Source organism: Bacteroides salyersiae WAL 10018 = DSM 18765 = JCM 12988 (assembly GCF_000381365.1).
Lineage (GTDB): Bacteria > Bacteroidota > Bacteroidia > Bacteroidales > Bacteroidaceae > Bacteroides > Bacteroides salyersiae.
In genome coordinates, this window is sequence record NZ_KB905466.1 from 742,693 (window position 1) to 800,363 (window position 57,671).

General features: G+C 42.5%; 53 protein-coding genes, 1 tRNA gene and 2 pseudogenes (1 of these 56 running past the window's edge). 25 read left to right on the forward strand and 31 right to left on the reverse strand.

Annotated elements, in window-relative coordinates:
- Positions 1–333, forward strand: a 333-nt coding sequence (locus tag HMPREF1532_RS02990; protein WP_044097406.1) for an integrase core domain-containing protein, incomplete at its 5' end; no start/stop codon positions are given.
- 456 nt (positions 334–789) lie between these two features.
- Here HMPREF1532_RS02990 and HMPREF1532_RS02995 read toward each other — a convergent pair.
- A complete protein-coding gene (locus HMPREF1532_RS02995) occupies positions 790–2,409 on the reverse strand; it encodes an RluA family pseudouridine synthase (protein WP_005924598.1) in 1,620 nt (539 codons plus the stop codon).
- Between the two features lie 425 nt (positions 2,410–2,834).
- Between HMPREF1532_RS02995 and rlmF the strand changes: the two genes are divergently transcribed.
- Positions 2,835–3,725 carry a 23S rRNA (adenine(1618)-N(6))-methyltransferase RlmF gene (rlmF, locus tag HMPREF1532_RS03000; protein WP_005924601.1) on the forward strand — a complete coding sequence of 297 codons (891 nt, stop codon included), beginning with the start codon at positions 2,835–2,837 and terminating at the stop codon, positions 3,723–3,725.
- Between the two features lie 31 nt (positions 3,726–3,756).
- Here the strand turns inward: rlmF and HMPREF1532_RS03005 are convergent, their stop codons facing one another.
- Complete coding sequence (locus tag HMPREF1532_RS03005; RefSeq protein ID WP_005924604.1) at positions 3,757–4,680, reverse strand: DMT family transporter; 924 nt, start codon at positions 4,678–4,680, stop codon at positions 3,757–3,759.
- An 83-nt stretch (positions 4,681–4,763) separates the two neighbouring features.
- On the opposite strand from HMPREF1532_RS03005, the gene HMPREF1532_RS03010 reads away from it, so the two are divergent.
- The 5 genes and pseudogenes from HMPREF1532_RS03010 (at position 4,764) to HMPREF1532_RS03025 (ending at position 6,876) form a co-directional block, all read left to right on the forward strand.
- Positions 4,764–5,063: a nitrous oxide-stimulated promoter family protein gene (locus tag HMPREF1532_RS03010; protein WP_025820052.1), complete on the forward strand. Its 300-nt coding sequence runs from the start codon at positions 4,764–4,766 to the stop codon at positions 5,061–5,063.
- A gap of 70 nt (positions 5,064–5,133) precedes the next feature.
- Positions 5,134–5,264, forward strand: a pseudogene (locus HMPREF1532_RS21955) (ATPase); the annotation flags it as partial.
- Positions 5,265–5,280: 16 nt separating this feature from the next.
- A complete protein-coding gene (gene bamJ / locus HMPREF1532_RS03015) occupies positions 5,281–5,682 on the forward strand; it encodes a BamJ family beta-barrel-assembly machinery protein (RefSeq protein ID WP_005924610.1) in 402 nt (133 codons plus the stop codon).
- An 86-nt stretch (positions 5,683–5,768) separates the two neighbouring features.
- A complete protein-coding gene (locus HMPREF1532_RS03020) occupies positions 5,769–6,500 on the forward strand; it encodes an SDR family NAD(P)-dependent oxidoreductase (protein ID WP_005924613.1) in 732 nt (243 codons plus the stop codon).
- Positions 6,501–6,600: 100 nt separating this feature from the next.
- Entirely contained in the window at positions 6,601–6,876 is a 276-nt protein-coding gene (locus tag HMPREF1532_RS03025) for a zinc ribbon domain-containing protein (RefSeq protein WP_005924616.1), read from the forward strand.
- 136 nt (positions 6,877–7,012) lie between these two features.
- Here the strand turns inward: HMPREF1532_RS03025 and HMPREF1532_RS03030 are convergent, their stop codons facing one another.
- Positions 7,013–7,291, reverse strand: a complete 279-nt coding sequence (locus tag HMPREF1532_RS03030; protein WP_005924619.1) for a GNAT family N-acetyltransferase — start codon at positions 7,289–7,291, stop codon at positions 7,013–7,015.
- 16 nt (positions 7,292–7,307) lie between these two features.
- Complete coding sequence (locus HMPREF1532_RS03035; RefSeq protein ID WP_005924622.1) at positions 7,308–8,627, reverse strand: TIGR01777 family oxidoreductase; 1,320 nt, start codon at positions 8,625–8,627, stop codon at positions 7,308–7,310.
- A gap of 120 nt (positions 8,628–8,747) precedes the next feature.
- On the opposite strand from HMPREF1532_RS03035, the gene HMPREF1532_RS03040 reads away from it, so the two are divergent.
- Genes HMPREF1532_RS03040 through HMPREF1532_RS03050 form a run of 3 tightly spaced genes read left to right on the forward strand, consistent with a single transcriptional unit; the run spans position 8,748 to position 11,514 of the window.
- Positions 8,748–9,587 (forward strand): hypothetical protein, encoded by an 840-nt coding sequence (locus HMPREF1532_RS03040; protein WP_005924625.1) that lies wholly within the window; start codon positions 8,748–8,750, stop codon positions 9,585–9,587.
- Positions 9,588–9,620: 33 nt separating this feature from the next.
- Positions 9,621–10,598, forward strand: coding sequence for a lytic transglycosylase domain-containing protein (locus tag HMPREF1532_RS03045; RefSeq protein ID WP_005924628.1), 978 nt, complete (start codon positions 9,621–9,623; stop codon positions 10,596–10,598).
- Between the two features lie 46 nt (positions 10,599–10,644).
- On the forward strand, positions 10,645–11,514 hold the full coding sequence (locus tag HMPREF1532_RS03050; protein ID WP_005924631.1) for an ion transporter: 870 nt from the start codon (positions 10,645–10,647) through the stop codon (positions 11,512–11,514).
- Positions 11,515–11,553: 39 nt separating this feature from the next.
- Here the strand turns inward: HMPREF1532_RS03050 and HMPREF1532_RS03055 are convergent, their stop codons facing one another.
- From HMPREF1532_RS03055 to HMPREF1532_RS03075, 5 genes are all read right to left on the reverse strand, one after another.
- A complete protein-coding gene (locus HMPREF1532_RS03055) occupies positions 11,554–11,985 on the reverse strand; it encodes a ribosomal maturation YjgA family protein (RefSeq protein WP_005924634.1) in 432 nt (143 codons plus the stop codon).
- 12 nt (positions 11,986–11,997) lie between these two features.
- Positions 11,998–12,519 carry a DUF2867 domain-containing protein gene (locus HMPREF1532_RS03060; protein WP_005924637.1) on the reverse strand — a complete coding sequence of 174 codons (522 nt, stop codon included), beginning with the start codon at positions 12,517–12,519 and terminating at the stop codon, positions 11,998–12,000.
- A gap of 180 nt (positions 12,520–12,699) precedes the next feature.
- Positions 12,700–13,473 carry a TIGR03915 family putative DNA repair protein gene (locus HMPREF1532_RS03065; RefSeq protein ID WP_005924640.1) on the reverse strand — a complete coding sequence of 258 codons (774 nt, stop codon included), beginning with the start codon at positions 13,471–13,473 and terminating at the stop codon, positions 12,700–12,702.
- A 102-nt stretch (positions 13,474–13,575) separates the two neighbouring features.
- On the reverse strand, positions 13,576–14,838 hold the full coding sequence (locus HMPREF1532_RS03070; protein ID WP_005924643.1) for a putative DNA modification/repair radical SAM protein: 1,263 nt from the start codon (positions 14,836–14,838) through the stop codon (positions 13,576–13,578).
- Positions 14,835–15,734, reverse strand: coding sequence for a helix-turn-helix transcriptional regulator (locus HMPREF1532_RS03075; protein ID WP_005924647.1), 900 nt, complete (start codon positions 15,732–15,734; stop codon positions 14,835–14,837). Before HMPREF1532_RS03075 ends, HMPREF1532_RS03070 begins: the two co-directional genes overlap by 4 nt.
- A gap of 398 nt (positions 15,735–16,132) precedes the next feature.
- On the opposite strand from HMPREF1532_RS03075, the gene msrB reads away from it, so the two are divergent.
- Complete coding sequence (gene msrB, locus HMPREF1532_RS03080) at positions 16,133–17,218, forward strand: peptide-methionine (R)-S-oxide reductase MsrB (protein WP_005924650.1); 1,086 nt, start codon at positions 16,133–16,135, stop codon at positions 17,216–17,218.
- A 73-nt stretch (positions 17,219–17,291) separates the two neighbouring features.
- Here msrB and HMPREF1532_RS03085 read toward each other — a convergent pair whose 3' ends face one another.
- Positions 17,292–17,468, reverse strand: coding sequence for a histone H1 (locus tag HMPREF1532_RS03085; protein ID WP_002562150.1), 177 nt, complete (start codon positions 17,466–17,468; stop codon positions 17,292–17,294).
- A 148-nt stretch (positions 17,469–17,616) separates the two neighbouring features.
- On the opposite strand from HMPREF1532_RS03085, the gene HMPREF1532_RS03090 reads away from it, so the two are divergent.
- The 3 genes from HMPREF1532_RS03090 (at position 17,617) to HMPREF1532_RS03105 (ending at position 21,426) form a co-directional block, all read left to right on the forward strand.
- Positions 17,617–18,258 (forward strand): AlbA family DNA-binding domain-containing protein, encoded by a 642-nt coding sequence (locus HMPREF1532_RS03090; RefSeq protein WP_005924654.1) that lies wholly within the window; start codon positions 17,617–17,619, stop codon positions 18,256–18,258.
- Between the two features lie 292 nt (positions 18,259–18,550).
- Complete coding sequence (locus HMPREF1532_RS03100) at positions 18,551–19,186, forward strand: hypothetical protein (protein ID WP_005924660.1); 636 nt, start codon at positions 18,551–18,553, stop codon at positions 19,184–19,186.
- 143 nt (positions 19,187–19,329) lie between these two features.
- Positions 19,330–21,426: a KamA family radical SAM protein gene (locus HMPREF1532_RS03105; protein WP_005924663.1), complete on the forward strand. Its 2,097-nt coding sequence runs from the start codon at positions 19,330–19,332 to the stop codon at positions 21,424–21,426.
- Between the two features lie 185 nt (positions 21,427–21,611).
- Here HMPREF1532_RS03105 and HMPREF1532_RS03110 read toward each other — a convergent pair whose 3' ends face one another.
- Together HMPREF1532_RS03110 and HMPREF1532_RS03115 are read right to left on the reverse strand one after the other, a co-directional pair.
- On the reverse strand, positions 21,612–23,198 hold the full coding sequence (locus HMPREF1532_RS03110; protein WP_005924666.1) for a SusD/RagB family nutrient-binding outer membrane lipoprotein: 1,587 nt from the start codon (positions 23,196–23,198) through the stop codon (positions 21,612–21,614).
- A 16-nt stretch (positions 23,199–23,214) separates the two neighbouring features.
- Positions 23,215–26,319 (reverse strand): SusC/RagA family TonB-linked outer membrane protein, encoded by a 3,105-nt coding sequence (locus tag HMPREF1532_RS03115; protein WP_005924669.1) that lies wholly within the window; start codon positions 26,317–26,319, stop codon positions 23,215–23,217.
- 136 nt (positions 26,320–26,455) lie between these two features.
- Here HMPREF1532_RS03115 and HMPREF1532_RS03120 point away from each other — a divergent pair, with 136 nt between their 5' ends.
- The 3 genes from HMPREF1532_RS03120 to HMPREF1532_RS03130 all read left to right on the forward strand — a co-directional run bounded on the left by HMPREF1532_RS03120 (position 26,456) and on the right by HMPREF1532_RS03130 (position 27,551).
- A complete protein-coding gene (locus HMPREF1532_RS03120) occupies positions 26,456–27,037 on the forward strand; it encodes a uracil-DNA glycosylase family protein (RefSeq protein ID WP_005924672.1) in 582 nt (193 codons plus the stop codon).
- Positions 27,038–27,059: 22 nt separating this feature from the next.
- Positions 27,060–27,413, forward strand: coding sequence for an arsenate reductase family protein (locus HMPREF1532_RS03125; protein ID WP_005924675.1), 354 nt, complete (start codon positions 27,060–27,062; stop codon positions 27,411–27,413).
- Between the two features lie 65 nt (positions 27,414–27,478).
- Positions 27,479–27,551: transfer RNA gene (locus tag HMPREF1532_RS03130), tRNA-Trp, on the forward strand.
- 86 nt (positions 27,552–27,637) lie between these two features.
- Here the strand turns inward: HMPREF1532_RS03130 and HMPREF1532_RS03135 are convergent.
- From HMPREF1532_RS03135 to HMPREF1532_RS03160, 6 genes are all read right to left on the reverse strand, one after another.
- Positions 27,638–28,843, reverse strand: coding sequence for an energy transducer TonB (locus HMPREF1532_RS03135; protein WP_005924677.1), 1,206 nt, complete (start codon positions 28,841–28,843; stop codon positions 27,638–27,640).
- Positions 28,840–29,409 (reverse strand): RNA polymerase sigma factor, encoded by a 570-nt coding sequence (locus HMPREF1532_RS03140; RefSeq protein WP_005924680.1) that lies wholly within the window; start codon positions 29,407–29,409, stop codon positions 28,840–28,842. The genes HMPREF1532_RS03135 and HMPREF1532_RS03140 overlap by 4 nt, the downstream gene beginning before the upstream one ends.
- Positions 29,410–29,763: 354 nt before the next feature.
- Positions 29,764–31,674, reverse strand: a complete 1,911-nt coding sequence (locus HMPREF1532_RS03145) for an FG-GAP-like repeat-containing protein (RefSeq protein WP_005924683.1) — start codon at positions 31,672–31,674, stop codon at positions 29,764–29,766.
- Positions 31,675–31,691: 17 nt separating this feature from the next.
- Positions 31,692–33,968 (reverse strand): glycoside hydrolase family 97 protein, encoded by a 2,277-nt coding sequence (locus HMPREF1532_RS03150; protein ID WP_005924686.1) that lies wholly within the window; start codon positions 33,966–33,968, stop codon positions 31,692–31,694.
- A 37-nt stretch (positions 33,969–34,005) separates the two neighbouring features.
- Positions 34,006–35,577 (reverse strand): RagB/SusD family nutrient uptake outer membrane protein, encoded by a 1,572-nt coding sequence (locus HMPREF1532_RS03155; protein ID WP_005924689.1) that lies wholly within the window; start codon positions 35,575–35,577, stop codon positions 34,006–34,008.
- Positions 35,578–35,611: 34 nt separating this feature from the next.
- Positions 35,612–38,707 carry a SusC/RagA family TonB-linked outer membrane protein gene (locus HMPREF1532_RS03160; protein WP_005924703.1) on the reverse strand — a complete coding sequence of 1,032 codons (3,096 nt, stop codon included), beginning with the start codon at positions 38,705–38,707 and terminating at the stop codon, positions 35,612–35,614.
- Between the two features lie 374 nt (positions 38,708–39,081).
- Here HMPREF1532_RS03160 and HMPREF1532_RS03165 point away from each other — a divergent pair, with 374 nt between their 5' ends.
- Complete coding sequence (locus HMPREF1532_RS03165; RefSeq protein ID WP_005924706.1) at positions 39,082–40,926, forward strand: vWA domain-containing protein; 1,845 nt, start codon at positions 39,082–39,084, stop codon at positions 40,924–40,926.
- Between the two features lie 654 nt (positions 40,927–41,580).
- On the opposite strand, the gene HMPREF1532_RS03170 is transcribed toward HMPREF1532_RS03165, so the two are convergent.
- The 6 genes from HMPREF1532_RS03170 to HMPREF1532_RS03195 form a co-directional block, all read right to left on the reverse strand.
- Positions 41,581–42,453, reverse strand: coding sequence for a pyridoxamine kinase (locus HMPREF1532_RS03170; protein ID WP_005924709.1), 873 nt, complete (start codon positions 42,451–42,453; stop codon positions 41,581–41,583).
- A gap of 150 nt (positions 42,454–42,603) precedes the next feature.
- A complete protein-coding gene (locus HMPREF1532_RS03175) occupies positions 42,604–43,182 on the reverse strand; it encodes a LutC/YkgG family protein (RefSeq protein ID WP_005924712.1) in 579 nt (192 codons plus the stop codon).
- Positions 43,179–44,564 (reverse strand): lactate utilization protein B, encoded by a 1,386-nt coding sequence (locus HMPREF1532_RS03180; RefSeq protein WP_005924715.1) that lies wholly within the window; start codon positions 44,562–44,564, stop codon positions 43,179–43,181. The genes HMPREF1532_RS03175 and HMPREF1532_RS03180 overlap by 4 nt, the downstream gene beginning before the upstream one ends.
- Positions 44,561–45,301, reverse strand: a complete 741-nt coding sequence (locus tag HMPREF1532_RS03185) for a (Fe-S)-binding protein (RefSeq protein ID WP_005924719.1) — start codon at positions 45,299–45,301, stop codon at positions 44,561–44,563. The genes HMPREF1532_RS03180 and HMPREF1532_RS03185 overlap by 4 nt, the downstream gene beginning before the upstream one ends.
- An 83-nt stretch (positions 45,302–45,384) precedes the next feature.
- On the reverse strand, positions 45,385–45,930 hold the full coding sequence (locus tag HMPREF1532_RS03190; RefSeq protein ID WP_005924722.1) for a 7-carboxy-7-deazaguanine synthase QueE: 546 nt from the start codon (positions 45,928–45,930) through the stop codon (positions 45,385–45,387).
- Positions 45,917–46,249 (reverse strand): 6-pyruvoyl trahydropterin synthase family protein, encoded by a 333-nt coding sequence (locus HMPREF1532_RS03195; RefSeq protein ID WP_005924724.1) that lies wholly within the window; start codon positions 46,247–46,249, stop codon positions 45,917–45,919. Before HMPREF1532_RS03195 ends, HMPREF1532_RS03190 begins: the two co-directional genes overlap by 14 nt.
- A 116-nt stretch (positions 46,250–46,365) precedes the next feature.
- Here HMPREF1532_RS03195 and HMPREF1532_RS03200 point away from each other — a divergent pair, with 116 nt between their 5' ends.
- Positions 46,366–46,728: a YbaN family protein gene (locus HMPREF1532_RS03200; RefSeq protein ID WP_005924727.1), complete on the forward strand. Its 363-nt coding sequence runs from the start codon at positions 46,366–46,368 to the stop codon at positions 46,726–46,728.
- On the opposite strand, the gene HMPREF1532_RS03205 is transcribed toward HMPREF1532_RS03200, so the two are convergent.
- The 5 genes from HMPREF1532_RS03205 to HMPREF1532_RS03225 form a co-directional block, all read right to left on the reverse strand.
- Complete coding sequence (locus tag HMPREF1532_RS03205; protein WP_021936224.1) at positions 46,695–47,261, reverse strand: 5'-methylthioadenosine/S-adenosylhomocysteine nucleosidase family protein; 567 nt, start codon at positions 47,259–47,261, stop codon at positions 46,695–46,697. The genes HMPREF1532_RS03200 and HMPREF1532_RS03205 overlap by 34 nt on opposite strands.
- A gap of 108 nt (positions 47,262–47,369) precedes the next feature.
- Complete coding sequence (locus HMPREF1532_RS03210; RefSeq protein ID WP_005924733.1) at positions 47,370–47,654, reverse strand: winged helix-turn-helix domain-containing protein; 285 nt, start codon at positions 47,652–47,654, stop codon at positions 47,370–47,372.
- Positions 47,647–48,252 (reverse strand): hypothetical protein, encoded by a 606-nt coding sequence (locus tag HMPREF1532_RS03215; RefSeq protein ID WP_005924736.1) that lies wholly within the window; start codon positions 48,250–48,252, stop codon positions 47,647–47,649. The genes HMPREF1532_RS03210 and HMPREF1532_RS03215 overlap by 8 nt, the downstream gene beginning before the upstream one ends.
- Positions 48,253–48,262: 10 nt before the next feature.
- Positions 48,263–49,036 (reverse strand): hypothetical protein, encoded by a 774-nt coding sequence (locus tag HMPREF1532_RS03220; RefSeq protein ID WP_005924739.1) that lies wholly within the window; start codon positions 49,034–49,036, stop codon positions 48,263–48,265.
- Positions 49,037–49,038: 2 nt separating this feature from the next.
- Entirely contained in the window at positions 49,039–49,356 is a 318-nt protein-coding gene (locus HMPREF1532_RS03225) for a hypothetical protein (RefSeq protein WP_005924742.1), read from the reverse strand.
- Positions 49,357–49,632: 276 nt separating this feature from the next.
- On the opposite strand from HMPREF1532_RS03225, the gene HMPREF1532_RS03230 reads away from it, so the two are divergent.
- The 6 genes from HMPREF1532_RS03230 (at position 49,633) to HMPREF1532_RS03255 (ending at position 54,568) form a co-directional block, all read left to right on the forward strand.
- Positions 49,633–50,022: a hypothetical protein gene (locus HMPREF1532_RS03230; protein ID WP_005924744.1), complete on the forward strand. Its 390-nt coding sequence runs from the start codon at positions 49,633–49,635 to the stop codon at positions 50,020–50,022.
- 8 nt (positions 50,023–50,030) lie between these two features.
- Complete coding sequence (locus tag HMPREF1532_RS03235) at positions 50,031–50,906, forward strand: IS3 family transposase (protein ID WP_167556078.1); 876 nt, start codon at positions 50,031–50,033, stop codon at positions 50,904–50,906.
- Positions 50,907–51,491: 585 nt separating this feature from the next.
- Complete coding sequence (locus tag HMPREF1532_RS03240; protein ID WP_044093756.1) at positions 51,492–51,785, forward strand: hypothetical protein; 294 nt, start codon at positions 51,492–51,494, stop codon at positions 51,783–51,785.
- A gap of 13 nt (positions 51,786–51,798) precedes the next feature.
- Positions 51,799–52,089 carry a cell division protein ZapA gene (locus HMPREF1532_RS03245; RefSeq protein WP_005924751.1) on the forward strand — a complete coding sequence of 97 codons (291 nt, stop codon included), beginning with the start codon at positions 51,799–51,801 and terminating at the stop codon, positions 52,087–52,089.
- 114 nt (positions 52,090–52,203) lie between these two features.
- Positions 52,204–53,739, forward strand: coding sequence for a ribonuclease Y (gene rny, locus HMPREF1532_RS03250; RefSeq protein ID WP_005924754.1), 1,536 nt, complete (start codon positions 52,204–52,206; stop codon positions 53,737–53,739).
- A 70-nt stretch (positions 53,740–53,809) separates the two neighbouring features.
- Complete coding sequence (locus HMPREF1532_RS03255) at positions 53,810–54,568, forward strand: copper homeostasis protein CutC (protein WP_005924757.1); 759 nt, start codon at positions 53,810–53,812, stop codon at positions 54,566–54,568.
- A gap of 39 nt (positions 54,569–54,607) precedes the next feature.
- On the opposite strand, the pseudogene HMPREF1532_RS03260 reads toward HMPREF1532_RS03255, so the two are convergent.
- A pseudogene (locus HMPREF1532_RS03260) lies at positions 54,608–57,276 on the reverse strand (transglutaminase domain-containing protein).
- A 25-nt stretch (positions 57,277–57,301) separates the two neighbouring features.
- A protein-coding gene (locus tag HMPREF1532_RS03265; RefSeq protein ID WP_005924765.1) for a YfcC family protein crosses the window boundary here: on the reverse strand, positions 57,302–57,671 show its end. It continues 1,226 nt past the right edge of the window; only the last 370 of its 1,596 coding nucleotides appear in the window; its start codon lies off the right edge, out of view — the gene reads right to left on this strand; its stop codon occupies positions 57,302–57,304.

Here is a 57,671-nt window from a genome sequence, read left to right on the forward strand (position 1 = left end):
CTGTTTTACAGAGAGAACGGGATAGACATCAGCGGGTTGATACATCATTCAGACCGTGGGGTTCAATACTGCTCAAACCAATACGTTGACACGTTAAAAGCACAACATATAAGCATAAGCATGACACAGTGTGGTGATCCTCTGCATAATGCATTGGCCGAGCGGATGAACAATACTATTAAGAACGGATGGCTCTTTGACTGCGGGAAGGAGACTTTTAACCAGGTGGAAGAACGTATTAAACAGGCTGTGTACACATATAATAATATCCGGCCACACCAAGCTTTGAAAATGCGCACACCAATGGAAATTATAAAGGAGGAGAAGGTATGAAAGTGCCCCGACTCAGGTTGTGCTCGTCGGGACGGGTGGTCACGCCCCTTGCCGCACGGCGATCCCCGACCAAGGATATTTCTTGGCAAACGAGATAATAACAAAAATCAGTTCAACAACATTGGAATAAATAGAATAATTAGCATTATATTTGGAAATCCAAATAGGACAACTACAGTAGGGCTAACAAACAGAAATGTAAACCTATTCAGGTATTGAAAATTGTTGAGTGAACGAATACAGTAATAACAATCGAAGTTGTCAACTAAATCCAGTACACATCAACATCCGGATGATTTCAGTAACAACATCCGGGTGTTCTGCATAAGAACATGGGGATGTTGTCAACCAAAACATGGGGATGTTTTACAACTAAGAATATAAACCTTGATGCAGTAACAATATACCTGCAAAATATGGAGAAGTAGCGTCTTCCATATATTACAAACATACTTATCAATACTCCGCTTTCCTTTCGAACTTCATCACCTGGCCTGATACCGGATGTATAAATTCTAAATATTCGGCATGCAGATAGAGCCGTTCTGCCCTTCTTCCATAAAGTTCGTCGCCTGCAATAGGGCAGTTCAATCCGAGGGGATGAGCGGCATGCACACGCAACTGATGTGTGCGTCCCGTCAATGGATAGAAAGCAATACGCGTCCGGTTCCCTTTTTTTTCAAGAACCTTATACCGGGTAATGGCAGGCTTGCCCGATTCTTCATGAACCACTTGCCGGGGCCTATCCAAAGGATCCGGACAAAGCGGTAGTTTTATCTCTCCTTCATCCTGCGCAGGCGTACCGTCCAACAAGGCAATATACCGTTTTTTCACCGTGCGGTTCTTAAACTGCGCCTGAAGATGCTGATGCACCTCTTTACTTTTGGCTATCAATAACAAACCGGATGTCGCCATATCCAACCGATGCACGATTATCGGCCCCGTAGCATCCGGATATAGCTCTTTCACTATACTATACACAGAACCGGCACTCCCCTTCCCCGGAACGGAAAGCATACCAGCCGGCTTATCGATCACCAACAACCAGTCATCTTCAAAAAGGACCTCCAGTTCCGTATCGTCACACGGACTTTTTGATAACGGATCGGGTTCCACATCCAGTCCTTTCAACATATGTTGCAGTATCGGTTCACACTTTCCTTTACAAGCAGGGTAGTAATAGCCGTGATGCCGAATCTCCGTTTTAGGCGAATTTCCCCACCAGAATTCGGCCATAGCAATCGGCTTCAATCCATGCATATAAGCATATTGCAACAACTTCGGAGCAGCACATTCGCCGGCTCCTGCAGGAGGAGTTTTCTGTACCGTCTGCTCGAAGATCACACATAAATCCTTCACCTCCCCAAGCCCGTTTCTCATCTTAAATTGTTCGAAAAGTCTTTGTTGTAATTCTGCCGAGCGCTTCTTTCTTTCTATCTTAAGCGATTCCATCTGCCTATCATATGCATCAACCTCTGTTTGCAAGACAGCCACTCTATTTTTCCAATACTTTTCCAGACGCTTTAATTCGGCTTTTTGGTATTGGCTCTCACGCACCATAGCAGCCTGCTCCTCCTCATCCGGGTGTTGCTTCCGACGCTGTGCACGTGCTTCTTTGGCAACCTTCAAAACAGATTTGGCTTTCTCCGTCTCCTGCCTGCCCGCATGTATCTCTTCCTCCAATCTCTGTTTCAAATCCAGATAATGCGGATGCTGCTCCAACTTTCTGATCCGGACATTAATGGCCGATATGTTTTCCTCTTCTATCTTAAAGAAGCCATCCGGCTGCAACAAGTCATATACAGGAGGAACAAAGAATGAATGCAGATTTCTACCGGCCAGATTACCGGAAAAAGCAGCCAAATAACCAATCTCGTCCTCTTTGGTCTGTACGACCAGTACACCGAACATCTTGCCCTCACGCAGTTCTTCCTGCCAGTCGTCCTGTGCCGCGATGTAAGCCTGTACCTCTTCGGCTGCCATGACGCACAAAGGATGGGGAGTATAATGAAAAGGATAAGTGAATTGTCCGGGCAAAGCGATGTGAACAATAGATCGGGCAAAATGATGCAACATATATTTTCAAACTATTTGAAACAGGATTGTCTTTGAACTCCTGATGGAGTTATTGCTTGCAAAATAAATTCTATTTGCCCAGTATTGCAAATATTACCAATGAAAGTTTGACCCGTTATCATAAAAAAACATCATTTTTCTGCATCTCTTTTTGAACAAAAAATCATCTGATGCGTTTATAATTATGCAAATCAGCCTGAAGCTCTTTATGCATATGCGAATACCCATAATGAAGCGACCGTATGCCTCCCCGGCATAAACAGGTAAGATTGCATAGTAGTTTTGTCGTGTTTTATTTTGTGTTTGTGTTGTGACGGTGCTGCGATGTGAATCGAAGTACCGTTTTTTTATATACATGTAAAGATTATCATTTTTAATCGAAGCGGATTTGCTATCAGAAAGTTTCTCCGTATCTTTGTCCTATCATGGCAGAAAGGAACGAATTACACCCCAAAAACAAGCATAACGGACAGTATGATTTCACCAAACTGACCGAAAATTATCCTCCGCTCAAAAAGTTTGTATCACTCAATCCATACGGTTCTCAAACGATTGATTTTTTTAATCCACAGGCAGTAAAGGCACTGAATAAAGCATTGCTGATCAGTTATTATGGCATTCGATATTGGGATATTCCGAAAAATTATCTGTGTCCGCCTATCCCGGGAAGGGCCGACTACATTCATTATATTGCCGAGTTGATCGGTACGGAAAATACGGCAACCGGAATATCCGGACGGAAATGTCTGGATATCGGCGTAGGAGCCAATTGCATTTACCCGATCATCGGGTGTACGGAGTACGGCTGGACTTTCGTGGGTTCGGACATCGACCCTGTTTCGATAGCAAATGCCAGAAAAATAGTAACCTGTAATCCGGTACTGGTGCATCGGATTGAACTGCGGCTTCAGAAAGACAGACGGAATATCTTTGAAGGAGTTATATTGCCCGACGATTTTTTCGATGTCACAATATGCAATCCTCCTTTTCACAGTTCAAAAGAGGAGGCGGAAAAGGGTACGTTACGCAAACTCAGCAGCCTGAAAGGAAAGAAGGTGTCGAAAGCTCAATTGAATTTCGGAGGGAATGCCAACGAATTATGGTGTGAAGGTGGAGAACTCCGGTTTTTGCTGAATATGATCACCGAAAGCCGGAAGTTCCGAAAAAACTGCAAATGGTTCACCAGCCTGGTATCTAAAGAGAAAAATCTGGATAAGCTATATGCCAAACTCAAATCAACCGGTGTTGCCGAATATCGAACGATACAAATGCAACAAGGCACAAAAAACAGCCGGATATTGGCTTGGCGGTTTTAGCCAACAAGCCCTTCTTTTTCAGAGCCGGATATCAATGACGACGCAACAGATGCAGAAATAAATGATTAATGTGCCCCACAACCGACTTCCCGACAACAATAAAAGTCACGGCAACCAGTATCATCAGTATTCCTAAGACAAGGCGGGGGGTAAGTCGTTCACCGAAAATCATCACACCGAAAAAGAGAGCGGTGACGGGTTCCAATGCTCCCAAAATGGCAGTAGGGGTAGAACCGATGCTATGTATCGAGATGGCCGTACAAATAAGTGAAATAACAGTAGGCAGAAAAGCCATTGCCAGTATATTGACCCATGCCGGAAAAGAAGGAACTGCCTGTAGATCGGTCATAAAATTCAGACGGACTACATAAATGGACAGCCCGAAAAGCAAGGCATAAAAAGTCAGTTTGGCTGTCGACATGGTTTTGAGTGTGGAATGGTTGACGCCGACAATATAGATGGCATAGGATAATGACGAAAGAATGACCAATAACATTCCTATCAGACTGAGCGTTTCTCCGCTATCCCCCTTATACAACATGCCGATACCCGAAAGTGCCATAAGAATACAAAATACGGTCAGCAATGATATCTTCTCATGAAAAAACAAAAACATAATGACCGCTACCATCACCGGATATACAAAAAGAATGGTAGATGCAATGCCCGCGTCCATATGCTTATAACTCATGAACAAAAGCAGTGAAGAAGCAGAAAAAAGCAATCCTCCTGCCAGTAGCGGAAGTACTTCGTTCTTTTTCAGAGCAAACGACTGCCCTTGTATTTTCATCAGAATACCTAAAATAAGCACAGCAAATGCATACCGGTAAAACAATACGGAATCCACACTCAATCCTTCTTTATACAAAGGAAGGGTAAACAACGGATTCATGCCATACGTGGCAGCAGCTACGGCTCCACATACAAATCCTTTCGCTTTATTGCTTATATTCATAACAAGGCTCTTAATTTCGGGGTGCAAATATACATCTTTTTAAAACAGGATGGTTATATTTGTATCTCCTAAAAAAATGAAAATTGAGCAAGAACCGTATAACCCGTGAAAAAAAGACAGTAGAACTGATGATCCGCCTCTACTGCCGTAAAAAAGAGAAAAACCAAACTCTCTGCCCGTCATGTGAAGAGCTGTTACATTATGCCCACGCACGACTGGACCGTTGCCCCTTCGGCGAAAAGAAAAGCTCCTGCAAGCAATGTACCGTACACTGTTACAAACCGGTCCTATGCAAGCAAATGCAAAAAGTGATGCGCTTTTCCGGCCCCCGTATGCTGATCTATGCCCCGTGGGCGGCAATAAGGCATCTGTTCGGCCTATAAAAGATATTAGCATACTTACATTATTGCTTTATAATAATTATCTTTGCGTAATTATCAAACAATAAAACCATGGTATATGCAAAAAGTGCTTCAGCCCTCTATTCTATGACACCCCAAAATAAAATATGTACCATTGAAATGGTTAAAGAAGCCGTATATCAAATTATCGACTCATTCAAATATACATATTCCGAGAAACTTATTAATAATTATCCATATGAGCCTGAAACATAAAGATTACAAAGAAGCCAACATCCGTTTTCTGGAAGAAAATCTGGAAAAGGAGGGGGTTATGGAACTACCCTGTGGCATACAGTACAAGATTCTGCTAAAAGGTACCGGACCGGTACCCACTGCCAAAAACACGGTAAAGGTACACTACCGGGGGACATTAATAGATGGCAAAGTATTCGATGATTCATTTGCACGCAAACGCCCGGAAATTTTTAAAGTGAAAGAGGTTATCGAAGGATGGCAGGAAGCACTGAAAGCCATGCCGGTAGGTTCACGCTGGATCGTTTATATTCCTTACGAATTGGGATACGGCACACGGGCTTGCGGAAATATCCCCGCCTACTCCACACTTATTTTTGAAATAGAACTGCAAGGTATAAAATAAAGTAAATCAACTACTCACCCATTTTTCGGAAGATTTAATTATCTTTGTCTCTGCCAATAAAAATACGAATCATATAAAAACAAATAATGAAGCGAGCAATCATCATAGGGGCTACTTCCGGAATAGGCAAAGAAGTTGCCAAAGGATTATTGTTGCAGGGATGGAAAATAGGAGTTGCCGGCAGGCGAAAAACCGCGTTAGACGCATTCCGTACGATTGCTCCTGACAATATAGAAGTGGAAACACTGGATGTGACACAGGAGGATGCTACGGAAAGACTACACAGCCTCATCAAGAAATTGGGTGGAATGGATCTGTTTCTCTTAAGCTCCGGTGTGGGACATCAGAATATGGAATTAAATGCAGATATCGAACTGAACACTGCACGTACCAATGTCGACGGATTCATACGAATGGTCACTGCCGCTTTTCAGTATTTCCGGCAACAAGGGAACGGACATCTGGCCGTTATCAGTTCCATTGCCGGTACCAAGGGCTTGGGTGTTGCTCCGGCATATTCGGCTACCAAACGGTTTCAAAACACCTATATCGATGCCCTCGAACAACTATCGAACATGCAAAAGTCAAACATCCGCTTCACGGATATCCGCCCGGGATTTGTATCAACTGAACTACTGAATGATGGAAAAAACTACCCGCTACTAATGAATGTAAATAAAGTAGGAATACACATTGTACGAGCCCTCAATCGCAAACAACGGGTAGTAACTATCGATTGGAGATATGCTGTCATCGTCTTTTTCTGGCGAATGATTCCACGTTGGTTATGGAAACGGCTACCTGTAAAAACAAACTGACTTAGCAAGATCGGATAACGCTCTTTTATAAGTAACCGCCATATTTGCCGGCAGTGCAAAAAAAAGCTTATCACAAAAAATAATAACTAAAAAACAAATGATGGAACAGAAATTTTGCCAAAGTTGCGGAATGCCATTGAGCGATGCGACTGTATTAGGGACAGAAACGAATGGTAGCAAAAATGAAGAGTATTGTTGTTATTGCTATGCCGACGGGCACTTTACAGTGGACTGCACGATGGATGAAATGATCGATCACTGTGCACAATTCGTGGATGAGTTCAATAAAGATTCCGAAATGAAAATGACAAAAGAAGAGGCTGTTGCCAACATGAAGCAGTTCTTCCCTCTATTGAAACGTTGGAAAAAAGCCTGAGTATTCCCGATAAGACAAGGTATATCCGGTATTCATACATAGCCGGATGCACATTTTGTGTCGTACACTAAAGTCGTACACTAAATATGTATCCGGCATATTATATCATATGAAGAAAAGGTAATGCTCCTTTTTCTTATTTCTCTGCTCCTTCCAATACTTCCGGATGGCGTTTCAACCATGCTATGGCATATGTACAGGTAGCTTTCGGCTTTAATCCGTTAGCCATTGCATAGTCATATGCCGCTTTTACCAGAGCGGCGGCTATCCCCTGCCCTTCAATGGGGCGTGGAACAATGGTGTGAATAATATCGAGACTTCCGTTAAGTAAACGATATTGAACAAAGGCCGTGCGGCCATCTACTTCCGTTTCAAACAGCTTCTGTTCGGGCTGATGTCTAATTTCATAATCCATAATCTATCAGTTTTTTTTAAATGTATCTTGTCTGATCTATCCACAACAACCGGTTCGTATCATATCCCCGGCGTAATGCGGCGGTCAGTAATAATCTTTTCACATCTTCAGGCAATTGGGGAGTCCGGCTCAATATCCACAAATACTTATCGGAGCTACTGCCTATCAGTGCATAATTGTATCCCTCCCGATCCAATTCGAGTATATAATAATCGGAATAAAACCAAAGGAAGAAAGAGACTTTCAGACGTCCCGGCCTGGCGGTATCGGGAATCTTTGCACGGCCCACAGCTCGCCGGAATTTACTCCTGCCATGTGTATCCCGTTTATATCCGGCATTCAATACACTGATACTACCGTCAGGAGAAAGCTTGTAAGTAGCCGTAACCCCGGACATTCCCCGTTCGAAACGATGATCGTAACGGGCTATCTCATACCAACGTCCCATATACCGGGACACATCAAGACGATCGATCGTACTACGGTCTACTCCTCTGAAAAGCTGTCCGACTGTATTATCGGTAAAATGAAATCCTGCTTCCTCCAATCGCCTCGGGCGTACATATTGTCCGGTAGTAAGGAAAGCGGCACCTTCGCCATACATGATCCGGAAGATAAACCGGGGGACAATAATCGTGCCCCAGGCATGATAGGCTTTTGCCAGTGCACGGGTAAAAGCAGCCTGCGTAATTTGCTGTGGAGCAACAAGATTGAAAACGCCTTGCAACGTATCATCTTCTATAAAAAGAGCCATCGCACGGCAAAGATCATCTATACTGATCCACGGAAAAGGTTGTGTGCCGGGACCGATAGCGGCGGCAAACTTCATGTTCAAGGGCCGGAGCATCTGTTCCATTGCTCCGCCGTCCGGAGAAAGTACAAGTCCGAAACGTGCTATGACCAAACGGGTCTGTGGCGGACAACGGCGGGCCTCCTTCTCCCAGGCATAGCAAAGATCGGGCAGAAAGCCTTCTCCGCGTGTATTGGTATATTCATCAAAAGTTCCCGCAGAAGGATAATATCCCACGGCAGAAGCCGATATCATCAATCGGGGTTTCTGACGGCCTGCTCCCAGAGCGCGAACAATACGCTGCGTTACCCGTATACGGCTATCATATAACTCATGTTTATATTCCGGCGTCCATCGCTTATTGACAGGAGCACCGGCCAGGTTGATAATGACATCACAATGCGACAATGCCTGTACCAGGTATCCAAGCATCCCTTCCCGGAACATAGGTCTCCCTAACGGAACGACCCGATGTCCCTGTTCAGTAAAAAATGCGGTGAGATGTCTGCCTATAAAGCCACTGGCTCCGGTAATTGCTATATTCATGTGACGTAAACTGTTGTTAATGTATAGTACAAAACGTATTAAAAGCACGAAAAGTTCTTTGAAGCTGCTAAAATGAGTTTATCTTTGCAGAGGAATGACTAACCCGTAACCCATAGCCATATGATTGAAGCGCCCGAAGCCTGCTGCCTGTCAGAACAACTGAACAGAACGGTCAGAGGAAAGAGAATTACCAACGTATTCGCACAGTATACCCCCCATAAATTCGCCTGGTTTTATGGTAATCCGAAAGAATACCCCGAACGGTTGACCGGAAAAACCATCGATAAGATAAATCCCTGCGGCGGTATGATTGAAATCGAAGCCGGTGATATGATGCTTATCCTTACCGATGGTATCAACCTGCGTTACTTTACTCCCAGTGAAAAATTACCGGCCAGGCATCAATTGCTTATCGGATTTGAGGATGAGAGTTGCCTTGTTGCTTCCGTACGGATGTATGGAGGTTTATGGTGTTTTCCGAAAGAAGGATTCAATGCGCCCATAGCGGCTTATTACGAGACAGCCAAGAATAAGCCGCAAGTAATGACGGATGAGTTCTGTGAGTCGTATTTCAGAAAATTAATTTATGCGGATGAAGCACAAAAGAAAACAACAAAAGCTTTTCTGGCAACCGAACAGACCATCCCGGGATTGGGTAACGGAGTGCTACAGGATATCCTGTACAATGCCCGCATTCATCCGAAAACGCGAATCCATTCCTTGTCTGCCGGACAAAAGGAGGAACTCTATCACCAGATAAAATCCACTCTTCAAGAGATGTATAACTTGGGAGGGCGCAGCACAGAGACCGATCTCTTTGGCAAAAGCGGAGGATATATACCGCATCTCTCTAAAAATACAGCCGGCACAATCTGTCCTCGTTGCGAAGATATGATAAAGAAAGAAAACTATCTGGGTGGCAGCATTTATTATTGTAGCGGTTGCCAACCGATTCAATAATGCGCACACCGCATTGAACAATGATTTTATAGAATGAAAGAAAAACGTATTACTCTAATTTTAAGTATTGCTCTGGCAGTCTGCGCCGGAGCCACCATCCCGACCCTTATCAGCAGTATTCCACCTGTCGAACCGTATTCGGTAAAATCTGAAGTGCCCTATTGTGTCACCCCGCCAAGTGTTCCCGAGCAGGCTACTTTTGACGGCGAAACCATTGACTTGCGCCGGTATGACCGCCGTGAACGGATGGACCGGGAAATGATGTCCTTCACCTATATGCACTCTACTACCATGTTGATGTTGAAACGTGCCAACCGGTATTTTCCTATCGTGGAACCGATACTGAAAGCCAATGGCATCCCTGATGACTTCAAGTATCTGATGGTTATCGAGAGTAGCCTTAATCCGATTGCCCGCTCTCCGGCCGGAGCTGCCGGACTATGGCAATTCATGCCGGCTACCGGACGTGAATTCGGTCTGGAAGTGAACGACAATATAGATGAACGCTACAACGTGGAAAAAGCAACTGTTGCCGCCTGCAAATATTTCAAACAGGCTTACGAAAAGTATGGTGACTGGATGGCTGTATCTGCCGCATACAACGCAGGACAAGGACGTATCACCGCACAACTGGATAAACAATTGGCCGACCATGTCATGGATCTTTGGCTGGTAGAAGAAACATCACGCTACATGTTCCGTCTGTTGGCTGCCAAAGAGATATTCAACAATCCGCAACGTTTCGGTTTCCTGTTGAAACGCGAGCACCTCTATCCCCCTATTCCCTATAAAAAAGTGACGATCACCACCGCCATCGAGAATCTGGATGAGTATGCCAAACAAAACGGCATCACTTATGCACAATTGCGTGACGCTAATCCATGGCTGCGCGAACACTCATTAAAAAACAAAACACGCCGTACATACGTTTTACACATACCTACCCGGGAAGGAATGAACTATAACCCCAAGAAAACGATTCCACATAACCCGAAGTGGGTAATTGATTAATAATGGCACATTATTCATTGGCACATTGGCTAATTATTTTATTATTATGAATTTAAGAGAGCACTTCAAACATTTTCTACATAACAAAGAGTTAAAACATAAACTCTACATTATTATTTTCGAATCGGATACTCCGGCAGGAAAGTTGTTCGATGTGGCTCTTATCATCTGTATCACATTAAGTATTCTGCTTGCCATTCTGGAGAGCCTGCAGGGGCTTCCGTCCTACCTGACGTTGCCATTCATCATACTTGAATACTTGTTTACAGCTTTCTTTACCTTTGAATATGTAACCCGTATTTATTGCTCTCCACAACCGAAGAAGTATATTTTCAGTTTTTTCGGTATCATTGATTTATTAGCCACACTGCCGTTGTATCTGGCTTTCTTTTTACCGGGAGCAAGATATCTGCTGGTGATCCGGGCGTTCCGTATCATCCGGGTTTTCCGTATATTCAAACTTTTCACTTTCTGGATGGAAGGTGAACGGTTGCTTACTTCACTAAAGGAAAGCAGCAAGAAAATAGCCGTCTTTTTCCTGTTTGTAGTGATACTCGTTGTTTCTATCGGTACCTTAATGTATATGATTGAAGGTACACAGCCCGGCACACAATTCAGCAACATACCCAACAGCATTTATTGGGCTATTGTCACCATGACAACAGTAGGTTATGGCGATATTACACCCGCAACGGCTTTAGGGAAATTCCTCTCTGCCTGTGTAATGCTAATGGGTTATACCATTATAGCAGTGCCCACAGGCATCGTATCCGTATCGATGATGAAAGAATATAAAAAGCTGAAAGATATGCAATGCCCTAATTGCCATAAAGCGGGACATGATGAGAACGCAGCGTACTGTAAATATTGTGGTTTTCCGTTACATAAAGATAGCTTACCCAAAGATAAAAAGTAAATGTTTCTTTATACTTTGTGTGTAACGTTATCGTATTTTTCAAAGATACCAATGGGTCCGTTTTTTATAACCGATAAACGAGCGGGCTGCTTTTCTGCGTTGCACTATTTTACGTTCTGCATACTCCACCAACCCAAAAAGAGAGCACCCCACCGCGTAACATAAAATATCTTTCCAATCAAAAGTAGCCCCCAGAACAATCCGCGCAAATCCGTTATTTGACAATTCTAACCTATCGGCCAACTGAAAATACTGAAGCAGCTCAATGAAACAAGCAAATACAAAGACATAAACGGGTAACCGCCGCAAAGAACGAAGTATGAAAATCCTGATAAAACAACAGATAAGTATCACTACCAATACATCTCCTATATAAGGACGGATAAATGCATCATGAATGTATACGCCGATAATAATTTCGATTATCAATATCACAAAAAAGCAGGAAGCATAGATTATTCTTTTTTTCATAAATAAATCAAGTTAGTTAATGACCATACGCTTTAAAGCACGTTTCAATGTAGCCGGAACAATGATGGAATGAAACGGACGAATAAAGAAAAAGTACGTCCGCCCCCAATTATTATGAAACTGCACTAAAGTGGAAACGGTGACCTCTTTTACATTCGCCTCCATAGGACGCACGATTGCAGAAACATAGAACTGCAAATGTTTATCATCCGCCGTAAATACCGCTTCCTCCCTTGTCATATCCGGATGAGCAATTGCGAAATCTGATATTATCTTATGATATTCTGCCACTTCAGAGCCTTTCCCGCCTTTCAGTCCGAATGGTTCCACAAGACAATTACGAAGTTTCATCAAAGCCTCCACCCATTGCGGATAATTTGTAAACATAGTAATGAGTACATCCGCCGGACGAATATCTCTTTCAGCCGTTATCCTACAACAAAAGGTATCGACAAAGTCAACAGGGTCTATACGAGACAGAACAGATGTACTTATCATATTCCCGGCTTTCCGGATTTGTAGTGATTCATTCATAATAAAACTCGATACTTTTATGGAAAAAGAATGGGAGATGAACGTTCTCTGGCGAAGATACGGAATTTAGGCATACATCGGTTATCAAATACTCCAAAATCTACTCTAAACAGTTCCTTTACAATAAAAAGATGCCCGAACTATAAAATATCCCTAAATGGTAGAAAGAATTGAATAACCTCACTTCTGCTTTTCGGTAAGGTATTTCCAGTACCTCACAGGCATGTCTTGCTTATGTTTTCTCGGATTGAGCCTTTCCTTGATTGTAATGGATTTAAAATAGGTCTTCCAAAGCTGTTGGAACAATTTTTCATCTTTATCCATCAAACTTTCATCAAGCATTCCGGTTATCAGATGCGAGGCGTTGCTGTCATCATCAAAAGTAACTTCTTCTACGGTTTTCAAGTCATAATAAAAACCATAACGGCGTTTCATATCATAAATCAACCATTTCTGATCGGCAAAGCGGTCTTTAAAATGTTCGATAGTCAAAGGTAATGCGTTATGCTGCGGTTCAAAGGCTGCAAAGAAAGTACCATCCGCCGCTTTCTGAAAACGGACAAACTGAAACATCCGCAACCGTTCCCAATCCACGCGTTTCCATATTTTAGAGAGTTCCAATACATCCGGATCACCGAAATTCGTTTCAATGGAACGGGGAGCATCGATGGCCTTACGAATATAACGAAACAGTAACATACCGACTTCCGGCAACTCGGAAAGCCAACACCAAGTAATGGCCGAAAGAGCGGAGGCCGAAAGTTTCTTCTGTAATCCGCGCCATACCCGTCCGGCCTTTTCTTCATCAGTGGTTACCGTAAAGAATTCATCGTAAAATAAAGGTAAAGCCTCCCCCTCCGATAATAGCATATCGGGAAAAGATTTGCGAAAGTAAGCATCAAAAACAGCCGTCAGCAAGCCTTCAAAGGTTTTATCATAAACAAATAGGACCATGGGATTTACGATTAGACGATTTACAATTAGACGATTGATATTACTTATGAATCTCTATATGACCTCAATCGTAAATCGTCAATCGTCTAATCGTAAATATCTTCATTCTTTAAAATTTAATATTAGTTGGTTTTCATCTATTTTCTTTTTAGGCTTCGGAAGTAGCAAGCTACGTACAGCCTGTGGAGTCATTTCGTTGACAGTTTTCATCGGGAGCTCACTGCACGTAATGAAATACTGTGCTTTCTTCATCACTACTCCTATTTTTTTGAGCTGATAATACCCGAGCTTGGAGTATCGGCGGGAAGCAATGATTAACTTTGCCGACTTTACACCGATGCCCGGCACACGAAGAATCAACTCATAATCCGCCCGGTTGATGTCGATCGGAAACTTTTCGGGATGACGCAATGCCCACGACAATTTAGGATCTATCTCCAGATCGAGATCGGGATATGCATCATCTACAATCTCATCTACTTTAAACTGATAAAAACGCATCAACCAATCTGCCTGATAAAGACGGTTCTCGCGAACCAGAGGCGGTTGCTTCAAAGCCGGCAAACGGGTGTCATAGGTATTGACAGAAACATATCCGGAATAATAAACACGCTTCATCGTGGGGCGCTGGTACAGGGCAGAAGAAAGAAAAAGAATATCCTTATCCGTTTCGGCCGTGGCACCTACAATCATTTGCGTACTCTGTCCTGCCGGTGCAAACCGAGGTGCATGGCGGAATTTCTTCCTCTCTTCACTACTTTCCAATACCCCCTGCTGGATATACAGCATAGGAGCAAACACACTCTTATGATCTTTTTCGGGAGCTAACAGTTTTAGATTTTCTTCTTTGGGTATTTCGACGTTTACACTCAGACGGTCGGCATATCGCCCGGCCTCATTCACCAGTTCACGACTGGCCCCAGGGATACTCTTCAAATGGATATACCCGTTGAACCGATGGACTTCACGCAAGTCCTTGGCAACCCTTACCAGACGCTCCATCGTATAATCGGGATTCCGAACGACTCCCGAACTCAGAAACAATCCCTCGATATAATTCCGACGATAAAACTCAATCGTCAGATCCACCAATTCGGATACGGAAAGAGTGGCACGCGGCAAGTCATTACTACGCCGGTTGATACAATAGGCGCAATCATAAATGCAATAATTGGTAAGCATGATCTTCAGAAGCGAAATACACCGCCCGTCTTCCGCAAAACTATGGCAAATGCCCCATCCGCCTACGGTGTTACCCAACGTCCCCGGCTTGTTGGCACGAACTGTACCACTGGAAGCACAAGATACATCGTATTTGGCAGATTCAGCCAGTATTTTAAGTTTCTCAAGTACGTTCGCATTCATAATCCATATAGTTTTTGCATTTTTTTCATCTCACTTCTCATCACATCACGCAAACTTTGAGGTTCCAATACTTCAATCGTTGCTCCCTTCGAGAACAGTTCTTGAATAAAATCATAAGTATGTGAGATATAAAGTTCAAAATCGGTATATTCCTCCGTCGTTGTTATCTCTTTCTGGCTGGAATGTAAAGGAAGATTACGCAGATAAGGCACCTGCCCGGCAGCAACCCTTAACACGGTACGCTGCGGCGGCAATGTTTCATCCTGAATAATACCGAAACAATCGCGGAAATAATCTTGCGGCGTAAATTTACGGGGAAAGCGGAAATTCTCTTCCCCGACAGACAAACTTTTGATACGATCTAATGAATAAGAGCGGAAAGCATCATAGGACCGGTTGATCCCTATCAGATACCAGCGATGACGGAACAGTTTGAGAAAATAAGGTTCCAAAACGACCTCTTTAGAATGTTCCCACGTATATGCCTGATATTCCAGACGAAGCACATGTCCGGTTCGCATGGCATCTATCACCACATCCATATGCTGTAACCCCAAAGGAGCCTCTTCAAACACGATCCGGTTCTTCATATCCATATTTTCCTGCAGGATACTGTTCAATGAGAAACTGTTGAGCAGCCACATTTTCAGTTTATTTCCCAACATTCCCTCCGCATCGGCTATATAATAGGTATTCGTACGCTTGTCACATTCTATATTAATGTCGAACATCTCTTCGATAGCCTGCCGGTGATTATGAAAAGTGCGCAAGGGAATATCGGTACGCATAGCGTCTCCCGCCCGCCAACGGCGATTGATCTCACTAAATGTAATACGCCCACTACGATAGATAGTATCTACCAACCAGATGAGTCTGTTGAATTGTTGCTTTGCCATACATCTTTTCTTTATTATGCTGCAAAGTAGCACATAGTTTGTGCCAAAAATAAGCATAATAAAAAGAATAAAGCAGTAACCAAACGTTTTTTAATGTATTCCCTTCAGAAACTGTTTTGATTTTTATTCGGAACTTAGAGTCTGTTTAAATTTTCCTCTTAAAAGTTTTTATCAGTTTATTTTGAGTTTATTCTCGGTCTGTCTTCCTTTTAGGAGCCGGTCTATATGACTAAAGACAAAGTTGCAAACGGGCAAAAAAGAAGGTTGAAGAAGCCCGAAACAAACAAAAAGAGAAATCCTATAAAAATCCAAACTGTTTCTCAGTCTGGCAGCGTGAAATAAATAAAAAAATTCCGTCGGCATTGTCAAAAAGAACAGTTATATTTGTTATATATCATATGAAAGAGATAAAAATAACCGTTATATTCATATTGCTCTTAACGAGCTATTTGCAAGTGATGAATGCACAAAATGTGCAGAGTAATAATCTTAAAAAACAGGAGAACCAAAAAATGAAAGATCAAAGTGAAATATACTTCGCCGGGGGATGCTTTTGGGGGACAGAGCATTTTCTGAAACAGATCGGAGGTGTTGAGAGCACCTTAGTGGGTTATGCCAACGGAAATATCGCAAATCCTACTTATGAACAAGTATGCAGTGGAAATACCAATTTTGCCGAAACGGTGAAAGTTACCTACGATCCCCGTAAGGTAAGACTTCCCCTGTTGATAGACCTCTATTTCAAAACCATAGACCCGACCAGCGTCAACCGTCAGGGAAATGACCACGGATCACAATACAGGACCGGTATTTACTATACAGACCCGGCGGATCTTCCGGTCATACAATCAGCGGTAAAGACCTTGGCCGAGAAGTATTCCAAACCTCTCGCCGTAGAAATCAAACCCCTCGCCAATTTCTATAAAGCGGAAGATTACCATCAGGATTATCTGGATAAACATCCGGGAGGATATTGTCACATCGACCCATCCCTGTTCGATCTGGCCAAAAAAGCAAACAGCCCTAAAACAACAGCTAACCCCATTTACAAAAAACAGGATGAAGCCACACTACGTTCTACCCTTACCAGCGAGCAATATGCCGTAACGCAAAAGAACGCCACCGAACCGGCTTTCCGTAATGAATACTGGAACGAAAAACGCCCGGGCATTTATGTAGACATCACAACCGGAGAACCTTTGTTCGCTTCTACCGATAAATTCGACTCGGGATGCGGCTGGCCCAGCTTCACCAAACCGATAGAGAAATCGCTGATCGAAGAAAACATAGACACTTCTCACGGTATGAGACGTGTGGAAGTCCGCAGTAAAACGGGAGACGCTCATTTAGGACATGTATTCACGGACGGTCCTGCGGACAAAGGCGGATTACGTTACTGCATCAACAGTGCTTCTCTCCGCTTCATCCCCAAAGAAAAAATGCAAGAAGAGGGATACGGTGAGTATTTGAAGCTATTGCCTTAAAGCAAGCCTTATTAAAAAAGAAAAAGCCAGTCCTCACATGGACCGGCTTTTGCATTTCTTCGTATACAGCTAATTATTTTTTAGACTCTTCCAAAGATACTTTACGGAATTCTTTCATTGCTTTTTCAATTTCCAATGAAGCTTTACGAGCACGGGTTCCTGCTGCTTTGTTACCGTTCTCGATTTGTGCATTTGCATCTTTGTTAAAGTCAGCTACAAGAGCTGCGATTTTTTCTACTAATTCTTTCATGATCCTTTTTATTTTCTTCGTTAATAATGATTGGCAAAAATACATTCTTTCCCGAAATAAACGCATAAAAACAATCTTTTTTTTGAATTAATCTGCTAAAATAACGCTAAAAAAGGCGGTTTATGCTTTTTTCTTTACCTTTGCAATCATGAAACCACTTACAGATACCGAATACATACATACTTTAATAGCTGAAGGCGAACATCAGCAACAGGATTTTAAATTTGAAATTTCGGATGCCCGCAAGATAGCCCGCACCTTGTCGGCCTTTTCCAATACCGATGGGGGCCGTTTGCTCATCGGCGTAAAAGACAATGGAAAAATAGCCGGTGTACGCTCGGAAGAAGAGAAATATATGATAGAAGCGGCCGCCCAACTCTATTGCCTGCCGGAGGTGCATTATACCATGCAAACATTTCATGTTGAAGGACGCAATGTATTAATCGTTCAAATAGATAAAAGTGATAAAAAGCCGGTGTATGCCAAAGATGAAACCGGGAAACCACTGGCTTATATCCGTATTAAGGATGAGAACATCCTGGCGACTCCCATACACCTCCGCGTGTGGCAACAGAGTGGCAACCCGGCAGGAGAATTGATACAATATACCGAACGGGAGCAACTGCTTCTCGACTTGCTTGAAAAGAATTGTTCGCTTTCATTGAACCGGTATTGCCGCCAAGCTAAAATTTCACGTCGGGCTGCCGAACATTTGCTGGCCAAGTTTATCCGGTTCGATATCGTGGAGCCGGTATTCGAAAATCATAAGTTCTATTTCAGGCTGAAATGAAGCCTCTCCCCAACCCTCTCCGTAGGAGAGGGGGCTGAGTTAGTCTTGTGACAATTTTACAGTAAGCTGTGTACCAAGTATACTATTGATTGGCTGAGTTAGTCTAAATAAGAGTATCTATCTGCCCCCTCTCCTCCGGAGAGGGCTGGGGAGAGGCCTCTTTTTTATCAGAAATGAATATAACATAAATTGCAGAATACGAATAGTTGGTGTAAATCAACTTATTTAGTACTTTTGCAACCGGAATACGAAATTCATAATTTATAATCTTAAAATTGTAATTCATACATATATGGGCATATTTGCTGACTTATTCAAGAAAAAAGCCGATGCCAACGGAAAGGCGGTAGGTAATGTAGAAGATTTCGTGTCACTGACACGCGTATATTTCCAATCGGTAATTGCCGTAAATCTCGGTATCACCAATATCCGCTTCCTGCCGGATGTAGCGCAATTCAAACGTCTGTTTAAGATACCGACCCAGGGCGGCAAACTGGGATTGGGCGAAAAAAGCGCTGCCCGCAAAATGTTGATGGAAGATTATGGTATCAATGAGTCATTCTTCAAAGAGATAGATGCTTCCATTAAGAAAAACTGCCGTACACAGAACGATATACAGGCTTACCTGTTTATGTATCAGGGATTTTCCAACGATTTGATGATGCTGATGGGTAACCTCATGCAATGGAAATTCCGTATGCCGTCGATATTCAAAAAGACACTGCGCGGAATGACAGCAAAGACTGTGCACGATGTATGTACAAAAACCGTATGGAAAGCAGACGATGTACACAAAACCGCAATGGCCGTACGTCAATATAAAGAAAGGCTCGGCTATTCCGAAGAATGGATGACAGAATACGTTTATAACATCGTTTTGCTGGCCAAGAAAGAGCCCAAGCATAAAAATGAAGATACAAAAGCATAAATGTAACCCAGAGTGTTAGAAAATAAAAAATAACTGTAAAATAACGTGGTGACATAAAAGCGGAGGAGAAATTCCTCCGCTTTTTTTATTATATTTATAAGCAAATAACATGCCAATTTAACAATTGTAAAAAATAATAGCTTATGAAACAAAAGAAAATGCTAACTCTCACCCTTTCTCAACTTAAACAACTATACCAACAAGAGCTACCGGAACTTTACCAACTGGCTAATGAAACCACTAACGAAACGGACTTCAAAAACAACCTCGATAAATTCCTGTCTCTCCATCCACAAGCAGAAAGCAATACGGGTAAGCAAATTCGACTCCTTATCAATTACGACGGAAGAAGTATCCACGAACTTTCAACAGAACAAGACATGCCGGTGCAAACCTTTTCATTACTCCACCGATTCCTTACCGGAAATCTGGAAAACACCGACATGGCCACAGATTTATTCATCGACCTGTTCTACCTGTTCAAAAGACTTGAAATGACGGAAATCCCCCTCCCCTCTCCGCAACGGATAAAGAGCCGTACCGAACGCTGGCCTACGGGACTGAACGAGGAAGTGATGGAGATCCGTGCCCAAAACAAGGAACGGATACTGCACATACTGATCCAGAAGATTGAAAACAGAAAATCCGGTTCCACCCGTTTCCGGTTTGACGAAGGACTCAGTTATGACGAAAAATATCAGCTCGTCAGCCAATGGTGGAATGATTTTCGTTTTCACCTGTCGATGGCAGTAAAAAGCCCCACTGAACTGAATCGCTTTTTGGGGAATTCTCTTTCCAGCGAAACGATGTATTTGCTGTCGCGCGCACGCAAAAAGGGTATGCCTTTCTTCGCTACCCCCTACTACCTTTCACTGCTCGACATCACCGGTGACGGATATAATGACGATGCCATCCGCAGCTATATCCTCTATTCTCCCCGCTTGGTAGAGACATATGGCAACATTCGCGCCTGGGAACGGGAAGATATCGTAGAACCCGGAAAGCCGAATGCTGCCGGCTGGCTATTGCCGGACGGGCACAACATCCACCGCCGTTACCCGGAAGTGGCTATTTTGATACCAGACACGATGGGACGTGCCTGCGGCGGACTTTGTGCCTCCTGCCAACGTATGTACGACTTTCAAAGCGAACGTCTCAACTTCGAATTCGAAGCGTTGCGTCCCAAAGAGAGTTGGGACAAAAAATTACGCCGCCTGATGGGGTACTTTGAGGAAGACACCCAATTGCGTGACATACTGATTACCGGAGGGGATGCCCTGATGAGCCAAAACAAAACATTGCGAACGATACTGGAAGCCGTCTACCGAATGGCCGCCCGCAAGCGAAAAGCCAACCTCGAACGGCCGGAAGGAGAAAAATATGCCGAATTGCAACGGGTACGTCTCGGCTCCCGCCTGCCAGCCTATCTGCCCATGCGCATCAATGACGAATTAGTAGAGATTCTCCGGGAGTTTAAAGAAAAAGCGTCTGCCATCGGAGTGAAGCAGTTCATCATCCAAACCCATTTCCAGACACCACTGGAAGTTACCCCCGAAGCACGGGATGCCATCAGCAAGATACTTTCTGCCGGCTGGCTGATTACAAACCAATTGGTCTATACCGTAACAGCTTCCCGACGGGGGCATACGACCCGGTTGCGCCAAGTGCTCAATTCATTGGGAGTGGTGTGCTACTACACTTTCTCAGTAAAAGGTTTCAATGAAAACTATGCGGTGTTCACTCCCAACAGCCGTTCTCTGCAGGAACAACATGAAGAAAAGATATACGGACAACTCACCTCCGAGCAGGCTGCCGAGCTATATACCCTGCTCGAAAATGGAGAAGACACGGCTACCCGTATCCGCCGTTTTATGAGAAAGCACCACCTGCCATTCCTCGCTACCGACCGAAGCGTACTCAATCTGCCTGCCATTGGCAAAAGCATGACATTCAACCTAATAGGTATCACAGAAGACGGTAAGCGTATCCTTCGCTTCGATCATGACGGAACACGCCGCCACAGCCCCATTATCGATAAAATGGGACAGATCTATATCGTAGAAAATAAATCGCTCGCCGCTTATCTCCGGCAATTAGGAAAAATGGGAGAAGATCCGGAAGATTATGCCACTATCTGGACGTATACGGAAGGCAAAACGGAACCACGGTTCAGCTTATACGAATATCCGGAATTCGACTTCCGAATCACGGACAAGATGAGCAATCTGGAGATTGGATAATATACGATAATACTGCTTATGCATACCGGTGATCGTAAGCAGGGTACTTACCTCCGCTAAGCACCGTCCATACCGCCTGTATACACCGTGCTTAGCGCTCTTAAGTACCGTTCTGAGGAAAGCTTTGCACGGTGCACAAAAACCGGGGTATTCCCTCACTCTATATGCCCGTTTTCAACCACTTTTCACCAATTACGGCCGGTATCCCACCAAAGTCTTGTTCCGGCATTATCTTCTTCTCCCAAAGCATCGACCAATGCACGGTATTGGCTTTCGTTTTCTGTGATCAACGAACCGGGAAAATTCAAGCGACGGATCATAGTCTCCGTATCGATACAACCGTTCTTGCTATTATTAAACCGCACCGGGAAAAGACGCGGATAGCCCGTACGACGCTGTTCGGCCCATGCTTCACAACCCTCGGGAAAGATAGCCAGCCACTTCTGAGTTATGATCTTCTCCAGTTTCACCTCGTCATCGGCCTCCTCTATCCAGCGTGGGGATACCAGACAACGGGCTTCTATATTATTCTCGGGATCATAGACATCTATAAAGTCAGAGGCCACTTTATCGCTGTTGAGATATTCATCCACTTGGGTAACATTGTGTTGTTGGAAAGAGACAGTTACCCCGTTCTCATAACAATCACTCTCCTCTTCCGAAGTCCAACCACGTAAAGCAGCTTCCGCACGGAGAAACCAAACTTCTGCCGCAGTCATCAGAACGGCATCCGTAGCCTGAGTGACAGTAAGCTTCGACAAGACATTGTAACGGTTGTGAGCAAAGCAAGTGCCTTGACGAATCCCTCTGTATTCTTGTTTCAACTCATCAGCCGAACAGTGTGTAAAATAGGATTTCCTCCGGGGATCATCGTAACCATTCATGATAGATTCCATCGAAGCACTCATATACGTTTCTTTCCATACAAGGTTCAACTCGCCAAGCGGATTGCTATAACCGCCCTGAGTGGAGACAGCAGCCTGCTCATCAGAGGTTTCAAAAACACCGTACGAATTTTCGAATGCCTTCACAAATTCCATGCGCGCCTTATCAGGAGATACCACCGCCAAACGCATGGCAAGCCGCATTCGCAGAGAATTGGCAAACTTAATCCAGGAGGAATATTCGCCATCCAGCAAAATGTCGAAACGCGCAAATTCGGAAGCGTCCGGTTTCCGCTCTATATAATCGGCCAATGCCGTTACTGCCGTATCCAGTTCAAGAAAAAACTCATTGTATACTTTCTCCTGGCTATCCGGCAGATATTCCCCTTTAGGATCGGCAAAATTGGTGTACACAATCGGGCCGTAATAATCGGTCACACGGTGCATGACCGCCACCTTCAATATTTTCGTTATACCGAAAAAAGCCGGTTGCCCGGTACGGGTAAATTGTTCCGACTGGTAGATCTGAGGGAAAACATAAGCATACGTATGTCCCCACATCGCACTGTTCCAACCATCTTGCAGATTATAATCCGAGTTATGGCTACCCCCATTCAGTGGTTTGGCATCGTGCATATATCCGCTAAACATATCCGCGTTCAGATTTTGTATCAGTTGGAAAGGCCAGTTTTTCCCTTTACCGTAATCATAATTAAAATAAATGCCCTGCTGGATAATTCCCAAACGGATGCCATGATCGTTATTATCCACTTTCAGGTCTTCATCCGTAATGCCGGCCAAATCGGTATTGAACTCTCTAAAACCGGAAGTACAGGAAACAAAGAAACCGCCCAGCACTATAAATAAAAATACCATGTCCTTTTTCATCTATCCACCCTCCGTTTTAAAAGTCACACTTAATACTGAATCCCAAGCTACGCGTAGTGGGCATTCCATAAACATCGATCCCTTGATTGTCATTTCCGGTAGAGAGTACCAGATCCGGATCAAAAGGCGCTTTCTTATAGAAAAAGAAAAGATTGCGCCCCACAAAAGAGAGCTGTATTTCATGAAAGATCTTCATCTGTTGTATCCAGTTTGCCGGCAAGCGATAACTCAACGAAAGCTCCCGCAAACGAATATTCGTGGCATCATACATATAATATTCCGTCACACCGGCACGTCCGCCGACTACATTCTTATAAAACCTCTTCACATCCTCTATACGACGGCCTTCCAAAAGGACATATCCGGCATCCCGGGCATCGGCCGTGGCTTTGGATACCCCATACATATCCATATCCGCCTGTGTCTGCGAAAGAATATCTCCGCCATACCGCCAATCGATCAGACAGTAAAGACTGATTCCTTTATAAGAAAGAGTATGGCTCCACCCCATAGAGAAAACCGGATTGGCATTTCCCACTTTTACCGTATTCCCGTCACCCTCCACCTGCGGCAGGCCTTTGTTGTCTCCGTCGGTTTCATAAACGATATTTCCCTCTGCATCACGCACGAATGCCTTCCCGTAAATATCACCGATGGAACCACCTTCCACCAACTTCATGGCATAACTCGAGGAAAAGCTGGTAGGCCCGTACACAAACTCTTTCAATTTCTCATGCAATTCGATAATTTTATTCTTATTGGACGAAAAGTTCAATGTAGTTTTCCACATAAAATCCCTGTTCATCACCGGAGCAGCATCCAATGTCAACTCCCATCCTTCGTTCTGTATATTGCCGGCATTGACATAGCGGTATGCAAACCGATCACCGGAAAGAGCCGGCAACTTGAAGAACTGGTTACGGGTATTCGTGCGATAATAAGTGGCATTGATGCCTAAACGGCTTTGCAGAAAACGCCATTCCGTCCCCACTTCTACAGAATAAGTCATTTCCGGTCTCATCTCCTCAAAAGGAGCGGCATCATTTGCCTGTATTCCTCCACCGGCCACTACATGCGAAACAGAATTGGTGATAAACAAAGGAATATCATTCCCCACCTTACTGTATGCCCCACGCAATTTTCCAAAAGAGATCCATTCGGGTAAAGCCATCCATTTGTTGAAAATAAAAGAAGCACCGACCGAAGGATAAAAAAAGCCGCTCTTCTCATGTTTCGTAAAAGCAAGCGTCGAAGCCCAGTCATTACGGGCCGTCACGTCGATAAAGACGCTTTCCTTATATCCCAATTGTGCCGTGGCAAATACAGATTGCAGTTGTCTGTGTGCATCGATCCTCTGATCAAGCACAGCGGCACTGTTCATCAGGATATTGGCCAAAGTAAAGACATTGGGGTATTTCAATGAGGCCGTTTTTGAATCATAACGGGTGGAATTCACCACCTTATCATTGATGCTGCCACCGATAGCGGCATCCAACGAAAAATCATTCCATTGTTTCTTTACAGTGGCCATCACATCGCCATAAAGCAATACTTCCTGATAATCCATCTCAAGATACCGCCCGTTCACACCTGCCAAAGCCGGAGCGGTAGACGCATAAAACTTCTGCCGTAACTTATCACCTATATAATCCATATTACCGCGTGCCTGAATGTCCAGCCAATCGGTTACTTTCACCCGCGCCGATAAAGAAGCGATCACCCGTGCACGGGTATCCTTGCTCTGAATCCGGTTTACAATCCAGTAAGGATTCTGCTCGAAGTCGTCAGAAGGCGCATGCCAGTTCTGCACATTCAACTTACGGTCTTCATCGTACACCTCAAAATTATCGCGATAATAAGAAAGGTCTTCACCACGCGGAAAACGATATAATCCCACAAGCGGATTCATATAAAATCCTCCCGGAACCGGTTTGTTTTCCACTACCTGCCGCATGATATTTACATTTCCATCGAGTTTCAAACGGCCGTTGAACAGTACGGAAGTCTCCCGCAAATTCAAATTATGCTTCGATAACCGGTTTTTATCGACAATACCCCGCCCGGTAGTATTGGCATAAGAAAAATAATTTTGCAGTTTCTCATTCCCATGACTCACAGAAAGGGAAGTAATAGAGGTAAAACCGGTACGAAAGAAATCATTCAGATGATCTTGTTCAGGCAATGCTTCCTGTGCTCCCCAACTATCCACACCATCACTAACGCCATAGCGATTCTGCATTTCGGGAAGACTGAAAGCCTTATCAATAGTCAGACTGGTAGAAAAAGAGATTTTATGTGCGCCCGTACTCCCCTTTTTGGTCGTTATCAGAATCACGCCATTGGCCGCTTGACTTCCATACAAAGCTGCTGCCGGTGCACCTTTCAATACAGTAATGCTCTCCACGTCTTCCGGATTCAAGTTGGAAATGCCATCCCCCCCGTCACGATTGCCCGCATCAGCAGTCCCGCCAATAGCCGAATAGGCCTGTTCGGAAGTGGAATTCAGCATCGGCACTCCGTCTATCACATACAGTGGCTGATTATCACTGACCACCGAACGGATGCCACGAATGCTGACCTTAGCCGAAGCCCCCGGACCGGAAGAGTTTTTACTTACCTGCATACCCGCCGCCTTTCCGGCCAAAGCGGTAATCATATTCGTCTCTTTTACCCGGTTCAACTCATCACTCTTCAACTGCATGGCCGAATAAGACAAAGATGAAGCCTTCTTTTCAATGCCCAATGCAGTCACAATCACGTCATCGAGCATCACCGCATCTTCTTGCAATACGATCTTGAAATCCGTTTTTCCAGATACGGGAACCTCTACGCTTTCATATCCTAAAAAAGAGACCACCAAAGTAGCATCCGGATTTACGAGCAAAAGAAATTCACCGTTCACATTGGTCACTGTTCCTTCCGATTCTCCTTTTACCTTAATAGTAGCACCAACCAAAACATCACCTTTGGAGTCGTATACCGTCCCGCTTATCTTTTTTTTTGAAGAAAACTGATCATGATGACCATCATGTTCTACATTAACGGCATAACCGACTGTTGTACAAACAGAAAAGAGGAATGTCAAAAAAAAACAGATAAGTATTCTCGCACTAACTAACATGTTCATTAATATCAATTTGTATATAGACAAATATACATAATAAAATCTAAAAAGAGGTTATCCCAATATCATTTTGATGAAAGAGTTCGCCAAAACGCGTATTATCACTATTTTTGTTGCAAATAAAACGATGAAAATGGAAATAGAAATAGAGAATCATCCCTTGCAACCTTTTCTTCCGGTAAAAGCCCGGTTATTAATGCTTGGAAGTTTTCCACCACAAAAAAAGCGGTGGTCTATGGATTTTTATTACCCAAATCTAAATAACGATATGTGGAGAATCACCGGAATCCTATTCTTTAACAACAAGGATTACTTCTTGAATGAATCGAAAAAAGCCTTTTGCAGAGAGCGCATCATCGACTTTCTTAATGAGAAAGGAATTGCACTTTTTGATACGGCTTCTGCCATACGCCGCCTGCAAGATAATGCTTCCGATAAATTCTTGGAAGTTGTGCAACCTACCGATATCCGCGCACTGCTCCTGCAACTTCCGGAATGCAAAGCGATCGTCACTACCGGTCAGAAAGCCACGGATACCCTCCGTACGCAATTCAGTATAGAAGAACCGAAAGTGGGTGATTTCTCCGAATTTTTATTCGAAAACTGCCCGATGCGTTTATACCGTATGCCATCTTCCTCGCGTGCCTACCCTTTAGCACTGGACAAAAAAGCTGCCGCCTATCGCATCATGTATCAAGATTTACAAATGCTTTAATCAATATATATATAGGAAACCTATGAAACCGATCTTTTTGCAATACCCCGCATGCAGCACTTGCCAAAAGGCAAAAAAATGGCTGACAGAGAACAACATTGAGTATACCAACCGGCTCATTGTGGAAGATAATCCCACAATAGAAGAATTAAAGGCCTGGATTCCCCTTAGCGGATTGCCGGTAAGAAAGTTTTTCAATACCAGTGGATTGGTATATAAAGATCTGAATCTCAAAGACAAGCTACCTACCATGAGCGAAGAAGAGCAAATCGCCTTATTGGCCACCAACGGTAAATTGGTGAAACGTCCGTTGGTAGTCACCAATAATTTTGTACTGGTAGGTTTCAAACCTGCCGAGTGGGAAAAGCTAAAATAGTTGAAAACTTCTTTGCAGAAGCGCTTGCAGATTCAAAAGTTTATTCTACCTTTGCACCCGCAAACACGGGAGTAGCTCAGTTGGTAGAGCACCGGTCTCCAAAACCGGGTGTCGGGAGTTCGAGCCTCTCCTCCCGTGCAAGATTTCAATAGCTGTGAGTTAATAACTCGCAGCTATTTTTCGTTTTCAGGTCGGACAATAGCTAAAACAGCCCATTCATTCTCCTAAAATTGAATCTCCAAAGTCACTTCTCCCCCTCCGACAGTCCATTGCGGACCTTCCCGCACAAGACGTATCGCTTCTTTATCAACGGAAGGACATAAACTTCCCTGTACCTTTATATCGATAGGACGCCCCTCGTCATTCACATAAAAAGTCAGTATCACTTTCCCCTTTACCCGCTCACATTCTTTATCTGTCGGACGGTTCAGATTCTTTTTCAAATATCTCCGATAAGCCTTTTCCCCGATTACCGGACGAGGCATCGTCAATTGTTCTACGGTTACTGCCGCCCCAGTCAGATTCGCTTTCCGCTGAGTCCCGTACCCTACTACTACCACTTCATCCAATTCTCTACTGTCTTCATTCATGGCAATCAGCATCTCCTTACTTGTATCGGCTGGAAGAATAACCGGTTCATAGCCTATATAATTGACCGTAATCTCTTTTCCGTCATTCATCGGCAAAGTAAAATTACCATTCACATCCGATACAGTTCCATTATTAGTACCTCTTACAGTGACGGTAGCTCCCACAATAGGCTCTCCAACCTTATCAATGACACGCCCTTTCACTCCGTTTACTTTTATCCCGCTTACCATTCCGCTCAGTTGCTTTGCAATACCATTATTGGTAACGGCAGACAGGGCGGTACTAACCGGTTTGGCAGCTACCGAATCCACTTCAACAACATCAGCCATTACACTCATCCCTGCTTCATCGGCAATTTCTTCCCGCATCTTCGCAGGAGCTGCCTTTGATAGTTGCCGTTCCCGACTGGCAAACACCTTCACCGAATCTCCCCGGACAGTTCCAGCCAATTTTCCCTTTTCTTCCGGATGTACCGATTTTGCTAAAGGTAACTGAGGTGTTTGAGGCACAACCTGCAACACGGTATCCCGTTGCAAGGCTTCCAATGTCATAAAAACATCTTCCGGTAGCCTATTTTTCTGATATATGAAATAGCTGCTCAAACAAACACCTATCAATAAGCTCGCCGCTACACTCCACACAACAGCATGATTCCGTTTTCCCTTTGCTTTTCCCCTGATCCGGCGACGTAAAATCTCTATCTGATACTCCTGGTTCTCCCCTACGCTGTCATAACCATCCATAGCATCGGCAAGAAAAGGATCACGCATCGCCTCTTTCTGCAAGCGATGAGCCTCTTTCCCCTTTCGAGTTCCTCGTATGTAGTCTAATAGCTTCATTGGATCTGATTCTTTATGCAAATCTTTAAATTTCTTTTCCCGTTCTGAATATAACTTTTCACATGGTTCAGTGTTAAACCTGCCTGCTCCGCAATATCGGCATATGACATCTCTTCCATAAAAAATTGCGTAATGCTGATACGTTGAAGTTCTGGCAGTTTTTCAAGACAATGCTTCAAGGCATTCAATTGTTCTTCCGAATGATCCTCCTCAGATAACAGATGCAAAAATTCATCGGATTCCATAATATTAATCGTATAATCAAGCGGAATTTCCTTATTGTCTTTCCTTAATATCTGCAGACAATGATTTTTAGCTACCCGGTACAACCACGTTTTGAAAACTTTTATCTGATAATTGGATACTTTGGAAAGCAGTTCTTCAAAAAGTTGCATGACTGCGTCCTGTGCACGAGCCTCATCACTCAGATATTTAAGACAAAGTCCGTACAGCAACGGAATATAGCGGTTGTATAATTCACCGAAATATTCTGTTTTACCCGAATCGGTATACTGCTGTAACAGTTCTTCATCAGTCAACTTTGATATGTTTTTCTTGAAAAACAAAAATTCTTTTTAGGCAAAGTTAAAAAAAACAAGTAAACATCAAGTCATATCGGAAAATTAAAAATAGACCCAAAGTATCCAAGTATAACCAATCGGTCTAACAAGAAAGCATTCATACACATAACACACTAATAATCAGTCATTATCAAAATATATACTTTTATGTAGCATGAATATATACTTTTACCCAACAAGAATATACACTCTTACATGACAAGAATATATCTTTTTGCAATCACATAAAAACGAAGCAACTCTCCGACATTACAAGAAAATACCCCCGTCAAGCTGAGAACATACAGCTTTTCGGGGGTATACTGCCAAAGGCCTTCTATTTACCAGTTTGTTATCCTTTTACCAAACAATTACCTTTTTCGTTATCATCTCATCCGTCAACATTATTTTTACCAAATAGATTCCTTTCGACAATTCAATAACCATATCATTCAATAAAACCGACTCCGAATATACATTTCCTCCGTCCATTGAATAAACATTAACCACACCTTTCAAATCACACTTGCCGACAATACGTATCGCATTTTCTTCACTTATTATTTTTACAGGAGCTACCGCCGGCTCTTTATCAATACCGGTTCCTGAGCCAAACATGGCAAACGGACCACCCACTTTTGCATTATCGACCGCCTGCACTCCCCATGTATAATCACCGGTCAATCCTGTCACTTTATATAACACCCTCTTGCTGATCAATCCGGAAACTTCAGACACTTTCAAACGTCCGGTAGCAATATCGGCAGGAACCGTCATTCGGACAACGTCTCCTTGCTTGATATACAAATTATATTTCAAAGCATTGGCCGAAGTCTGATCATCTTCCGGAGCATCCCATGAAAACATGGCAATACCATTGGCACCCGGAGTCACTTTCAAATTCTTAGGTGCACCGGGAGCTTTATTAGACGCGACTCCTTCTCCCAAAACATTCTTCATCAAACGGGTATGCGATCCTCCTGCATCACCATAACCTACCAAACACGCATCCAAATTGCCATCATTATCAAAATCCACAAGATTGGCAGTCCCTCCTCTCTGTGCTGCCGCACCGGCATACACAAGTGGAGAAGCTATGAACATAGGAGCACCAAGCATACCTCCATTATTCAAATAAACAACATCATTCTCACCCGTCGCATTCATATAAAGAATATCACTAAAGCCGTCATTGTTAACATCACCGGCATCAATGGAAAGCTCCTGCCTGTTATTGGGTAATCCCGTCGTAGCAGCATCGTACTTAGTGAATCCTCCTGCTGAATTAAGATATAAATCGCCACGCCAGTTCCAGCTCACATTCTCATCCCATCTGACTCCGGGAACAACAAAATCAAGCTTTCCATCATTATTATAATCAAGCCAGGCCGGATTTCCTTCTTCTATACCTGCAAATTCAATAGGCTCGGCAAAAGTTCCGTCTCCATTATTTTTATAAACCGCCCCGTTATAACTGCCATGATAACCATAATCGGCATCGTATTTATCAGCATCTATTCCCTCACCCGAAACAATAAGGTCCAAAAACCCATCACCGTCATAATCACCCCAAGCTGCACCACCGCCCGATAATTGTATAAACGGCTTAGCTTCACTACCCAGTTTGTTTTTCACCGGTTTATCGATACGTTCGAAGTTCTGTCCATTCACATTTCTGTACAGATATGCTATTCCTGTATTTTTATCTCCTCCATTTGTACGCCCTTGAATATACAGATCGGTCCAACCATCCCCATCATAGTCCGCAGCTACTACATATCGGGTAGAGCGATTCCCATCACCATTATTGATTAAAGGAAACAAGCCGGTAAATACCTCTTCAAAGCCGGCATCTCCTCCTTTATTTTTCCACAGACCCGAGTACAGTTCTCCATTACTTTTCTTCCCCGCCAAAAATAAATCCAGATTTCCATCATTATTATAGTCAAACCAAGTGGCATTGGATGTTCTCAGATCCGGAAAATTATGTTCCACTTTCTCAAATTGCCGGCCATTTTTATTTTTATAAAGCAGTGTCTTTTCTCCCTGTGAAGTCACACCAGACACGATCAAATCCAAAAAGCCATCATTGTCATAATCCCCCCATGCAGCAGCAGCTTCATAAATTAGAGGAATATTTTCTGTTCCGTCATCTACTACAACCGGATTCAATATCTCAGAGAAAGAGACATTTTTCACCTGAGCAAAAGCAGAAGTACAAACAAATCCGGCTAATACAAATGTATACTTAAAGATTTCTATATTTTTCATAATATATCCGATTTTCATTAATAGATAAAAGTCGTTGAAGCCAATGCAGGCGCCGTTTTCACGGAAACTACATATATTCCTTTATTAAAGTCTGATAAGTTTATTCGTTCGGAATAAACATCGTCATTATATTTCCGGGCAAATAATGTTTGCCCGGTGATATCATTTATCCTTACATCCTCTATCCTCTTTTCCGTCTTGATATGGAGCGTATCCGTCTCTTTCTCAACATAAACAATAAGAGGATTTTCTTGTTTCACTTCTGTAATTCCCGAACCGGAAGCATGAAGCAGCCGGATGGCAAATCCTCCTCCTTTAGCCATCGGAATGGAGAGTTTAGTATCTTTTGTGATTTCCATTCTTTCGCATACATATTGTTTAGGTTGCTCTCCCGATGCAGAAGTATCTTTAAAAATATCAGCCAGATAAGAAACGCCAGCTTCCAAGAAGCCGAAATCGACTTCCAGCGTTCTCGCAGTCCAGTCAGTCATGCCACCTACATACCAATCTTTTCCTTTCTGTTTCGCCACCAAAATATAATCTCCTAATTTAGCATCCAATGGAACTGTTTTGTCCCACACCACAGGTACAGTCGACAGAAAACTTAGTATATCCGAATATTTATTGTATTCGGTCGGAGAATCACACAAATAACCTATCCACTGATCATAAATCACATACATCGACAGTTCGTGTGCTCTGGTTCCCATACTCATCGGTGGAGTATCATCCTTATCAATCGGCTGGAATTCTTCTTGAGTTACATTTCTCATAGAACCTGGAGTATAATCTTCAGGACCGACCAACGAACGTATAAAAGGAAATTGTGTATGATATTCCGGTGTCAAAGTTTTTTCCCAGAAATTACATTCTGCACCACGAACAGCCTCAAAATTCAATATATTAGGAAAAGTACGATTTATTCCGGCAGGAACCGGACAACCATGAAACAATGCCACCATTTGGTGATTTGCCAAGCGTTGTGCAAAATCCCGTCCCCAACGCATAGCAATCTGATCATTACGTTCGAAAAAGTCAATCTTTGCCCCAGACACACCATAATCTTTCATCTTCTTAATCCAGTCTTCCGGATTTTCTCTAACACAACTCGCCCATGTCCAAACGATAATTTTCACATTCTTCTGTTTAGCATAAAGACACAAAGTACGTATGTAGCTCTCGGACCAACCCGCATCAAGTGTCATATATTCAATTCCATGTTGAGATGCCCAATCAACATAATACTTATATAACTGGAACGACAGATTATTATTTCCCGATGGGAAATCCACTCCCTCTAAAACAGCTTTATGCCACCATTCCCAAGCACTCTTACCAGGTTGAATCCACGAAGTATCGGTAAGACGGCACGGTTCCGCCAACATATACACCAATTCATTATTCAGTAAAGATTTATCATCATCAGAAACAATAATAACCCTCCAAGGGAAAGTACGGTTTCCTTCTGTTTTTGCAATATAATTTTCTCTTGAAATAACCAAATGGTTCGAATACCAATAATTAGGGTTCGAAGGATCTTCATCCATTACCTCTTTAGGATATTGGGCCCATTTTCCACGCATAGAATTCGGACCGTTTTGTTCCATATATAACCCCGGATAATCATATGTATCGGATTCTGTCACTACTATTTTATAAGAAGTGTCAGGATGAGAAAACAATACCGGAGAAACAGAGAAACGGTTATTGGTTATCTCTGTGGGAGCATTATAAATTTTATAGAGTCTTTCGAAGTTCCGGTATCCTTGATGAATCTGATGTACCTTTCCTTCTTGATCTTTTTCCCCAGAATAATTAGTATCACATTCCGGAAAATAAACTGTCGGAGTGAAAGTGAAATTAAATACGGCATCTTCGCTATTTATGATAATTTCTCCGCCCAACCGTGTGATAAACCGATAAGCTATGCCTTCATCGTAGGCCCTCACCAGAAGATCATAATCTTCCGTGAAAGAGATCAAAAGCTCGTTATAGGCCTCTCTCAGTGTTTTATTCTTTCCTGCTATAACTTCAATTGTCTGATCGACAACGTTTCTTGTAACATTTTTCACCGTTCCCCCTCCTATAATCATACCATTGGAAAGGTTGAGTCCGATAGGGGAAGATGCAATCAGTTGTTCGTTACCATGCCAAATTTCATAAGTAGTTCCTTTGTCTATCCGCAACTTTATTTTCAACATTCCATTAGGTGACATCGTTTCATATTCTTCAGCCTGTATATTCCATAGACAAAAGAAGATAAATAATGAAGATAAAATTAGTTTTCTATTCATATCATCTTATACATTAAATTGATTATTAATATAAAATTCAATACCCCGGATTCTGATCTTCCTCGCTTATGTCAGAATTATTCTTAATTTCTGTATCTGGAATAGGCCAACGCATATGGAACTCTTTTATCGTTCCCGATTTCTTAGCCCAAGGATTACGCTCTTTTATCAACTCAACAAATTTACCGGTACGAATCAAATCCATCCGTCTCCATCCCTCAAAACAAAGTTCACGAATACGTTCGTCCATTATCTGTACCCGAAATTCATCTTGTCCATAATTCCAAGCCATTTCATTAGGAAGAGTCCCGCCCCAAGCACGTGCACGTACTTGATTTACTACTGTATTCGCTTCTCCGGTTTCTCCAAGTTCATTCAAGCATTCGGCGTAACACAATAGCACATCCGCATAACGCAATACAATGAAATTTTTACCAGAATACCATTCGTTAGCCAAATTTCCGTTAAATTGGTCCGTACGTTCGTCTTCATACTTTTTAATATGCGGATCCAATTCATCAGCTCCCCAAGAAACCTCTGTAGGAGTAATGCCCAAATAAGTAAAATCATAGCGGATACTTTCATCTCTACGCAAATCTCCCTCTTCCCAAATACCTCCTTCAGACTTCGATTTATATGCATATTCCGTAGGTAACGCCACATCATATCCAGCAAAATAACAGCCCTCACCAAATGTAGCGACTACTGTACGGGATCCCATATCGAATTCCCAATGATTAATGCGGTTTACATTATCATAATCTAATTCGAAAATAGACTCAGGTGAATTAAACTCTAAATTTTCATCGAAAAGATTACTGTATTCAGAATCCAACTGATAACGGTCAAGCATTGCCTCAAAACTTTCCTTTGCCAATTTAAAATCTCTCATGCCGGTTTCCACTGGGACTGACATATAGGCTTTTCCCAACATAGCCAACGCCGCACCGGAAGTTGCACGCATCTTATCAGCAGATTCCGTATACCTATCTTTCAAAGACACAGATGCAAAAGTAAAGTCATCAATAATCTGTTTCCATACTTTCTCCAATGGCTGACGAGCCGAATTATTCATTGTAGCAATATCAACCACCGGAACCTCACCCCAATACATCGTAAGCTCCATCATTACCATAGCCCGTATAAAACAAGCTTCACCCTTCAACCGTTCTATTTCATCCAGCATTTCTTCTTCCTTAGTCGTCTCGGCAATTACGTCAAGTGCATAAATAGCATTCGCTGCAGAAATAACAATCGGCCACCTTCTTGACCACATTTTATCTACTTGTGTGGACATTGAATTCAATAAACCGTTGTAAAGATCGAGGCTGGCTTGAGTTGCATCGTCCATCTGTACTATGCCTTGTTTACTCTCGTCCAACCCCAACAGTGAGAAAGTCAATCCTTCCCGCCCCGATTTTGATTCACGAAACGCAGTGTACAGCCCATCAACTGTTGGTATAATATTCTTTAAATCAGAAAAAGCTTCCTGCTCCGTCAGTGATGTCTTAGGCTCTTGATTTAAAAAATCCGAACAAGAATATATGCTTAAAGAACCTGCTAACATGCAGGCCGCTATCAATCTGTTTATTTTTATCACGTTTTTCATAACTAACTATATTTAATATACCAATGAAGACTATTTACAATGAAACATTCAATCCGAAAACAAACATTCGTGTAGGTGGATACCAATCTCCCGTTTCCGGATCATATCCTTTATAAGGAGTCAAACAGAACACATTGGATACTGTAGAGTAAATCCGAAGATTTCCAATTCTCATTTTTTCCGATACTGACTTTGGAAACGTATATGACAAACTCAAAGTAGATAAGCGTAAAAACGAAGCATTCTGTACAGAAAAATCCATTTGACTGGCAGAAAAAGTATTGTAATACATCGTTTCGGTATCTGTAGGATCATTATAAATAGGACGTGGAAATTTAGCATCCGTATTTTCCGGTGTCCAACGATCAAGTAAATCAATGGAAGCAATTCCCGTCCCCCGACTCGTGATCAATGATTCATAGTAAGGACTCAACTTTTTACCTCCACATGAATAATTGAATACAGCATTCAACGTCACCCCTTTATATGAAAAATCTGTTGAAAAACCACCATAAAATTTAGGATCGGGAGAACCGACAATCACACGATCCTTATCATCGATCACTTTATCATCGTTTATATCCAATGGATAAAGATCTCCCGGATTAACCTGTCGTCCCGAAAAATCAATATTTTTTAAATGTTCCATATCTACCACTTGGGCAATGCCACCTGTTTTCCATATATAAATCGTATTACGTGACTCACCTAAAAACAAATTCCCTTCCTTTTGAAGATTACGATCAGCATCAATATTATAAACCGCATCATTATCACCGTAAAGTTGCGTAACCTTATTTCTATCGGCCGAAATATTGGCAGAAACATTCCACTGGATATTTCTTGTTGCAATCAGTTTGGCATTCAAGGCAAATTCGATACCTTTGTTTTCAATTGCACCGATATTTTCTATCGCTGAACTAAAACCGGATGTCAACGGTAAAGAACGCGTCATCAACAAATCCTTATTTTTTATAAAGAATGCATCCATTGTTGCAGTAATACGCCCATTCAAGAATCCCATATCCAAGCCGACATTGAATTGCCTCTGAGATTCCCAAGTAATATCTTTTGTACCTCTACTTCCTTTAGGTACATAAGTAACCTTTCCATCCTCAAGTTTGGCATCGTAAAGTGTATAAAATGCAAAATCATCAATACTCTGATTACCGACCAAGCCATATCCCAAACGTAATTTCAATTGGTTAAACACACGCTGTTCTTTCATGAAATTCTCCTCTGCAATGTTCCATGCAGCAGAAAAAGAAGGAAATAATCCCCATCGATGACCTTTGGCAAACTTAGAAGAACCATCATAACGCGCGGTAGCTGTCAAATAGTACTTACTTGCATAATTATAATCGGCACGTACTACATATGACATCAAGGTAGCCGTTACAAAATCAGAGCCGATAGACCGTTCATCCGTTTTGTAAGAAGCACCTATGTTATAATAAGAAAATCGATCCGTACCGTATCCTTTCCCTGTAGCATACGTATAATCCCGATCTGTCTGAGTAGCACTGGTACTAAACAAAGCATTTATTTTGTGTTTTCCAAATATCCGGTCATAAGAGATGGAATTATCCCATTGCCATACCATTCTTTGGTCACGGGTATGCTCTGCCTGTCCATCCTGAGAATAACGAATAGATTCCTGAATATCTTTCGGAGTGTATTTAAACCGATCTTCTTGAAAAAAATCAAGAGAAAACGAAGTACGGATATTCAATCCCTTTAGTGGATTTATATTCAAAAAATTGGTAGAAGACAAGCGATTGCGCCTGCGGTCATTCTCTATTTTTAAAGTGCGTATCGGATTAAAGTAATTATTATCCTCTATTCCACCATAATTCAAGGTGTAGATTTCCGAGTCAACCGGTAACATAGGATTAGCCCCACGTGCTTTATCATAAACACCATCATCCGAAAATATTTCAGATTCAGTATGAGAAAATGAGGTATTAGTACCGACTTTTAACCATGATTTGATGGAATAATCTGAGTTAATACGCCCATTATACCTCGTATCCCCAAGATTCTTGACCATTCCTTTTTTATTAGAATATCCGAAACTTAAATAATAGGCACCTTTTTCGGAAGCTCCACTAAAACTCAACGCATGATTTTGCTCTACACCAGTACGGGTCACTGCATCCAACCAGTCATAATTATCATTATTCTCATAGGCATCAAACTCATATTGTGCAAAGACATATCCTCCCGAGCCATCTTTAACATAAGGTGTCATCACCCGATTGGCCAAAAACGCATCAATTTCATCAACTGTTGCCTCCGGGTGACGCGCCGTAAACGAATTCATTGCCGCCTCTTTTCTCAATTCAAAAAGATCTCTTGTACCCATAGTTTCAGGAAGCTTCGCTTCCGTTTGAAAACCAACCCAACCATCATAGGTAATTCTGCCACTACCAATTTTACCTTTTTTAGTTGTAATCAAAACCACTCCATTAGAAGCACGCGAACCATAGAGAGCTGTAGCAGAGGCATCTTTCAATACCTCAATAGAAGCAACATCATTCAAATTGATAGAATTAAATCCACCTCCGAAGTTATCCATAACCAAACCATCCACTACATAAATAGGATCGGTAGTAGTATTAATGGTATTGATACCACGAATTTTAATAGTTGCATCATCACCCGGTTTGGCAGCATTAGAAATCAAGACTCCTGCAACACGCCCCTGTAAAGCTTGGTTTATACTGGTAACCGGTTTTTCTTCCAGCACTTTCGCACTAACACTTGATACAGCACCAGTCAAATCACTTTTTTTCAAAATAGTACCGACAACAACGACCTCTTCCAAATCTTGTGAACTGGTTTTCAGAGAAACGTTTATCAACGAGCGGTTCCTTACAGCAACTTCTTCCGTTTCATAACCCAAATAACTGAATACTAATATAGCATCAGACGGTACAGAAAGAGAATACTTCCCATCTATATCCGTAACAGTCCCCATTGTAGTACCTTTTACAGAAATACTTGCTCCTATCAATACTTCCGAATCAAGATTTCCCGTGACTGTACCCTCAACAGTTATGCTTTGAGCCGCCAATAAAGTACAACAAAATAATAGGGAGAAAAACCAAATTAATCTGTTTCTTTTCATAATACATCAAGATTAATAATTAAATGAATTTTATGTTATATATCCGGTTGTTAACTGCCCATTTAACAGATAATCAGAAAATGACAATAAGGTCCGGAAACTCTTTAAGCATATTATGCATATTACTGTTTCTTTTAATTATAAAATAAAATAGTAATTAATAATTTAATACATGCAAAATTAGGCAAAGACACATGAGCACACAATGGAGAAATATACTATAAACATGGACAATTCTATGGTTAAAAAAAAGATAAATATCCTTTCCTAAATTAATATGAAAAAAATAAGAACCCCTTTATGGAATCCTGTTCAAAACTGCATCTATAGAATAAAACATAGGATTTATGTATCACATTTAATTTAAATAAGGTATGAAAACAAATCGATTAAGAGCTACGATGTTCGGATTGCTGGTAGCAATTATTTCTTTGGGAAACGTGAATGCAGAAACATTCATAGTAAAAGGTAAAGTAACTGATGCCGCAGACGGTTCCGGTATTATAGGTTGCACAGTGCAGGTAAAGGGGACTACTCGCAGTACTATAACCAATGTGGACGGCGAATATACGATTCGCGCTGACAAAGGTGAAAAATTAGTATTTTCTTATATCGGTTACGAAAAGCAAGAAGCGGAGGTTAAGTCCGAGCGCCTGAATATTCGTTTAAAAACAAGTAGTCAGGTTTTGGAAGAATGTGTCGTAGTGGGCTATGGTACACAGAAAATGGTAAGCTTATGCGGTGCTGTAGGGCATGCTACTCCCGGCATCATGGCAAGCAGAATGGATGCCGACGGCATGAATGCAGAAGAGTATAAGGAGATTGCAGAAAATAATTTTAAGACCGTAAGCGAAAGCCCCCTGTCTACATTCTCAATTGACGTAGATGCCGCTTCTTACAGTAACATGCGCCGCTATATTAATAAAGGTGAACTTCCCCCTGCGGATGCGATCCGTACGGAAGAATTAATAAACTATTTCTCATACGACTACCCTCAACCTACCGGAAATGATCCAGTGAAAATCACTACTGAAGTAGGTGCCTGTCCATGGAATGTAAAACACCGGTTGGTCCGTATCGGATTGAAAGCAAAGGAAATTCCGACAGACAAGCTTCCGGTATCCAATTTAGTTTTTCTAATTGATGTTTCCGGTTCGATGTACGGTCCTCAACGTCTGGGATTGGTCCAGTCTTCTCTCAAATTGCTGGTAAACAATCTGCGTGATGAAGACAGAGTAGCGATTGTCGTATACTCCGGTTCGGCAGGAGAAAAATTGCCCTCCACCAGCGGAAGCGATAAACAGAAAATCCGTGAAGCTATCGATGAGCTGACCGCAGGAGGTTCTACCGCCGGTGGTGCAGGTATCAAACTGGCTTATAAGATGGCAAAGCAGAACTTTGTAAAAGGAGGAAACAACCGTATCATCCTTTGTACGGATGGAGATTTCAATGTCGGAGTGTCTTCGGATGAGAGACTGGAAAAACTCATCGAACAGGAGAGAAAGAGCGGTGTTTTTCTGACTGTATTAGGTTATGGAATGGGAAACTATAAAGACAGTAAAATGCAGGTCCTCGCAGAAAAGGGAAACGGGAACCACGCATACATTGACAATTTGCAGGAAGCCAACAGAGTATTAGTCAATGAATTCGGAGCTACGATGCACACAGTGGCCAAAGACGTAAAATTACAAATAGAATTTAATCCGTCGCAAGTACAGGCATATCGGCTCATCGGCTACGAAAGTCGTTTGCTGAAAGACGAAGATTTCAACAATGATGCCAAAGATGCAGGTGAAATGGGAGCAGGACACACAGTAACGGCTTTCTATGAGGTAGTACCCGCAGGAATCAAAAGCGATTTTACGGGTAAAGTGGACGATTTAAAATATCAAAAGACAAAACCGGCTCCTGCTGTGACAAACAATTCAAAAGAACTCCTTACTGTAAAACTGCGCTACAAAGCACCGGACGGAAATACCAGCAAGAAAATCGAACAACCCCTTATCGATGATAAAAAAGAAAAAGTATCTTCGGACTTCCGCTTTGCTTCTGCTGTTGCCATGTTCGGACAGCTATTGCGTGATTCTGACTTTAAAGGAGACGCCACTTATGATAAAGTAATATCCCTGGCTAAAACATCGCTTGACAATGACGAAAAGGGATACAGAAGAGAGTTTATCAGATTAGCAGAGACAGCCGAAGGATTAGCAAAGGATTAGCTGAATAAGAAAAGAAGAATAAAATGCCCCATGCCGCAGAAACTTGTGGCGTGGGTAAGAAACGAGAACTGTATCAAAATGTCAAAATAATATTCTTAAGTATGACTATCGGGCTTATTTGCAAACGGTAACAGTGCCAATTACAAAAGCCGCCTTCATTCCCACTTTGCGTTAATCAAATAGCTCATAATATAGTATATTTTGATGCAACATGCTTGCATCCTTTGCTTTTACCGGACAATTTATTCTTAAATATCCTATATTTACGTTTTTATTCTATTTACAAATGGTCAGAAGTCAAACAGCAATGAGTATAAAATCAAGAGTCTGATAGCGAATCTCTCGTTCTTCTAAGGTAATCTTTCGGTTCCTTTACGAGTCTTTTATCGTTCCTCTACGAGCAACAGAGGGAAACTCGTAGAGAAACCGAACCTATTTCGTAATGATAAACAGATTTACATGCAAAGATAAATACATATTTATCCGGATCAGGCTAAAATATGCGAAATGAAATGCATTTTATTACATCATTTTATGCATACGGTTCTCTATATCTGACTTTTCCAACAGAATACCTGTCATTAAAAAGACTGATATAGAAACAAAAAGGTTTATTTTTAAGAACAAATGCATCCCGGCAAAAAATAACTATGATCAGATAAGCTCATAACTGCTACTCTGAATAGGCATATCGAGATTATGCAGCACTTTCTCCAAAAGAATACCTTCACGGTTATCATACTCATAACCGAAAGTAGCGCGAATTCCTTGTAAAATAAACTGTGTAGCACGGTCAAGTGCAATAGGAAGGCTGTCACCTTGCAACAAAGCCCCGGTGATTACACTTGTAAAAGTATCCCCGGTTCCGGGATAATGAGCAGGCAGATAAGGACAAGTTACTTTCCAAAAGCGATTGCCGGTACGATTATAGGCGTATACAGATGTCTTATGAATGTCATTCAATACAGGAACACTGGTTATAATCACCACTTCCGGCCCTTTATCAGAAAGTTGACGAAGGTAGGATTTCAACTCTTCATCGGTATTTTGCTCTTTATAAGGCAGATCCAACAAATAAAATAGTTCGGTGAGATTGGGAGTGATCACATCGGCTTTCGTTACCAGTTGCCGCATCTCCTTGATCATCGAATCATGAAAATTGGCATATAGCTTGCCGTTGTCACCCAAAACCGGATCTACCACGACAAGGCTTTCCGACTGCCGGAAATCATCTATAAAATCAGCAACAATCTGTATCTGGAGTGGAGAACCAAGGTAGCCGGTATAGAACGCATCGAATTGTACACCAAGTTTCTTCCATTCGGAAATAATCTTTGGCATTTCATCGGTTAAATCCAAAAACGAAAAATTGGGATACTGTGTATGACTGGATAACACCGCCGTAGGCAACGGACAAACTTGAAAACCCATTGATGAAAGAATGGGAATAACTACCGTAAGCGAAACCCGGCCTACCCCTGAAAGATCATGAATTGCTACAACTTTCTTTACTTTATTTGCATACATAATATTAATAATTTGCCAATTAAATAATGTGTCAATGTGCCAATGTGCCAATGTGCCAATTGGCTGCGCTGTTATTTAATTGGCATATTGGTCAATTGATGTATCATTTAATTGGCACATTGACATATTGGCACATTGACACATTATTTATCATTTTAAAATTACCAGCACATCCCTCGCCCCGTGTGCTCCCATAACCAAAGCCTGTTCGATATCGGCAGTCTTTGACGGACCGGAGATAAACGTACCGAATTGATATTTCTCTTTTTTCACTTCCTCATAAGCTTCATGCATATTACTGACAATCCGGTTACGATCAAGAATAATCACTAATTTCTCTGCTATAAAATAGAGAGCTTTATACTTCACCGTTTGAGGAATCCAGACAGCACCATTCTCCGCAACACCGATTTCTCCGGCCACCACAGCTATCTCCGTACCGTTCAAATCCTGTGCACGGTCCAATTCATCCGGATTGAATGTAGCACATGTTATTTCATCCAGATTCGAAGCAATTCGACCGGCATCCGGATAAGTACGGCGAATGACCGCATTTATATCCTCCCCCTTACCCAATAGCACAGCCTCACCGCCTACCGCGCGACTTACCTCACAAAACTTCTCTATAACATCAGGATAGGTAGTCGCCTTTATCTCCCATTCCGGATAATCAAAACGCTTTTGCGTATTCTTACGGATATTAGCCAATATTTCTTCCCGACTACTCATTTCGTTTCCTCCTTTCCCTGTACCTTATTCTTCTTCCACATTTCATTGAACGATTCACCGGCAAACTTCGGCAATTCACGTCCCTTTCCCCAGGCATCCAGATCATTGTACTTGATAAAACGCGGCAAATGATTCACCAATGGTGCTGCCCACAAAGCCGCATTGAACCAAACAGGATGATCCATCAATATTTCCATACCACCGGACATTATTTTTTTCCCGGTATCAGCTTTTCCTATCTTATCCAATACCTGACGCCATTTATAAATTTGCTCTGCCAGATCGACTTTCGCCGGACATACATCGGAACAAGACAGACAAAGCGAACAGGCAGAAAGATTATCGTAATACTTTTCCGGATCGTGCGCCATACCTAAATTTATACCGATAGGGCCGGGAATGAAATAAGTATATGAATAACCACCACTACGGCGATAGACCGGACAAGTATTCATACAGGCGCCACAGCGGATGCAATTCAAAGTCTTGATATGATCGGGATGGGCAAGTATCTCGCTCCGCCCGTTATCTACGATAATGATATGATATTCGCCCCCTTCACGCGGTTTGCGATAGTGGGAGGTATAAGTCGTAACAGGCTGTCCCGTAGCCGAACGGGCCAGTAGCCGGGTAAATACCCCCAATGCATCCATATCGGGAACAATCTTTTCAAGGCCGAAAGCGGCAATATTCAAGGTAGGACAGGAAGTTCCCATATCCGCATTCCCTTCGTTGGTACACACCACTATATCCCCGGTAGACGCTACGGCAAAGTTGGCTCCTGTCATGGCAGCTTCTGCATTCAGAAAGATATTTCTCAGATTCTTACGGGCGGCATGCGTCAGATAAGTAGGATCAGAATTCCCTTTCTCCGTACCCATCTCTTTTTCGAAAAGTTCTCCCACTTGCTCACGCTTAATATGGATGGCAGGCAGCACGATATGACTGGGCGGCAAGTGCATCAACTGCAAAATACGCTCACCTAAATCGGATTCCACCACATCGATCCCTCTTTCTATCAGAAACGGATTCAACCCGCACTCTTCGGCAAGCATAGACTTGCTTTTAACGAAACGCTTCACCCCGTGACTGTTCAGAATCTCATAGACAATGGCACAATATTCATCGGCATCCTTTGCCCAATGCACTATGGCGCCATTGGCAGTCGCATTCTTCTCAAACTCTACCAGAAGTTCATCGAGATGGCTATTAGAATAAAGTTTCAGTTCACATGCCTTCTCACGCAGATCCTCCCATTCGGGAACCTCCTTACTCATCTTATCTCTTTTGGCACGAACCATCCAAAGGGTTTCGTTGTGCCATGCCGCCATCACAGGGTTCTCTAAGAACTTCCCGGCAGCCTTTGCATGCTTGGTACTCATAATTGTGATGCTAAGATTTCTACTATATGAACAATTCTGATAGGCAGTTTCTCACGCTCGATGATGCCTTGCATATGCATCAGACAGGAACTGTCGGCCCCGGTGATATATTCGGCCCCGGTTTCCATATGATGCCTTATTTTATCACGGCCCATACAGACAGAGACCGCCTGCTCTTCGACGGCGAACATACCGCCGAAACCGCAACATTCGTCTATATGGCTCGGTTCAAAGATTTCAATACCATCGACCAATTGAAGCAGGTCACGCAGTTTATTAAAATAAGGGATATTCAGTTCACTCGGAGCAGACAGGAAAAGTTCACGTACGCCATGACAGCTATTGTGGATGCTCACTTTATGCGGAAAACGGGCTTCCAGCCTTTCTGGCTTTATCACATCATGAATAAAATCGCAGAGATCATAAATCTTACCGGCACTTTCGCACAAATGTCCTTCTTTGGCAAGGATACCCGGATGATTCAGTTTGACAAATGCCACACAACTACCCGAAGGCCCAACAATATAATCATACTGCTTGAACAGATCATCGAACCGTAGAGCGAGTTTTAAAGCTTCGCCTTCAAAACCGGCATTTGCCATAGGCTGTCCACAACAAGTTTGATCCAGGGGATAATCTACATCCACACCTAAACTTTTCAAAAGTTTATACGATGCCACCCCCACATTGGGATAGATGGCATTGATGTAGCAAGGAATAAATAAACCTACTTTCATAATCAATAATTATAAGCTACGAGTTACGAACTACGGGCATCCTTCCGAAAGAATACCATATAGCCGGCAGCAGCCCGTAACTATTACAAAATATTTATCAGTTTGTGCGTTTGCAGGCTTAGTCTCCATTTGGGGTGTCGCATCACGCAATCCACCGTTGCTGCGGTGTTATTACAAGAACAAGGCTGGAGGAAAAAATGTTCGGCGGGAAGTAACTCATAAACGTCAATATTTTGTCCTTCGTACACTACTTTCACTTCATCCATTCTGTTTAAACCCAATTTTACACCTTGCTTGGGCGAACAGGTTATCCAATCGATAGCCGCCGGCAGAGGGCGGGTACCATTCGTCTCGATACAAACATATTTCCCGGCCTGATGCAAAAGACCGATCAAGTGATCGTCAATCCACAAGGAAGGTTCGCCACCCGTAAGTATCACCATTACAGCCGGGTATTTCTTTACCTCGGCTATAATCTCCTCATCCGTCATCATCACCCCCTCTTCATGGCGGGTATCACAAAAGCCACACTTCAAGTTACACCCCGAAAAACGGACAAAAACAGCGGGAGTACCTGTGTGATACCCCTCTCCTTGTAAACTATAAAAAATTTCGTTAATCTTTCTCATAGACAGCCGTATTTGACTCGGATTCCTGCACTTCCACTTTGAAGCAATGAGGCACTTGTTCACAAACCCAACGGGCTATATTTTCGGCAGTAGGATTAAAAGGAAGTACTTCATTCAGATTACGGTGGTCCAATCTTTCTTTCACCGCTTTTTTGATCAGGCTGAAATCCACTACCATTCCGTCGGCATTGAGTTCTGCAGAACGGCAGTACACCGTGATAATCCAATTGTGACCGTGCAGATTCTCACATTTACTGCGATAAGAGAGGTTCAGGCTATGCGCAGCCGATACCTCGAGGCGTTTTATTACTGTATACATCGTCATATATATTAAAAAAAGTCCCTGCATCTAATGTCACCTCGATGCAGGGGCAAAGTTAATACAAATTCAGATTTTCATTCTGCAAACCTCGTTATTTTTTCTACATTTGCAGCATGAAAACCATCTGTATCATTTTAGGAACCGTTTCGCTGGCATTAGGTATTTTAGGCATCTTTCTGCCATTATTGCCTACCACCCCTTTCCTGCTGCTGACGGCTGCGCTCTATTTCAAAGGGTCGCCCCGCTTGTATCAATGGTTACTGAATCAGAAACATCTCGGCCCTTATATCCGTAACTTTCGCGAAAATAAGGCGATCCCCTTGCGTGCCAAAATCATCTCGTTAGTGCTCATGTGGGGCACCATGCTCTATTGCATATTCTTTCTCGTCCCTTTAGTATGGGTCAAGATACTCCTTTTTCTGATTGCAGTAGGAGTCACTTATCATATACTTTCCTTCAAAACATTGAAAAAGTGAGACAACCCGGTACGGGCATCAGCCAATTTATCTTCCCAATGCTTCACAGAATTCTGACCGATCACATCAGAAACATATTTTACCGAAATAAAAGGAATCTCTTTAGAATTACATACGAAAGCCTGTGCATATGCTTCCATATCTACCACATCTCCCTCTATATCAGTCAACTCTGTAAGAAAACTATCTCCGGTATTGCAGGTAGCCGACTCCGTCCAATGCTTACAGAACCCTTTCTGTTCAAGCAACGCAGAAGTATCCAACTGATAGCTTAATCCGAGTCCTGCCAACTTCTGCATATCACGGTCAATAAAATGACGGCAAACAAAAATATCGCCTACCTTATGATGAATCGTCCCTGCCGTCCCCATATTTATTACAATATCCGGTTCCACCTGACGGATAGCTTCCGCCAAATGAAAAGCTGCTTTTACTTTGCCGATGCCGGTACGTACATAATACACTTCTGCATCGGGCCACTTAATCTCTGCGAATTCGCCTTGTACAGCGTAGGTTACTAATATTTTCAACATAAAATCATTCTTTAAAAACCTGTTTTTTATACGCAAAGATAAAATAATAATCTCAAAAGCTAAAGTATATTCCTGATAGATAGCAAATAATCCTCGTCCATTCACCATTTATTTTATAATATAACTTTTCAGCGCTTCCACGTATTCTTCAAACGCATCCACTCCCTGTGGGGTAATCTTACAGATCGTACAAGGCATTTTTCCTTTAAATGTTTTCGTTATCTCCACATAACCGGCTTTGTTCAGTTTATCGATCTGTACACTCAAGTTTCCGGCTGTAGCCCCCGTCTGCTGACGAATATAGACAAAGTCCGCTTCCTCAACAGAAATAAGCAACGACATCACCGCCAAGCGAAGTTCGGAATGGAGTAACGGATTCAGTTCTTTAAACATTGCTTCTCTTTGCTTTACGATTAACCATATGTCCCGGAATAATCATTACGACTGTAATGGCAAGGGCAAAAGCAAAAACCTGTCGTAAAGGTCCTTCCACAATTGAATTGATATTGAAAAGCATCCCTAACGAAATAGCGATTCCAAAAGCGGAGCAGTTATAAAACGATTTCTCTTGGATAACAGATCCTGTTATTCCTGCACCCACGGATAACACCAACAGAAGCAACGGCAATATAGCGATATTATTTCCATAATTCAAGGCCAAAAGGGCAATGATAGCACAAGTTCCTCCTACTATTTGCCAAACATTCGAAATCACTTTATCGACATAACTCATCGTTTTCTTACCATTCCGCCGGGAAACCCAATAAGTATACAGACATCCTATCACCGGAATCACAGTCCCCAACCAGAACCAGCTCTGATTTCCGGTAATATAAAGTAATAGGAAAATTGCTATGGAGACGGCAAGAGTCAAATATCCCCAAAATAGAAAACTATTACCGCTTCCTACAACCAACCCTTTTTTACTATTCTGAATCATCTGGGTAATCAATGCCAGACTTTCTTGTTCATTCAATTTCTTATTTTCCATGTTCTTATTATTATTTTAATTGTCTGCTACTCAACAATGCATACAAAGAGATCAGCAGCAAAGGTAAATGATATATTCCTAAATAAAATCCGGTGGGATTGGCAAACTGCCCCATATTATAGATACCGATAATTAACCCTACCATAGCAGTGACCCGGTAGGTTACCATGTTTATAGTGGGACGGCACAAGGTAAGCAATATCAGAAACACGGGTGTCATTGGGCAAAAAGCAAGTGATGCAAAACCGGAAAACAGATAAGCGGGATTGAAATCAGGTTTCGCATTCTGTAGATTCATCGGAAACCACAAACAGAAAAATGCAACGGGAACCAACCAAGCTGTTTTCCAGTTCAAATTCGAAAATGTGTACTTATTCTCTCCTTTCCAAGAATCACGAAACCAGACAAAGGCCACAAACAGCATCATCACCAGATTGACCGTCACTACGCTGACACCATATTTATTGGTTACAGCAATGCTTTGAATGATTGCATACAGCAGATAGCAACATCCCACATAAGCGGAAAAGAACCGGCCGATCCTGTCACGAAAAAACAACAGGGCAACAATCAGCGCAAGCGCCATCCACTGAAAAACAAATGAATAAGGATAGAATCGGTTGATCAATGCATGCCCCAATGTAGTAAAGACAATCTGTCCGGCCTCTTCAAAACGGAAACCTTTCGTTGCCATCGGCATCAATACAAATTGCAAAGCTATCAGCACTAAAAAGAATTTCCAGGAAGTGCAAAAACGTCCGAAACGTGTTGAAGTCTCTTTCATAATTATTTGATTTTTATGTCCAGTCCGTTTTCAAATATGACACGATCCAAATAAGTCTTAATCAGTACCGGCTTTTCATGCCTGCCAAACAAAAACGTACCTATTCCTCCAAACACAGGTATCAAAAACCAACCATACATACTATAATACTGATGTGTCAACATCCAGCCTGCATAAACCAACAGAGAAGTTAAAACCGTAGCGTATCCCCCAATCAAAGCAGGGCCTCCGGCATTCTCCCTCACATTCCTTTTGCTGTTTCGAATCATCCGGGCAATAAGTTCCAGGCTCTCTTGCTCATTTAATTTTTTATCTTCCATGACACGTATTTATTTGTTGTTAAATGTATTATCAGAAATTCGAATCCGTGGCAAAGATAAGTAGTTTATTTTATAAACCAAATTGTATTATAAATTATTTTATGCCATCAGATACCCCGTTATGCTATACAAGCCCAATTATGGTAAATAATAAGAAATAAAAGTATATCTTTGGAACATAAAGATATATACATCAAAATCACTATATATCAAACAGATACATACATCCAATGTAATGTACTGAATAAGTTGACACTTTCTAAATCAAAAAAAAGTATGTCAACCAAAAGAAAACCTCACAGAAAGTTTACAGAATTGGAAAGTAAGTCTTATATTCGCGAGTATCTTTCCAGCTCCGACCGTCGGAAAACATTTGAACGACGTAATGGATTAAGTTTAGGTACATTGTCCCGCTGGATGAAAATGTACGAGATAGAAGATCCTAAGATGCAAAAATCCATCATTGATCCACAGCTGATAGACGAAGACTCAGCGGCCCTTATCGCTCAGCTTCGTGCTGAAAATGAAACGTTACACAAGTCTAACCGTCAACTTCAACGGGATTTGGATACGACAAAGATGCTTCATGAAGCCTGCGAAGTGCTTATTGATCTGACAGAGCAGACCTATCATATCCCCGTGCGAAAAAACTCAGATGCCAAGTAATCGACACCTTGTCACAGAGAGGCTCGGTCAACCGTAAATGCGGTGGTCTGAACAGACTCTGTGGTTACTTCGGCATAACCAGACAAGGTTACTATAAACATGTGGACAGACAGTGTGAAGTTAATGTTTTGAAGACAAGTATTGTTCTGTATTGCAAAGAATTAAGAACTTTAATGCCCCAATCGGGTATGCGTGAGCTATATGTATGCTGTGTTCGTTACTTTAAGGAGAAAATGGTGATAGGTCGTGACCAGTGCTATGAGATATTCCGCTCTAATGGTCTGGTCCAGAGGAAGAAGCGTGTACGTCCCAAAACAACGAACTCCAATCATAATTATTATATATATCCTGATTTGCTGAACACGGCACCTAAGTTCGTAGCAAGCACAAGCGGAAGTATGGTTGTGGCAGATATTACCTATGTCTCCACCAGGGATGGCTGGGCATACCTGTCCTTGCTTACTGATAGCCACAGTCGTGCAATAGTAGGCTATTCGTTCTATCCTACATTGACAACGGAAGGCCCGATGAAAGCTTTGGAGTCAGCTTTCCTGTTTTACAGAGAGAACGGGATAGACATCAGCGGGTTGATACATCATTCAGACCGTGGGGTTCAATACTGCTCAAACCAATACGTTGACACGTTAAAAGCACAACATATAAGCATAAGCATGACACAGTGTGGTGATCCTCTGCATAATGCATTGGCCGAGCGGATGAACAATACTATTAAGAACGGATGGCTCTTTGACTGCGGGAAGGAGACTTTTAACCAGGTGGAAGAACGTATTAAACAGGCTGTGTACACATATAATAATATCCGGCCACACCAAGCTTTGAAAATGCGCACACCAATGGAAATTATAAAGGAGGAGAAGGTATGAAAGTGCCCCGACTCAGGTTGTGCTCGTCGGGACGGGTGGTCACGCCCCTTGCCGCACGGCGATCCCCGACCAAGGATATTTCTTGGCAAACGAGATAATAACAAAAATCAGTTCAACAACATTGGAATAAATAGAATAATTAGCATTATATTTGGAAATCCAAATAGGACAACTACAGTAGGGCTAACAAACAGAAATGTAAACCTATTCAGGTATTGAAAATTGTTGAGTGAACGAATACAGTAATAACAATCGAAGTTGTCAACTAAATCCAGTACACATCACAATCAGAATTAGGCTATCAAAACATCCGGATGTTGTCCATCAAAACACCCGGATGTTGTCCACCACTACATCCGGATGTTGTTACCTAAAACATCCGGATGTTTTCATCGCCAATTATAAGAGTGATCAACATAAAGAAATTAGAGGAATACAATTTAAAAGTATATCCTTCATTCCAGCTTAATAATGTTCTCATCTATTCCTTCAATAGCAATTTTCAAGTAAAACACGCAATTTCTGCTGCAAAGTTTTTGTAATACCAAACTTAATCGTATTTTTGTGTACAATTTTGGTGTAGTAATGACAGAAGAAGAAAAAAAGCTATTAAGTACCTTTGAAGCAAGACTACGGCATTTAATCTATCTTCACGATGAATTAAAGCGTGAAAATGCTGAACTTAAGGAACTTCTCAAAGCAGAGAAGGAACAAAACGAAAAGGTATTGGCTGAGTACAAAGAACTGGAAACAAGCTACACAAACCTAAAAACAGCAACGACAATCAGCCTTAACGGCAGCGATGTAAAAGAGACAAAGCTGCGATTGTCTAAATTAGTGCGTGAAGTCGATAAGTGCATCGCTTTATTAAATGAATAAATAATGGAGATGTATGGACGATAAATGGAAAATAAATCTGTCGATGGCCGATGCTACTTATCCGGTCTGGATCAAACCGGAGGATGAGGAGATAGTAAGAAAGGCCGCACAACAGGTAAACGATATTTTAAAAGAATATAGGGAGAAGTGGCCTAACGTAGAGAAAGAAAGGATTATGACAATGATCGCTTATCGCTTTTCATTGGAAAGTTTGCTCGAAAAACAACGTAACGACACGACACCTTATACCGAAAAAATAACAGAACTGACGAAAACACTTGAAGAACACTTCAAAAAGGAGTAGAATCATTGCTTTTGTCAGTGGGGAATAGAAAATCCACGCACTGCAAAATATACGGAAGGAGGTTTTTCCGCATATTTGGCGGTGCGTTTTTATTTATACTTAAATTAAATTACAATGTTAGTAACAATAGTAGCATCCATTGCTTGCTTCATCGTAGGTGGCATATTGTCATACGTATTATTTAAATACGGACTGAAAGCCAGATACGACAATATCCTCAAAGAAGCGGAGACAGAAGCAGAAGTAATCAAGAAAAACAAATTGCTGGAGGTTAAGGAAAAATTCCTCAATAAGAAAGCAGATCTGGAAAAAGAGGTAGCCCAGCGTAACCAGAAAATTCAGCAAGCTGAAAACAAACTGAAACAACGCGAAATGGTATTAAGCCAGCGCCAGGAAGAGATTCAACGCAAAAAGGCGGAAGCTGATGCCGTAAGAGAAAATCTTGAAGCCCAATTGGGAATCGTTGACAGAAAGAAAGAAGAACTGGACAAACTGCAACAGCAGGAGATAGAAAAACTGGAAACAATCTCCGGTTTATCTGCCGAAGAAGCGAAAGAACGCCTGGTAGAATCATTGAAAGAGGAAGCCAAGACACAGGCACAGTCGTACATCAACGATATCATGGACGATGCGAAACTGACGGCCAGCAAAGAAGCCAAACGAATCGTAATACAATCGATCCAAAGAGTAGCGACAGAGACAGCTATTGAAAATTCCGTAACCGTATTCCACATTGAGTCCGACGAAATCAAAGGACGCATCATCGGTCGTGAAGGCCGTAATATCCGTGCTCTGGAAGCGGCTACCGGTGTAGAAATCGTTGTAGACGATACTCCGGAAGCAATCGTTCTTTCCGCATTCGATCCTGTACGTCGCGAAGTGGCTCGTCTGGCCTTGCATCAATTGGTAACAGACGGACGTATTCACCCGGCACGTATTGAGGAAGTGGTAGCCAAAGTGCGCAAACAAGTAGAAGAAGAAATCATAGAAACCGGTAAACGTACTACCATCGACTTGGGCATTCACGGATTGCATCCGGAACTGATTCGTATCATCGGTAAGATGAAATACCGCTCTTCCTATGGTCAGAACCTGTTGCAACATGCTCGCGAAACGGCCAATCTCTGTGCTGTGATGGCATCGGAATTAGGTTTGAATCCGAAAAAGGCAAAACGCGCCGGACTGTTGCACGATATTGGTAAAGTGCCTGATGAGGAACCGGAATTGCCACACGCATTATTGGGTATGAAGCTGGCAGAGAAATTCAAAGAAAAGCCGGATATCTGCAATGCCATCGGTGCCCACCATGACGAAACGGAAATGACAAGTCTTCTCGCTCCTATCGTACAGGTATGTGATGCTATCTCCGGAGCACGTCCGGGAGCACGCCGCGAAATCGTAGAAGCGTATATCAAGCGTCTGAACGATCTGGAGCAGTTGGCCATGTCTTATCCGGGCGTAACAAAAACTTATGCCATCCAAGCCGGACGTGAGTTGCGCGTTATCGTAGGTGCAGACAAGATAGATGATAAGCAAACGGAAAGCCTGTCGGGCGAAATCGCTCAAAAGATACAGGATGAAATGACTTATCCGGGCCAGGTGAAGATTACCGTAATCCGTGAAACACGTGCAGTAAGCTTTGCTAAATAATAAGATCAAGAAGAAAAATCATCAAGATAAGGGCGAAGCAATTCGCCCTTTTTTAATACCGTTTTATAGGATGAGCAAATACCAGTTTGAGATATGTGCCAACTCAATAGAAAGTTGTCTTGCCGCACAAGCAGGGGGAGCCGACCGTGTAGAGCTATGCGCAGGCATACCGGAAGGAGGTACCACTCCGTCTTATGGAGAAATAGCCGTTGCAAGAGAAGTTCTTGATATAAAACTCCATGTGATTATTCGCCCTCGGGGAGGTGACTTTTTATATTCACCTATCGAAATAAAAACAATGTCAGCAGACATAGAAATGGCTCGTAAAACGGGAGTTGACGGAGTTGTTTTGGGATGTCTCACGGCAACGGGAGACATAAACATGCCGGTAATGAAAGAGCTGATGAAAGCCGCCGAAGGATTGTCTGTAACTTTTCACCGTGCATTCGACGTCTGTCGCAATCCACAAAAAGCAATGGAAGAAATTATAGACTTAGGATGCGACCGGATATTGACTTCCGGCCAACAGGCAACAGCAAAAGCCGGTATCCCTTTACTAAAAGAACTCCATGCACAAGCTGACGGAAGAATCATTCTGTTGGCCGGCTGCGGAGTAAACGAAGAAAACATTGCTCATATCGCTTCGCAAACAGGTATCGAAGAATTCCATTTCTCGGCAAGAGAAAAAAGAATAAGCGAGATGCAATATCGTAACCCCACCGTCTCTATGGGAGGAACCATACAAATCGATGAATATTCCCGTCAGATAACAACAGCAGAAAGAGTCAGAAATACGATTGCAGAATTGACGATAAATGATTGGCGATAAGAGGGAATCACTCCATATAAAGAACTACACTTTATACCCTCACAAACCATGCACAACTTTCATCAACTGTTCGCCCAGACCGATTGTATATCCTTGGGATACAAAAACCACCCTGTTGAAAGTATCGGCAATGATAAATACCGGAAGCGCTGCGGAACTTGATAATTTCATCGATTCCGTTATCTGCTTCTGAATATTGCCATCTGTATCTATGCCATAGATTATAGTGGAAGGCAATCCCGGAAATTCCGTCGGCTGAAACTTCTTGTATTGTTCTTCATCCGGGAAAAGCAATACTATCTTACGTCCCCATTTCTCAAAATCCTTGCCCAATGCTGCCATATCTTTTAAAGCATGATTGGTAGGTTCCTGTCCGGCAGACAGTATACCCACTACAAAATAGCCACGACCACAAGCTTGCAGAATACTTTGCATCTGATTGTGATCGCCTACCGGACGAAAAAGTGACTCTGAATTAAAACTGCCAATTACCTGTACTTGGGTTTCACTCTCACGCATAACCAAATCCACCGTAGCATTATGATCTTTTTCTACATTAAAAAAAGAAAGATTGGCAAGTACACCCCCATTAGCCAGACGCGTTCCGGTGGTAAGCATATAATAACCGGTATCCAGCCGTGTGCCATTTTTCAATAATTGTTCCCAGGAGGTAGTACCTTCATCATAATTCAATAAGCGGAAAGTCCCCTCTTCAAACCGGGACAACGTAAAATGAGAATAGTATTTAGGATTGTCAAGCGAACGGATAGGACGATAATTGGCCCTTACAATCGCCGAAGGTGCCCAAAGTTGCTCTGTTGCTTCGAAATCCACATCGTATGTCTTGCCATTTTTCAACCGCCTGTCAGTCAAATCCTGATATTGAACCTTCCCTGTCACCTCATCTATCCAGGCAGGAATGCCCAAAGCACGTGCCAAAGCCACAAAAAAGATATCCCTGGATCTCTCGTCAGCTACGGAAGCTCTCCATACACCAACAGGAGACATGGGAATGCGTTGCGAGTTCAACTCATTGTCAATACCAATATTTTTTTTACACCAGGCTACCAACAATTGCGGATTCCTACGATAGCTTTCTGCATCGGCAGCCGGCACTGCCTCTTGAAAGAACTGCTTATACGGAGTCAGCATCTCATTGCCCACGCGCGGATTGAGAACAGACGAATAGTAATAATCTCCACCAGAAGCAACTGTAGAATAATGAAGATGATCCAACAACACTTCCGGAGATATATCACGTAAATCTTTGTCAGAGATAACACCAAGCAGTCTAAGGGCAAGATCAGCCTTTCCCTCTTTGGCAGCAACTGTGAGGAAATCAGTCAAAGTCCGGTAATTGCCTCTCGCCGCAAGCAACAACCGGATAACCGTCTGGGGATTCATGGCATATTCCCGGGCAAAAGCTCCGGCCTCTGCTTCAGTGATAAAAGTAGAAACGTAGGCATTGCGAATAGAGTCTTCCTGTGCCATACGACGATTGTTTTCGGCACGTTGCTCCGGAGTCACTTCGGGCAATCGGGTTTCTTCGGCAGGAGGAACAATATCCAAGTCCAACGAATACACATCGCCCGGTTTCTTATCCAATACAAGTGTCAGTTCTTTTTCTTTTCCAAAAGACAACTTGCCAAAACCGAAAACCTCTCCCTTAGAAGCCCACACCAGCATATCTCCCTTTCCAGCCGTCAATGAAGCCTGTCCGGAAGTATCGGTATACTTCGTTGCTACGGAATAAAACTCGGCATAGTTATACACTTTAAACTCCACTTTCGCCCCCTCCACAGGATTACCACCCGCATCGGCAACCGTGATAACCGCTTTCGCCGTAGGAGCATAGTTTTCTATGACATTGATTTCCGTATAATTGGGAGTTTCATACATGATTTCTTCCGCACCTTTATAACGTCCAAAGACTTTAGTATGCATCAACATACCACGACTCGCAGGGGCATTAAACCATCCTAAATTCAATACCGGCTCCGGCTCACAAGCTCCAAAGAAATACCATTTACCATCTGCCCAAGCTTCTACCCAAGCATGATTGTCATCGGTATGTGCCCAACGGGGAGTATATACCTGACGGGCAGGAATACCTACAGAACGAAGGGCGGCAACGGTAAAGGTAGACTCCTCACCACAACGGCCATAAGCCGTCTTAACGGAAGCAAGCGGCGAGCTGGTACGAGCATCGCTCGGACGGTAAACCACCTTTTCATGACACCAGTGATTTACCTCCAGAATGGCATCCCGCATGGAAAGATACTTGACACGCTCCTTCAATTCATTATAAAATACCCGGCGGGAATCATCCAGATTCTCATTATTCACCCGGATTGGAAGTACAAAATGCCGGAATACATCTTCGGGAATCGTTTTCCCCAAGGCATCTCACGCTGTGCCTGTTCAGTCAGACGTATATTCTCCAAATAATAATCTCCCGAATAGTCGGTAATATCACCAATAGGCATATAGGCATAAAGGAACATCAATGCTTCGCGCTCTACGGCAGTAAGCGTGGAATCCCGGAAAACACCGAACAGATCGCCGTATGGAAGTTGCAACTGCTTCATTGCAAAGTCAGCCTGTACTTGGTTACGATAAGCCTCGTCCTTCAAAAAATGCTCCTCCGTACACGAAAGAAACATAAAAAACAATAGTGAATATAGAAAATAACAACCCGATGTTTTCATACGATTCAATATAAATAAGGTATAATCAAAATCCATTCAAAGGGAACAGTACGGTAGGGATCAACAATACCAACCCCAATATAATAAACAGTAATAACAATTTCCAGAACCATTTCACCCATATTTCATAAGGTATGCGGGCTATTCCCAATGCCCCCATCAGCACGGCGGAAGTAGGTGTTATCATATTCGTAAAGCCATCTCCAAACTGATAGGCCATCACCGTAGCTTGCCGCGAAAGGCCGATTACATCGGAGAATGGCGCCATGATAGGCATGGTCAATGCCGCTTTGGCGGAACCGGAAGGTATAATCAGATTTATCAATGTCTGTATGAAATACATTACCCCCAACGAAACAAATCTCCCGGCCTCTCCCATCAACGAAGCGAGCGAA

Bases quoted from the DNA above. Each gene is read 5' to 3' on its own strand.
- HMPREF1532_RS03035 (WP_005924622.1), bottom strand. From the start codon at position 8,627: ATGAATATAGCAATTACCGGAGCCAGTGGCTTTATAGGCAGACATCTC.
- HMPREF1532_RS03225 (WP_005924742.1), bottom strand. From the start codon at position 49,356: ATGGAAGATAAAAAATTAAATGAGCAAGAGAGCCTGGAACTTATTGCC.
- HMPREF1532_RS03200 (WP_005924727.1), top strand. From the start codon at position 46,366: ATGAAAACCATCTGTATCATTTTAGGAACCGTTTCGCTGGCATTAGGT.
- HMPREF1532_RS03020 (WP_005924613.1), top strand. From the start codon at position 5,769: ATGAAGCGAGCAATCATCATAGGGGCTACTTCCGGAATAGGCAAAGAA.
- HMPREF1532_RS03150 (WP_005924686.1), bottom strand. From the start codon at position 33,968: ATGAATAGAAAACTAATTTTATCTTCATTATTTATCTTCTTTTGTCTA.
- HMPREF1532_RS03055 (WP_005924634.1), bottom strand. From the start codon at position 11,985: ATGAAAAAAAGAATAATCTATGCTTCCTGCTTTTTTGTGATATTGATA.
- HMPREF1532_RS03090 (WP_005924654.1), top strand. From the start codon at position 17,617: ATGAAACCACTTACAGATACCGAATACATACATACTTTAATAGCTGAA.
- HMPREF1532_RS03065 (WP_005924640.1), bottom strand. From the start codon at position 13,473: ATGGTCCTATTTGTTTATGATAAAACCTTTGAAGGCTTGCTGACGGCT.
- HMPREF1532_RS03050 (WP_005924631.1), top strand. From the start codon at position 10,645: ATGAATTTAAGAGAGCACTTCAAACATTTTCTACATAACAAAGAGTTA.
- HMPREF1532_RS03030 (WP_005924619.1), bottom strand. From the start codon at position 7,291: ATGGATTATGAAATTAGACATCAGCCCGAACAGAAGCTGTTTGAAACG.
- HMPREF1532_RS03085 (WP_002562150.1), bottom strand. From the start codon at position 17,468: ATGAAAGAATTAGTAGAAAAAATCGCAGCTCTTGTAGCTGACTTTAAC.
- HMPREF1532_RS03210 (WP_005924733.1), bottom strand. From the start codon at position 47,654: ATGTTTAAAGAACTGAATCCGTTACTCCATTCCGAACTTCGCTTGGCG.
- HMPREF1532_RS03135 (WP_005924677.1), bottom strand. From the start codon at position 28,843: ATGAAGCTATTAGACTACATACGAGGAACTCGAAAGGGGAAAGAGGCT.
- rlmF (WP_005924601.1), top strand. From the start codon at position 2,835: ATGGCAGAAAGGAACGAATTACACCCCAAAAACAAGCATAACGGACAG.
- HMPREF1532_RS03105 (WP_005924663.1), top strand. From the start codon at position 19,330: ATGAAACAAAAGAAAATGCTAACTCTCACCCTTTCTCAACTTAAACAA.
- HMPREF1532_RS03215 (WP_005924736.1), bottom strand. From the start codon at position 48,252: ATGGAAAATAAGAAATTGAATGAACAAGAAAGTCTGGCATTGATTACC.
- HMPREF1532_RS03070 (WP_005924643.1), bottom strand. From the start codon at position 14,838: ATGAATGCGAACGTACTTGAGAAACTTAAAATACTGGCTGAATCTGCC.
- HMPREF1532_RS03190 (WP_005924722.1), bottom strand. From the start codon at position 45,930: ATGAGAAAGATTAACGAAATTTTTTATAGTTTACAAGGAGAGGGGTAT.
- HMPREF1532_RS03075 (WP_005924647.1), bottom strand. From the start codon at position 15,734: ATGGCAAAGCAACAATTCAACAGACTCATCTGGTTGGTAGATACTATC.
- HMPREF1532_RS03160 (WP_005924703.1), bottom strand. From the start codon at position 38,707: ATGAAAAGAAACAGATTAATTTGGTTTTTCTCCCTATTATTTTGTTGT.
- HMPREF1532_RS03175 (WP_005924712.1), bottom strand. From the start codon at position 43,182: ATGAGTAGTCGGGAAGAAATATTGGCTAATATCCGTAAGAATACGCAA.
- HMPREF1532_RS03025 (WP_005924616.1), top strand. From the start codon at position 6,601: ATGGAACAGAAATTTTGCCAAAGTTGCGGAATGCCATTGAGCGATGCG.
- HMPREF1532_RS03195 (WP_005924724.1), bottom strand. From the start codon at position 46,249: ATGTATACAGTAATAAAACGCCTCGAGGTATCGGCTGCGCATAGCCTG.
- HMPREF1532_RS03240 (WP_044093756.1), top strand. From the start codon at position 51,492: ATGACAGAAGAAGAAAAAAAGCTATTAAGTACCTTTGAAGCAAGACTA.
- HMPREF1532_RS03185 (WP_005924719.1), bottom strand. From the start codon at position 45,301: ATGAAAGTAGGTTTATTTATTCCTTGCTACATCAATGCCATCTATCCC.
- HMPREF1532_RS03220 (WP_005924739.1), bottom strand. From the start codon at position 49,036: ATGAAAGAGACTTCAACACGTTTCGGACGTTTTTGCACTTCCTGGAAA.
- bamJ (WP_005924610.1), top strand. From the start codon at position 5,281: ATGAGCCTGAAACATAAAGATTACAAAGAAGCCAACATCCGTTTTCTG.
- HMPREF1532_RS03115 (WP_005924669.1), bottom strand. From the start codon at position 26,319: ATGTTAGTTAGTGCGAGAATACTTATCTGTTTTTTTTTGACATTCCTC.
- rny (WP_005924754.1), top strand. From the start codon at position 52,204: ATGTTAGTAACAATAGTAGCATCCATTGCTTGCTTCATCGTAGGTGGC.
- HMPREF1532_RS03120 (WP_005924672.1), top strand. From the start codon at position 26,456: ATGGAAATAGAAATAGAGAATCATCCCTTGCAACCTTTTCTTCCGGTA.
- HMPREF1532_RS03060 (WP_005924637.1), bottom strand. From the start codon at position 12,519: ATGAATGAATCACTACAAATCCGGAAAGCCGGGAATATGATAAGTACA.
- HMPREF1532_RS03245 (WP_005924751.1), top strand. From the start codon at position 51,799: ATGGACGATAAATGGAAAATAAATCTGTCGATGGCCGATGCTACTTAT.
- HMPREF1532_RS03040 (WP_005924625.1), top strand. From the start codon at position 8,748: ATGATTGAAGCGCCCGAAGCCTGCTGCCTGTCAGAACAACTGAACAGA.
- HMPREF1532_RS03255 (WP_005924757.1), top strand. From the start codon at position 53,810: ATGAGCAAATACCAGTTTGAGATATGTGCCAACTCAATAGAAAGTTGT.
- HMPREF1532_RS03005 (WP_005924604.1), bottom strand. From the start codon at position 4,680: ATGAATATAAGCAATAAAGCGAAAGGATTTGTATGTGGAGCCGTAGCT.
- HMPREF1532_RS03125 (WP_005924675.1), top strand. From the start codon at position 27,060: ATGAAACCGATCTTTTTGCAATACCCCGCATGCAGCACTTGCCAAAAG.
- HMPREF1532_RS03230 (WP_005924744.1), top strand. From the start codon at position 49,633: ATGTCAACCAAAAGAAAACCTCACAGAAAGTTTACAGAATTGGAAAGT.
- HMPREF1532_RS03045 (WP_005924628.1), top strand. From the start codon at position 9,621: ATGAAAGAAAAACGTATTACTCTAATTTTAAGTATTGCTCTGGCAGTC.
- HMPREF1532_RS03205 (WP_021936224.1), bottom strand. From the start codon at position 47,261: ATGTTGAAAATATTAGTAACCTACGCTGTACAAGGCGAATTCGCAGAG.
- HMPREF1532_RS03100 (WP_005924660.1), top strand. From the start codon at position 18,551: ATGGGCATATTTGCTGACTTATTCAAGAAAAAAGCCGATGCCAACGGA.
- HMPREF1532_RS03170 (WP_005924709.1), bottom strand. From the start codon at position 42,453: ATGTATGCAAATAAAGTAAAGAAAGTTGTAGCAATTCATGATCTTTCA.
- HMPREF1532_RS03145 (WP_005924683.1), bottom strand. From the start codon at position 31,674: ATGAAAAATATAGAAATCTTTAAGTATACATTTGTATTAGCCGGATTT.
- HMPREF1532_RS03165 (WP_005924706.1), top strand. From the start codon at position 39,082: ATGAAAACAAATCGATTAAGAGCTACGATGTTCGGATTGCTGGTAGCA.
- HMPREF1532_RS03155 (WP_005924689.1), bottom strand. From the start codon at position 35,577: ATGAAAAACGTGATAAAAATAAACAGATTGATAGCGGCCTGCATGTTA.
- HMPREF1532_RS03180 (WP_005924715.1), bottom strand. From the start codon at position 44,564: ATGAGTACCAAGCATGCAAAGGCTGCCGGGAAGTTCTTAGAGAACCCT.
- msrB (WP_005924650.1), top strand. From the start codon at position 16,133: ATGAAAGAGATAAAAATAACCGTTATATTCATATTGCTCTTAACGAGC.
- HMPREF1532_RS02995 (WP_005924598.1), bottom strand. From the start codon at position 2,409: ATGTTGCATCATTTTGCCCGATCTATTGTTCACATCGCTTTGCCCGGA.
- HMPREF1532_RS03110 (WP_005924666.1), bottom strand. From the start codon at position 23,198: ATGAAAAAGGACATGGTATTTTTATTTATAGTGCTGGGCGGTTTCTTT.